The following is a 57267-nucleotide window of genomic DNA, read 5'->3' as shown; positions in this document are numbered from 1 at the left end:
CGGATTTCAGCGAGAAGACGCCGGCGACCGAACCTGCCAGATGGAAGTCCTGAGGCAGATTGCTGACGGTGAATTGACGGCTTGCGTCGTCATAACCAAGCTTCGCTCCCGCATTCAGCGGCAACTGGTAGCCAGGCGTATACCCGGTCGCGACAACCAGGTGATCGCAGGCAAGCGTCTTTTCGCCATGCTGTCGCGTGCTGAAAGTGACGGCGCGGATCCGGCGATTGCCACTCGTGCCGACAGCCGCGATCACGCTTGCGTCGCGGATGACCTGCACGCCTTTCTGGGCAAGCAACTGCGCCAGCGCTTCGCATGCCGCGCCACCTGTGGGCGTCAGCACGGCGGCAATCTTCACGCCGGCCTCGACGAGATCCAACGCCGTCAGATAGCCGTCGCGATTGCCGGCGAAAACGACGGCCTGCTTGCCAGGACGAACCGCATAATGACGCAGAAGACGCTGCGCCGCGGATGAAAGAATGACACCGGGCAAGTCGTTGTTGTGAAATACCAATGGCTGTTCGTGCGATCCGGAAGCAACGACAACCTGCTTGGCACGGACGCGGTAGAGCCGGTTTTCCCGAAGCACGGGAATGAAGTTGTCGGCGAACCAGCCGTTGCATGTCGCACCGGTCATGATCTGGATGTTCGGCAGATCCGCGGCCTGCTTGCGAAGCGCCTGCAGCACGGTGTTGGCTTCGTCCGTCTCGACATCGAAGCGCGCGTAGGTCAGCGCGCCACCCGTTTCGGGGTTGAGATCGACCACCAGCACCTGCGAACCGGCCTCGGCAGCCTTGACGGCGGCCGACAGACCGGCCGGGCCAGCGCCGACGACGAGCACGTCCACATGCATGTTTTCACGGATATAGTGGCCATGTCCGGCCTTGATATCGACCTTGCCGAGACCCGCGGATTTGCGGATGATCGGCTCCCAGAACTTCAGCCAGCTCTTCTGGCCTGGGCCGAAAAACGTGCGGTAATAAAAGCCGACCGGCATGAAGCGGCCAAACTTGTCGAGGATGGCGTTGCGATCGTTCTCTGCGGTGCCGCTGACATTCTGGGCTGTTACTGCAAGATCATCGGAAATGGCGCGCAGATCGGCGCGGACGTTCGGTTCGTCGGGCAACTGCACCAGCGTATTGGCGTCCTGGCCTGCCATGGTCAAAATGCCACGCGGACGGTGATATTTGAAAGAACGAGACAGGATCCAGCGATCGGCGCCCGCCATGGCGGATGCGATACTGTCGCCGGAAAAGCCTTCGACAGTACGGCCATCGAAGCTGAAACTGATCTTGCGGGTGCGATCGATGCGCGAACCCCAGGGGGATGGAAGCCGTTCGGTCATGTCAGGCGGGCTTTCGATTGGGAAGATAGGTAGCAATGATCTGGTCGGTGACCGTGTGGCGCTCTGCAATAAGGATCGTATTGGACGGCGTATGCCGCCACCATTCCTTGAGCACGCCCAGCGGGTTTTCCGCATAGAAAAGCGACTCGATCAGCTGATCGGGATTTTCCGCATCGGCGGCACGCACGGGGCCGAGATACTGAAATTCGGTGATGTTGCGAGGACCGTTCACCGGGCAGGTCAGGATTTTCATGAGAGCCTCGTCAATGGCTGGCAGCAGTCGCGCCCATCTCGTTGAGGAGGGCGAAATTTTCGAAACGGCGCATGTCGAAGGGTTTCAGAATGTCAGGCACGCGACCGGTGGCGATGGTTTCAGCCATGCGTTTTCCGGCAACCGGCGTCGCTTTGAACCCCCAGGTTCCCCAGCCGCAATCGAGCCAGTAGTTCGCAAGTGGAGACGCGCCCATGATCGGGCTGTAATCGGGCGTCATGTCGGTGATACCGGCCCATTGGCGCAGCAGCTTGACCTTGTGCAGGAATGGGAAGAGGTGCAGCGCGCCTTCTGCAAGATGCTCCTTCTGGTCGAGCGTCGAGCGGGTCGACGCAAGCTGGTACGGATCGGATCCGCCACCGATGACGATTTCGCCGCGCGAAGACTGGACCAGATAGGTGTGCAGGTTGGCGGAAGAGACCAGCGTGTGCAGGAAGGGCTTGAGAGGTTGTGTGACCATGGCCTGTAGCGGGAAGCAACGGATCGGCAGCTTGATGCCGGCCAATTCAGCAACCTGACCATTGAGGCCGCCAACAGCCTGCAGCACATGGCCGGCCGCGATCGTGCCTCGATTGGTCTTGATCTCGGTGACGCGGTCGCCGGCCTTGCCGAAGCCCAGAACCTCCGTGCGCTGATGGATCTCGACGCCGCGAGCCGCAGCATGCTTCGCATAACCCCAGGCAACCGCATCGTGACGGGCGGTGGCACCATCGGCATGCCAAAGGCCACCCAGGATTTCGTGCTGGCCGCCGATATCGAGATTGAGGTCAGGGCACAATTCGCGAACGGTCTGAACGTCGACCACCTCGATCTTCGTTCCCATATACTTGCCCATCTCGGCCCGCAGATGGAAGCTGCGCAGCGTCGCTTCGGAATGAGCAAGCGTCAGCTGGCCGCGCTGCGAGAACATGATGTTGAAACCAAGATCCTGAGACATGGTCTCGTAGAGCTCGACGCCTTCCTTGTAGAAGCGAACCGATTCCGGCGTCATGTAGTTTGAACGGATGGTCGTCGTGTTGCGCGCCGTATTGCCGCCCGCGAGATAACCCTTTTCGAGCACTGCGACATTTGTGATGCCATGGACATTCGAAAGGTAATAGGCCGCAGCCAATCCGTGTCCGCCGCCCCCAATGATGACCACGTCATAGGCGCGCTTCAGATCCGGCGTCTTCGGAATATCGCCGTACGGAACGTGCCGGGAGCGAAGAGCATATTTCAACAGGGAGAAAGGCATTGTTTTCCTGTGCCTTGATGTGGCTTTGATGAAAGACAGAATGCCTTCTGGCCAAAGAGAAACAAGAAATCGTTCTTTACCCAGTGACCCCGTTTTTGTAATGCATGGGAAACTCAAACGGGATCAGCGATGCGCAATCTTCCCCATCTGGACTACTTGCAGGCCTTTGAAGCTGCGGCGAGACATCTGAGCTTCACGCGGGCGGCCGAAGAGCTGAATTGCACACAAGCAGCAATCAGCCAGCGCGTTCGCGCGCTTGAGCGATTTTTTGCGCGCCCGCTCTTCCATAGGCGCAGCAATGGGCTGGAATTGACCGAAGTCGGTGCGGCCTATCTGCCGGGTGTCGCGGAAGCGCTCGACCGGGCTGAAATGGCGACACAGGGCCTTCTGGGCGCGCGAACCCATACAAGCATCACAGTGTCGGCTCCGTTGAGTTTTGTCGCCCTTTGGCTTGCCCGCAATCTGCACGGCTTTTCGTCCGCCCATCCCCAGCTTGAAGTACGCTTGAACAGCACGATCTGGACGGATCCGAACGTCGAACTGGCGGACCTGAGCATATTGGCACTGAGCGTTGCGAACCCGCCACCGGGATCGGTCCGTCTGGGCAGCGAGCGCCTCATGCTCTTGTCCGATCCTCAGACGGCATCACGCGCTGGCAAGAGACCGACGATAGAGTGGGCGCATTCCGCCCGCCTCATTCATGTCCAAGGTCGCATGCAACTGCTGGATCTCTGGGCACAGAAGGAAAAGCTTGATCTTGCACCTCAAGAAGCCCCGATCAAGGTCGACAATGCGGCGACTGCGCTGGAAATCTGCGCAAGCGGCGGCGGGATCACGGCGGCAATGTCGTCCTATACAACCGCCTATCTGGCATCCGGGCGGCTGGTTGCACCTTTTGGCGCAGGCGAGATCCTGCCTGTGGCGCTTCACATAGTCCCCAATCAGCAGCGGCGCCTGACGCGGGCAGCTGCGGCGTTTATCGAGTGGCTGTCAGGGCAGGTTCCATTCGCTGGAGAGATTTAGATCATCGCCGAGGACCGGTGAGCTGGCGAAAAGGATACGCTTGATCCGCTGTTTCGTCAGTTTGTGATGAAGAGTGGCGTATTCATCTGCCTTGTCCGCATCCTGTGCAACGATCGCATCGAAAATGAGATCGTGCTGACGCACGGTCTCATCGAGATGTTTGCGGATGTCATTTTCGTCGTCATTGGTATTTCCGGCAAAACAGGCGCGCGCAATTCGGATCGAGCCGATCAGCGTCTGTTCGTAGAAGGCGGCGAAATGCCTGTTGTCAGCGGCATTGGCAATTGCCATGTGGAAGGTGAAGTTCGTTTCCGAACGGCCAACACCCTCGCCAGACGCAACCTCCTTCTTGAACATGTCCATCTGCTCGGAGATTTTTCTCAAGTCTTCCTCGGTGCGGTTCTGCGCCGCCAACCGATGGATTACCCGGCTGGCGACGAGCAATGCATCATAGAGTTTCGGAAGATCGTCGAAGTCAAGCGGCGCCACTTTGGCCGAACGTCCCTCGCGCACGACAAGGCCGTCGGCGATGAGCTGGATGATGGCTTCGCGGACCGGCGTGCGCGATACGGAAAGAGATTCGGCCAGCGCCGCTTCGTCGAGACTGCGACCGGGACGAAGTTCCAACCGTAAGATGGCCTCGCGCAGTTCTCTTGCTACTTTCCACGCATCTCTTTCGCTCATATTTCCGCCTTCAAATAGACTGACAAAGCAATGCCTTATCGCAAAAGTGGTATTACAAAGAATTTTACAAGGCAAGCAACCGGCTGCATGACGCCACACCCGGCTGAGAAGGTGCAATTTCTGCGATAGATTGCTTAGCGTATAAGTACGCCGGACGCCATGAAGCCGCCATCTATGTTGAGGATGTGCCCATTGATATACGCAGCCTCCGGCGACGCCAGGAACTGGATGGCCGCAGCCACTTCCTCCGGCTTGGCATAACGCTTGGCGGGGATCTGGGCATCCCATATTGCCCGGTCCTTAGGACCGTGAACCTGGAGGATCATCGGCGTATCGACCGGTGTCGGCGCAACCGCATTGGCCGTGACGCCCTTGTCGCCGAGTTCTGCAGCCAGAAGGCGCGTCAGCATGTCGACCGCTCCCTTGCTGCAGGAATATGCACCGCGCCCGGTATTCGCGATCTGGCCGTTTACCGAACTGACGGTTATGATGCGCCCTGCACCTTTCGCCACCATCTGCCTTCCGGCAAATTGGCAGCAATTGAAAGTGCCGGTAAGGTTGACGGAAAGAATGCGCTCCCAGTCCTGCGGATCGAAATCGAGGATCAGTCCGGTCTTGACGATGGCGGCGCTGGTCACCAGAACATCCGTACCCCCGATCGCAGCGATGTCGTTGAAAGCGGCTTCGACAGCATCACGATCGGCGACATCGACAGCGACCCCGGTGACGTCGCCGGCTTCCGAAAGGCGTGCCATGGCCTTGCCCAGAACCTCCCGAGACCGGTCCATCACGATCACCTTTGCCCCGGAACGCGCAAAGACATGGGCTGTCGATTCACCGATACCGCCGGCGCCACCGGTTACCACCACTATCTTGCCACTGAAGTCATACATGCAATCACATCCCGATACAGAGAGTCCTTCCGTATACAAAATGGATACCGCAAGCTTGTCAAGCACCGCTTTGCACGCTATTTCCCGCGCTCACGCAGCCTAACGACCGGATTTCAGAAATGAGCACGCAGCTTTATCACCACAGCGCGCTGTTTTCGGAACAGGGTATCCGCAGGATTGGCGTCATCTTGGTCGACGGTTACGCTCTGATATCCCTGGCTGCGACGGTCGAACCGCTGCGCGCGGCCAACATCCTATCGAAGACCAAGCTTTACGACTTCACCTTCATCACCGCCGAAGGAGACCGCGCGCAGTCGTCCATCGGTATCGCATTCGATGCCATCGAGATGCGAAGCGCGCCGGTCGATTTCGACCTGGTTTTCCTGGTCGCAGGCGGCAATCCAATCCTCTACGAGAATGTGGAACTGGGACGGTATCTGAAGCGGCTGACACGGCAGAACGTGCCGCTGGGCGGCATTTCTGGTGCGCCCGCCATCCTTGCACGTTACGGATTGATGCGGCATCGCCGGTTCACCATCCACTGGGAGCACTTCGACTCGTTGAAGGAAATGTCGCAGGACTTCAACCTCGAAAAGTCACTCTATGTCATTGATCGCGATCGATACACATCCGCCGGCGGCACGGGCACGCTCGATCTTTTGATCAACATCATCTCGAAAAACCATGGCCGTGTCCTGGCCCAGCAGGTCAGCGACTGGTTCATGCATACCGAAACGCGGCTTTCCGAAGCGCCCCAGAAGGCTGGTCTCGAACAGAAATACAACATTCATCACCCGGCGGCTCTGGCGGCCGTCGAACTGATGCACAACAATCTGGCGGACCGCCTCACGCTTGAGGAAATCGCTGGCCGGGCGCATATCAGCGCCCGACAGCTAAACCGGGTATTCGTCGAAATGCTCGACATGAGCGTAATGGAATTCTATCGCCATATCAGCCTCGATCGCGCAGCCCAGTTGCTGAAGCAGACAGTCCTGCCCATTTCCGAAGTGGCGCTGGCGACGGGCTTTTCCAATGCCAGCCATTTCACCCGCATATTTCAGGCCCGTTTCGCGACGACACCGAAAGCCATGCGTGTCGCCGCCAGAGCCGTCGCCTTCGACAAGGAACGCCCTTGAGGCCGTTCCTTGCTCGCGGGAAACAGCGTCAGAGAACCTGACTGAGAAACGCCCTGGTGCGCGGGTCCTTGGGATTGGTGAAAATCTCGCCCGGATGCCCTTCCTCGACGATGAGGCCGCGGTCGGTGAAGTAGACCTTGTCGGCGACTTCCTTTGCAAATCCCATCTCGTGCGTGACAAGGATGCAGGTCATGCCGTCCGAGGCCAGTTCCTTGATCGTAACAAGAACTTCCTTGACCGTTTCGGGGTCAAGCGCGGCGGTCACTTCGTCGAACAGCATGATATCGGGGCGCATGGCAAGCGAACGGGCAATGGCCACGCGCTGCTGCTGGCCGCCTGACAGCTCTCCTGGATAACTGTTTTCCTTGCCTTCAAGGCGCACTTTCTTCAGGAGCGCGCGTGCGCGGGCTTCGACTTGCGCACGCGGTTCTTTCAACACCTTGACCGGCGCCATCATGATATTCTGCAAAGCAGTCTTGTGCGGGAAGAGGTTATACTGCTGAAAGACCATCCCAACCTTGCGACGGAGAGCCCGCTTGTCGAGTTTCGCATCATGGACTTCCTGCCCCTCGACGGTGATCGAACCCGACTGAATGTCGTTGAGGCCGTTGATGCAGCGGATCAGTGTAGACTTGCCTGAACCGGAAGGGCCGATGATACAAACGACCTCGCCCTTCATGATATCCATGCTGATGCCTTTCAGCACATCGATATCGCCATAGGATTTCACCACGTTTTTCATCGCCACGATGGGCTGACTGGGAGACCACATATCTTTACCTAGAGCTTGACGGCGAACTTGCGCTCAAGGCGCACCGTGAGTTTTGCAATCGGGTAGCAGTAGAGGAAGAACAGGATGAGGATGAAGCCGTAGAACGGCATCAGCAGTTCCGGTTTATTGCCTTCCGCTTCCATCGCCTGGCGGGTGAGCGTCACCATCTCTTCCGTGCCCAGTATCGAGCAGAGCGGCGTCGCCATCGTCAGGATCGCATACCAGTTCATCCATGGCGGAATCATCCGCTTGATACATTGGGGAATGATGATCTGCCAGAGCGTCTGCATGCGGCTGAAGCTGAGGCTTTCAGCTGCTTCCCATTGGGCGGACGGCACCGATTGTATCGCTCCGCGCACGATGATGGCGATATTTGCGGCAACCGGAAGCGAAAGGCCGATGACGGCCTTTATCCAGCCGGGCAATGGCACGCGCGTACCGAAAATGTTCAGTTCAAACGGAAACGCCAAAAGCACCACGAAGAGCAGCACGAGCCATGGCGCATTACGGAAGAATGCCGTTCCTGTATTGCCGAGAAACCGAAGCGGAAACCATTTCGAAATCAGGGTCATTCCAAGCAACACGCCCAGACCGGTGCCGAGCGCCATCGAGAGGACCGAGATCAGGACATTGAAGAGAAAGCCGTTCAGCAGAAGGAACGGCGCCCATCTGTACAGAACGGTGATGGCGCTATCGACGGTGACGCTCCCCTGAGCCAGGGCCTGCAGCGGCCACACCAGCATAAGCAGCATGACGTGCCACCAGCGGATGTTTGCGAGCCAGGTCGTGAACGACAGGCTGTCCATCTGCGGAGCAGGGCGAAGTGGCAGCAGGACAGCCATTTCACTGCCGCCGGTGCGCTGCTCCCGCGCGCGCTTGTAGATATCAGACGCCATAGCCGGGCACCCTCATTCTGCGTTCCATGAACCTGAGACCGAGCGACAGAAGTCCGACAAGCCCGACATAGACAACCAGCAATAAGAGCATGGTCGGGTTCTGCGCTGCCGGGTTGTCGTTCCACAGGGAGGCGGACTGGTAAAGCAATTCGGGCACCGCGATCGCGAAGGCTTGCGATGTCGTCTTGACCAGATTGATAAGGTTGCTGCTGAGCGCCGGCAGGCAGACCCTGAGCGCCAGCGGGAATTGTACTTCCGAAAAGATCAGCCACCGGCTCATACCGAGAGCATCCGCCGCCTCGATCGTCGATTTCGGAACAGCCTCGAGCCCGGATCGAAAAATCTCGACGTTGAAGGCCGCGCCGAAAAGCGAAAGTGAAATTGCTGCCCAGCCGACGTTCGAGATGAGCGGAACCTGCGTCCATCCGTCCGGACTGTAGCTCGGGGTAAACTGCCCCAGGGCGAAATAGAAGAACAGCAGTTGCACGAGAGGCGGCGTGTTGCGGAATATCTGCAGGTAACCGCTGACGAACAACCGTGCGACCTTGTAGCGGGAGGTCTGCAGCATGGAACCGGCAAAGCCGATCACAAGCGAGGCAACGACACAAATGACGCTGAGCTGGATGGTCACCCACAGACCGGAAAAAATCCGGTCCGCGGCGCTGCCATCGTACAACCAAATGAAGTCCCAGCGTGGTGCTCTCTGAGCAAGATCACGGAAGTAGTCTGACAGGACGTTCATCCGGCGCCCTTACTTGATCGGGTCGGCCATCTTGTCGCGCATGGCTTGCAGATAGCCAGTCGACTTGATCTCCCACTTCTTCTCAAGCTCCAACAGCTTGCCGCTGCGGTGCCAGTTGTACTGCATGCCCGAAATCATTGCTCCGAAGGCACAAGCTTCTTCGGACTTTGCAACAGCAAGCCCCCAGGGCGACTGATCTTCCGATTGCAACGGCATTTCGAAATCTCCCCAGGAACCGGAAGCCAGATCCGATGCGATGGAGGAATCGTCAAAAAGGAAAGCCACGCATTTGCGATCACGAAGCGCTTGCTTTGCTTCGGCGGCGTTGGTGAAGGCCGAAATCTTGGCGCCGTACTTGTCGGAGACCGACTGGTTGTAGAACGCACCCTGAATGCCGCAGACCGGCTTTCCGTTCAGGTCCTTCCAGTCCTTGAATGCAAGCGCCTTGGGCGAAAGGATGTTGGTACCGGACGCATAATAGTTGGGGCCCGGAATGCCGACGATGTTGCGGCGTTCCTTGGTGTCCGTCATCGTGGCGATCATGAGATCCGTTTGTCCCTGCTCCACGAACTGCATGCGGTTGGATGCAACCACCGGAACAAGACGAAGCTTTACGCCTAGCGTCGCAGCAACTTCCTTCGCAAGGTCGATTTCCAGGCCAACGATCTCGCCATTCGGGTCACGAAAGCCGAACGGCTTGTAGTCGGCCTTGACGCCGACCGCGATTTCACCGCGCTCTGTGATGCGCTTGAGAGTGGCATTCGTGCATTCGGCAGCAGTGACGGAAGTCGCGGCCGTCAGCAGTCCCATCGTCAAGGCAAGTAATCTTTTCATGTCCATTCCCCTTGTTTTAACTGACGTTGAATTTGACAAAAGGAAGAATTAAATCTTGTCTTGTTCGGACGTATTTTGCTCACTTCTGGCCACGAAAGCCGGACTGCACAGCAGTCAGGTCACGGATATGCAAATCGATATCCTTCACCCCGGACTTGCATGACAGGCATGGCACTTCCTCAAATAACGGCAGGCAAAAGATCGTCTGCAAAAATCAAAGTGCGATCAGATCATGCAGTTGTCGAGCCGGCTGCCGCCTTCGTCAAGATCGAAACGATGTCGCTTTCGTTCAGCAATCCCTGCTCGGCGACGACGTCCATGAACGGCCGTCCCTGTGCCAGCGAGGACTGCACCATGTTCGAAACCACAGCGTAACCGAGACTTGGAACGAGAGCCGTTGCCAAGGCACTCGAAGCCATGAGGTGATCGAGCGAGGAAGCCTCGTTGGCGACGAGACCGCTGATGCAACGCTTGGCAAACATATCGGCAGACCGTGCCAGAAGCGCTATGCTGTCCAACAATCGGTCACACACCAGAAGTTCATAGTGATTTATTTCTAGAAGCCCTTGCTGGCATGCCATTGCGATGGCGGCATCATTGCCGGTTATTGCAAAGGCGACCTGACAGACCGCCATCGGAATGACCGGATTGACCTTGCCGGGCATGATCGATGATCCCTGCTGCACCGCCGGCAACGTGATCTCCTGAATGCCGCCTGCCGGTCCGGAGGAAAGGATGATGAGGTCGTTGGCGATTTTCCAGGACGAATTTGCGGCATTGCGCAGCTCCGCCGAGAGACGCGCACAAGTGTCCATGTTCTGCATGCCGTCGAAAGGATTGACGATCGATGTGAACGGCTCTCCCGTCAATGCGCATATGTTCCGGACGACTGCTGCGCGATAACCGGGCAGGGATCCAAATCCGGTGCCGATCGCGGTGCCGCCGATAGGCAGGTGCAGAAATTGCTGCCTGAGAATTTCCAACTGTTCCCGATGCCGCCGCGTAACCGCAGCATATCCACCCAGAGCCTGTCCCAATGTCATCGGCTGTGCATCTTGCAGGCATGTCCGTCCGAGGCGGAGCAAGGCTGCATATTCCTGCTCCTTTGCGGAAAACGCGCGCGCAAGTTCCTCAAGACCAGCATCGGCATCCGCCATCGCCCGATATATCGCCAGCTTCATGGCGGTCGGAATGACATCGTTCGTGGACTGGCCGAGATTGACGTGGTCATTGGGGTGAATGAAAGCATATCCACCAAGAACCTCGCCTCGTTTCGAGGCGACGATGTTCGCGATCACCTCGTTGACGTTCATGTTCGTTGAAGTCCCTCCCGAGCCTTCAAGCATATCGACGACGAAGTGTTCGTTATAATGCCCCTGCATGATGTCCCGGCATGCATCGACAATCGCATCAGCCCTGTCTGGCGAGATGGCACCAAGTTCGAGATTTGCCTGCGCAGCGGCATGTTTGACGACCGCCAGCCCCCAGACGAAATACGGGCTCGATGCAATCGGACGGCCCGAAAGTGAAAAGTTATGCGTCGCGCGCAAAGTGTTCACGCCGTATAGCGCACCAGCCGGAAGCTCCGCACGTCCCAATCCGTCCACCTCGATCCGAATGCCTGTCATGTCTGTTCCTTCCCGGTGCCAGCTGCGACCAGCACGGCTTTTAAGATCCTTTCGGAAAAGTTGGTCACGATATTTTTCAAATTAGAGAATATTGCTCTTAGCATTAGGGGTGCTAATACTACTGGGGCATTGACGGCAATGGGAGCGAAGGCATGAGGCCGACGGGCGACATGTCTCTGAACATCAACCTTTGGGACCTGCACGTTTTCGAGACGCTCGCGGAGACCCGCAATCTGACGGCGTGTTCGAGACAGTTGGGGGTCACGCAGTCCGCAGTCTCGCAATCGATCGCACGGCTGGAGCGCCTGTTCGGTGTGATGCTGATGGATCGATCTCATCGGCCGCTTTTGATCACGCGGGCGGGCGAAATCCTCAGGCGGAACAGCATCGGCGTGCTGCAGGAGATCCGGCGGACTGTCGATGAAGTGCGGGCGACGGAGATCGAGGAACTTCCCATGTTGCGGCTTGGACTGATCGACACCTTCGCCACCACAGCCGGGCCTGTCGTCATGAAATCATTGAGCAGACGTGTCGAAAATCTACAGATGTGGTCGGGCATCACACCCATGCTTTCCACCGAGCTACTCAACCGCACCGTCGACATCATCGTCTCGAACGATCCGATGACTGCAAATCCGGAACTCGAACGCGAATGCCTGCTGCAGGAGCCGCTGGTCGCGGTGGTACCAAAATCCGAAGCCGATCGCTTCATGACGATGACACTGGCGGAAATGTGCGCCGCTCTGCCACTTGTCCGGTTCAGTGCCAGATCCAATCTCGGCCAGACCATCGAATATTTCCTAAGCCAACGCAGGCTTTCTCCTGCAAGGACCATGGAATTTGATGCAAGCGAGGCTGTATTACGCATGGTGTCCAACGGCTTGGGCTGGGCGATTGCCACGCCGATGTGCCTTCTGCATGCCCATTCATCGACAATGGACTTGGCGGCGCTGCCGCTTCCAACCCAGACGATTAGGCGGCGGATCTATCTCGTATATCGGCGTAACGAACTCACCCCGATCATGTCGGATGTAATCGATGTCTTTCGCCAGGTCATAGCAACCGTAATCATCCCGCGCATCGCAGACGTGACGCCTTGGGTCGATCTGGCCGCAGACCTGCCGGCCAGCTCTGTCGTGTGAGTTCATGCCGATGTCGGCGCAAGCCTTGCCTAGATGGACGTGCGACCGGCGGGATCTGCAGGCCATTACACAGCGTCCGCGCAAAACGCACCTTGCTATGCCGGGTCCCTCGTCTGACGCTGTGCAAGATCAAAGCTTCGCGCTTCCTCCGGATGCTCACACCGCGCCACATCGCGCATTCGTGGCAGGTTATCCGCAGGAGACGAGCTAGATCGCCAGCGAAGATGAAGTCTCGGCGCCAGCGCTAGGAATTCAGTCTTTGGAATATTGGTTGCGGGGAGCCTGATGGCAAGGAGACTTGTAAATTTGCCGAACCGTAAAGGGAAATGAACCGCCGACTTGGCTCGCCCCGCTGAGACCTCGAAGATGTAGTAACGCTGGCTCCGGGGATTGGCTCAGCCAGCCGTGATAGCAAGCTGTCTTTTCATCCGACGCTGTAACCACCGTCGACCGGCAGAGTGACACCAGTGACGAACGCGGCGGCTGGCGAGCACAGGAACAGGATTGGGCCGACGAGATCCTCGGTCGTTCCCCAACGCTTCAGTGCGGATCGCTCGGCGATCTTCGCTTCGCTATCCGGCTGCGACCACAGCGGCTTCGTCATCTCTGTGCGGTGATAGCCCGGCGCAACCGCGTTCACGCGTACGCCGTCGCGGCCGTATTTGTGCGCCATGGCGCGCGTCAGGCCGACGATGCCCGTCTTGCTGGCGGTGTAGGCGGGAACACTTTCGTCGGCCAGATAGCTCAGCATCGATGCGAAATTGACAATGCTGCCATTGCTCGTCCTGAGCAACGGAAAGGCGGCGCGCGACAGTCGCATGGCGCTGCTCAGATTGACGTCCATGACATCGAGAAAGACATCCTCGCCCCACTCGCTGTCGGGGCGCGCGATGCCCTGGCAATTGACCAGCACATCGAGCGACGGCAGATCGGCAAAAAATCGACCGACCGCGGCGCCGTCTCGAACATCCAGCCTTGAAAAGGCGATCGAACCGGACGAGCTCGATCGGGCGTCGTCAAGCCGGCGTTCGGAACTGCCGGTGGCGAGCACGTTGGCTCCCGCACCGGCGAAGCCTTGCGCAACGGCCAGACCGATGCCGCTTGTGCCGCCCGAAATTACCACCGTCTTGCCATCAAGGAAATTCGGCGCGAACGCCTCGTTGCTGTCCATCATTTCTACTCCATCGATCAGATCAACGCCGCCAGCGCCTCGATCACCATCGCTTCGGTGACCGGCATCGGCTCGTTGTGGATGATTTCGCCGGCGCGGCAGGCGCGCCGCGCCACAATTTCCAACTTCTCCTGGGAAGCCTCAGCGATCCCGATATCCGCCAGCCGCGTCGGCAGCCGAACCGACTGGCAATAATCGCGAACCCGCGCGAATTCGTCATGCCGGCCCTGGATCTTCAATCCGGCCAGCACGCCGATGGCAACCTTCTCGCCGTGCAGGTGGTGATGCACATCCTCGAGCTCGCAAAGGCCGTGATGGATCGCGTGCGCGGCCGCCACGCCGCCGGACTCGAAACCGATGCCCGACAGGAGGATGTTGGCTTCCACGACCCGCTCGATTGCCGGCCCCGCCGTCTTTGTATCGCATTCTGAGAGCGCCGCGGCACCGAACTCCAGGATCGTTTCCCGGCAGAAGCGGGCCACCTCGAAGGCAAGCGGAAGGCCGGGCATCCTCATGCAATTGAAGCCACCGCTTTGACGACAAGCGTCCGCCTCGTACCAGGTTGCCAGTGCGTCGCCGATTCCGGCCGCGAGGAAGCGCGCGGGCGCGCCGGCGATCAATGCCGTATCGACAAGAACCAGATTTGGGTTTGCAGGCAGGAAACTGTCATAAGCAACGGTGCCGTCGTCGTTGTAGACGACCGCGAGCGCGCTGCACGGTGCATCCGAAGCGGCGATGGTCGGCGCCACGATGACGGGCAATCCGAGATCGCGGGCAGCCGCCTTTGCCGTATCGAGCGCCTTGCCGCCGCCGACACCGATGATGACATCGGCTCCCACAGTCCTGGCCCGGGCGACGAGGCTGGCGATCTCACCTTCCGAGCACTCACCGCCGTGACGCACGATCTCGACATCGGCGTCACCATCGAACGCGTCCGACACGTACTTTTCGAGCATACCGAAAACGCCACGGTCGAGCAACGCCACTGCCCGTTTGCCATAAGCGTGCGCTTCCTGCCCCAGCAGCCCGATCGCCCCCGCCGCCTGGATATAACGGCCGGGGAAGCGTGCGCCGCGCGGCTTGATGTCGGCCGTCACCAGCATACGTAGCCTCCATCGGCGAGTACGATCGAGCCGGTCATCAGGCTGGACGCGTCGCTGGCGAGGAACAGGATGACGGAAGCGACCTCGTCGGTCCGGCCAAGCCGGTTCATCGGGGTGCCGCCTACCCAGTGCCGGTACATCTCGGCATCCTCGTAGACGTACTTGTTCATTTCCGTGTCGATATAGGTGGGCGCCACCGAATTGACGCGGACGCCGCGCGCGCCCCATTCGGCGGCGAGCGACTTCGTCAGATGGTGAACGGCGGCCTTGGAGGCATTGTAGTTCGCCTGCTCCTGCGGGCGATTGACGACGAAGCCGGACATCGACCCGACATTGACGATGGTGCCGGAGCCGCGTTCCAGCATAGACTTGCCGAACGCCCTGCAGCACCAGAAGACGCCGTTGAGGTTGACGTCGATCACCTTGTTCCAGACATCGTCGGCCATTGTCTCGGCCGGATGGTTGCTGATGGCGATGCCGGCATTGTTGACGAGGATGTCGACGCGGCCATGACGGGCGACGATCTCGTCATGGGCCGCCTGCACGGCTTTGACATCGGTGACGTCGAGCACGACGCTGTCGACGGAATACCCCTTGGCGGCAAGCGTTGCCGTAGCGTCTTTGAGAAGCGTATCGTTCATGTCCGTCAGCACGACTTTCGCTCCAGCTTCCGCCAGCGCCTCGACGGCGGCATAGCCGATGCCGCGCGCGGCGCCGGTGACGACGGCAATCTTGTCGGTGAGCTTGAACTTATCGAGATACATCAGTCGCATCCTTGAAGGGTCGTTTGTAGAGAAGAAGGAAAGAGCAAGCCGGCGAGCGTCGAAGCCAGATCGTTGGGATCGGCCGGGATCGTAGACGGCGGAAAGACGAGGTCGGTCCTATGCGGCTCCGGCCAGCCGATGACGGCCATTCCCGCGGCAAGACCGGCGACGGCGCCGGGGATGCTGTCCTCGACCACGATGCAGTTCTCTGGGCTGACGCCAAGCAGATGCGCAGCCCTGAGATAGGGTTCGGGATCGGGCTTGCCGCGGAGGACATCGTTTCGGCTGATGGTCACCAGGCCGGGCTGCTGCAGGCCAACGGCCCGAAGGTTGGCATCAACCAGCATGCGGTCCGAATTCGAAACGATGGAGAAGGGCGTCCGTGTTTCCGCAAGCAGCCTCAGAGCGGCATCGACGCCATGGCGGCGCTCCAGCTTGGCGGCATCGGCCAGATAGCAGCGATACTTTCCTTCGACATAGTCTGCGAAGGATGGCTTGAAACCGATCGTCTCCCGCAACAGTGCATGGCAATCGGCGTCGCTCATGCCGGTCATGCGATCGGCGAGCGCGTCCGGCACGCGATATCCCATCTGCAGCAGAGCTTGCTTCATGGCATCGAAATGCAGCCCCTCGCTATCAACGAGGGTGCCGTCCATGTCGAAAAGTACGGCTCTTTCTGTCATTGCGGCAGCCCGTCGAGATCATCGTAGAGGGCCTGGCTGTGCACGTAGAGTTTTTCGAAGAAGGCCTGCATCGGCCGATATGTTTCAGCCCATCGCGGATCGGGGGCGATCTCCTGCGCGTAGGAGACAAAGGCGCCCGCCGCATCCTCGACGCTTGAAAACTGCCCGGTGGCCGCAGCCGCCATGATCGCACAGCCGACGAGGCCGCATTCCGGCTCGGATGGAACAAGGATCGGAATGCCGTAGACGCTGGCCTTGATCTTCATCCAGAGTTCGGTCTTCGCCCCGCCACCCGACGCGATGACCCGCTCGAGCGGCGCACCGGATATGCGATCGAGAATATTGATGTGGCGCTTGGTGGCGAAGGCGACGCCTTCGAGAACGGCGCGGTGCATATGCGCAAGACCATGCGCAGCGCCGATCCCGAAAAATTGCGCGCGCGCATTGCGATGCCCGCCAAGCCGCTCGCCGGTCAGGTAGGGCATGAAGAACAGGCGGTCGGAGCCGGCGGGCGCCTCGGCTGCCTTTGCGACGATGTCCTCGTAGGAGGATTTCTTTTCGTCGAACGCCCGTCTTGCCCAGCGCATGGCGTCGCCGCCGGACTCCAGCAGCATGAAGGCGCCCCAGTTTCCTTCGACGGTCCCGACGTTGCAGATCGAGGGATCGAGAAGCGGCTTGGCGGCGATCGCGGTGATGATTGCCGACGTTCCCATGACCTCGGAACCCACACCAGGACGGCACACGCCGGACCCGAGCAAGGCCACCGGATAATCGGCGCCGCCGACCAGCACCGGCGTGCCGGGCCGCAACCCCGTCTCGATCGCTGCGCTCTCGCTGACGGTACCGAGTATCTCCGTCGGATTGCGAAGAGGCGGCAGCTTATCGGCATCGAGCCCAAGCAGCGCGATCATCTTGCGCGACCAGTCTCCGCTGCGGGGATCCATGAGAAAGCTTGCGCCGCCATCGTTGCGATCCATGGCGATCTCGTCGGTCAGGCGCAGATTGACATAGTCCTTCGGCATCAAAACGGCGGAGGCCTTGCGATAGGCTGCCGCGTCGTTGTCGCGCAGCCATTGCAGCTTGAAGCCCGGCCAGGCGGGCGTCGGCGGGTTGGCGCAATCGGCAAGATAATCGCTCGGCGCATGCGCGGCCTCGAAGGCCGTCACATAGTCGACGGTGCGCTTGTCGTTCCAGAGCGGCGCGGTTTCGCGCACCAATTCGCCACCTTCCCCAACGAGCACCGTGCCATGCATCTGACCGCAGGCTGCAATGGCAACCACGCGAGAGCGCGCATCGGCAACCTCTCCCAGAACATCGCGGACCGTGGCGACAACGCCCGCCCACCAATCCGCCGGGCGCTGCTCGGCCCAGCCGAATTGCGGAACGATCTGCTCGTGCTCGCGGCTGCAGACCGCAAGAATTTTGCCCTTGGTGTCGACGAGGGCGGCGCGAACGCTGCCGGTGCCGACGTCGATGGCAAGGAAGAGATCATTAGGCATGCTATTTACCCCTGCAGGAGGCGGACACTACTTGCGAAACCAGTTGGAGGCATATTGCAGGAGCATCGCACCGATGATGATGCAGCCCATGAAGACCTGCTGGTGATAGCCGGGCACGCGGGCAAGGTTCATCATATTGGCGATAATGCCAAGCACAAGCACGCCGATGAAGGTGTTCATGACGCCACCGCGGCCGCCCATCAGGCTGGCGCCGCCGATGACGACGGCAGCGATCGCATCGAGCTCCGAACCGACGCCGATATTGGCTGAGCCGATGCCGGTGCGGCTCGTCGAAACGATACCGGCCGCGGCCGCCAGAACGCCGGAGATCACATAGACCGCTGTCGTGTAATAAGCGACCGGAATACCGGACAGCCTGACGGCCTCGACATTCGAGCCGATCGCCTTCACCAGGCGCCCGAAGCGCGTGAAGGTCAGGACGATACCGGCGATAACGAAGACGATCGCCATCAACACGACGGGATAGGGAATGGTGGCGATCGAACCCGATCCGAAGGTGGTGATCCAGACCCCGGCTTCGTCCATCTGAATGGGCTGTCCGGCGGAGACGATCAGAGAGAGACCACGCGCAACGGTCATCATCGCAAGCGTCGTGACGAAGGGCGGCAGTTTGAGGAAGGCGACGAGGACGCCGGAGGCGAGGCCGCAGGCTGCGCCGGCGATCAGCGCGGTCGCGACCGCTCCGCCGGTGCCGTATTCCTGAATGACGATCGCCGACAAAACGCTGCCGAGCGCTGCCACCGAACCGACCGAGAGATCGATACCCCGGGTGAGGATGACGAAGAGCATGCCGATCGCCATGAGGCTGGTGCCAGCGCTTTGTCGGAGAACGTTGATGATGTTGCGCTGGGTCAGGAAGACGTCGGACATCGAGGTCGCCACGATCAGCAGGGCGATCAGGATCGCCAGCGTGCCGTAGCGGTGCAGGATGTTGGAAATGTTCAGCGAAGGCGAACGGTGAGCGGTTTCGGTGAGTTCGGTCACGGCTTTAACCCAATCAGTTGCTGGTCGCGATGGCTTCGGCCTGTGAGACGGTATTGACCATCGCCAGCTTCAGCAGTTTTTCTTCGGTGTAGTCTTGCGGGTCGAGCGACCCGGTCAGTTCACCCTCGCGCATGACGAGAATGCGGTCGCACAGCCCGAAAAGCTCGATATGTTCGGACGAGATGACGAGCACCGCCCTGCCCTCGGCTGCAAGCGACTTGATGAGCGAGTAGATCTCGGTCTTTGCGCCGACATCGACGCCGCGGGTCGGCTCGTCGAAGATCAGAAGGTCGCCATCGGCGTGGAACCACTTGGCAAGCACGACCTTCTGCTGATTGCCACCGGAAAGGCTCGATGCGGGATCGTTGAGGCTGCCGGCCTTGATGCGCAGGCGCGCCGCCAGTTTCTCGACGGTCGCGCCTTCGGCCGCCCGCCGCACGAAGCCAAACGCATTGACCAGCGGCCCGAGCTTCGACATCGTCGCGTTGACGCGGATCGGAAAATCGAGAACGAGCCCCTGCTCCTTACGGCTTTCCGGAACAAGCCCGATCCCTGCCTTGACGGCGGCGCGTGGGTTGTTCACGCGCACTTCCTTGCCATGCAGAAAGATCTTGCCCGAACGCGCCTTCTCGGCGCCGAAGATGAGGCGCACCAACTCGGTGCGACCGGCGCCAACCAAGCCTCCAAGCCCGACGATCTCGCCCGCCTTTACAGAGAGCGATGCGCCACGGATGCGCGCGCCATCGGAGAGGTCTTCGATCCGTAGCACTTCCTCGCCGATCGGCCGTTCGAGATCGTCGCCGAAAAGAGCCTTCAGCGATCGGCCGACCATCATGCGGATGACGTCATCGATCGCGACATCCTTTCGCTCGACCGTCTGGACCGACGCACCGTCCTTCATGACCGTGATCCGGTCGGCGATGCGAAACACCTCGTCGAGGCGGTGAGAGATATAGATGATGCCGACACCGCGCTCCCGCAGCGTCCGGATGATACCGAGCAGGCGTTCGGCGTCCTGCACGGAAAGAACCGCTGTCGGCTCGTCGAAGACCATCACGCTGGCATTCTTGGAGAGCGCCTTGGCGATTTCGACGACCTGCTGATGAGCAACGGACAGATCGGACACGGTCGCGGATGGCGAGATCGAAAAGCCGAGGCTGGAGATAAGCTCCGCGGCGCGCCGGTTGAGGTCGCGCCAAGAGATCACCGAGGGTATCTCGGCCAGAAAGATATTCTCCGCCACCGTGAGATCCGTCGCCAGCGCCATTTCCTGGTGAATGATGGCGATGCCCTTGTCGAGCGCGTCCATCGGCCCCTTGAACCGTTGCTCGGCGCCGCGAACCTTCACGCTTCCCGATTCCGGAACGTACTCCCCGCCTAGAACGCGCATCAGCGTCGACTTGCCGGCACCGTTCTCGCCGAGCAGAGCGTGAACCTCACCGCTGCGCAAGGTAAAATCGACACCTTGAAGGGCGCGTACGCCGCCGAAGGATTTCCGTATGCCGGTGAGCTCAACAACAGTTTCCATAGCGTCACATTCTGCCTGTCACACGACCGTGCCGCGTTCTGCGGCGACACCGGCGCGAGCCGGCTTCGGAGGTCATTGAATGGATGGCCGGCGGGGACGAAGCCGCGCCGGCCACAGGGAGGATCCGGTCTTAGAATACCGCGTCCTTCTTCAGGTACTTGTCGACGTTGTCCTTGGTGATCGCGGTCGGCGTCGTGTAGGTGATCTTGGAGATATCGCCGGGCAGCTTGCCATCGAGCGCATTCTTGGCCAGATCGACCGCCGTGGCAGCGACGAGCGCCGGATCATTGAGACCAGTTGCGCCGTACTTGCCATCCTTGATCGCCTGCAACGCTTCCTTCTGACCATCCGCGGCCGCCAGGAACAAGACGTCCCCCGACTTGTTTGCCTGCTCGAGTGCCTTCTGTGCGCCGAGGACCATGGAGTCGTTTTCGCCGAGCACGACGTTGACGTCAGGGTTCGCGGTCAGAAGATCTTCCATCGCCTTCAGGCCGCCTTCGTTGGTCCAGGCGCCCCATCCCTGGCCGACCACCGTGAAGTTGGCACGGCCTTCGTTGCGCAGCTGACCCTCGGTCAGACCTGCCAGAACACCCAGACGGCGCTCCTGGCCCACTTCATTGCCCTTGTCACCGGAGATCAACGCGATCTTGAGCTCCTTGCCCTTGGTCGCATCGGCGAGCCACTGGCCGACCAAAAGGCCGTTCTGCGAATTCGAAGACTGTACCAGGGTTACGAAATTGGCCTGTGCGTCGATCGTCGAGTCGATGACGAAGACCTTGACGCCCGCTGCGGTGGCCGCGTTGACGGCGGGCACAAGACCCTTGCTGTCGCGCGGATTGATGATCAGCGCGCCGATGCCCTGAGCGACCATGTCTTCGACGTCGGCGACCTGCTTGTTGAGATCGTTCTGGCCATCGACGGAGATGACTTCGCAGCCGAGCTCTTCGGCACGCTTCTTCGCCGAGACTTCCTGTGCGGCGAAATACGGCGCGTCTAGCGTCTTCATCGAGATGCCGATCTTGCAATCCGCGGCCTGCGCGTTCGCCATGGCAAGTACCGATGCGGCTGCGCAGAGCGCAAGCGTCATTACAGTCTTTTTCATTTTCGTTTCTCCTCCGGGTGAGCGCTTCAAGCGCAAGCCATCTCCTGGCTGAAATGTAGCGTAGTTACATGAATTTTTTCCGTCAACATATTTTTTGTTCAATTTCTACATTTTTGCAGCGCAATATGGCCTACAAATTTCGCTTGCGCGTGTTTCCATATCCATTTATGTAACTTTACTACCAAACGGAGGATGCATGATGATGCGGGAACCAGTCTCAAGCGTTGTCGACACGATCGGCGGCGGAATGAGCGGAAACACCGGGCGCTACGAGAAGCGCCTGAGCGATCTCAACGGGCTTTACGCCGACGAAGCCGCGTTCGACGCGGCGGTCGAAAAGCTCGGCGATGTCGTCGTCTACGACGTGGAAGACTTTCGTCCCGGCACACATAGCGGCGACCTCATCTACGGCGTCACGCGCATGAGCCCCGGCAAGATCGCCGACGAATTCTTTCTGACGCGCGGACATATCCACGCCAAGGCGGACCGGCCCGAGATCTATTACGGCCAGAAGGGTCTCGGACTAATGCAGCTCGAATCGCCGGCAGGCGAGACGCGCATCGTCGAGATCGAGCCGCAGACCATCTGCTACGTGCCCCCCTTCTGGATCCACCGCTCGGTCAACATCGGCAACGAGGATCTGGTGATGGTCTTCGCCTACCCCTCGGACAGCGGCCAGGATTACGGGATCATCGAATCCTCCCGGGGCATGCGCCACCGCGTCGTGAGCGACGGAGCCGAGGGCTGGAAGCTCATCGAGAACCCCGCCTATCAGCCGCGCGGCGAGGACACGGTTCGCGCGCTGATGAAGTCCTACACCTGATCGACAAGAGCTTGCGGAGAATGCCATGACACATCCTATCGACCTCATCGCCGGTCTCGGCGTTGTTCCCGTCATCGCCATCGAGCGCGCCTCGGATGCGGTGGCGCTCGCCGACGCGCTGCTCGAAGGCGGATTGCCGGTGGCCGAAATCACCTTCCGAACCGAGGCCGCAGCCGACGTTCTCGCAGCCATGCGCGACGCCCGCCCTGAATTGTGCATCGGCGCAGGCACCATCCTCGACCGGGCCAACCTGAAGACGGCAATCGCATCCGGTGCCCGTTTCGGCTTGGCGCCGGGGTTCGATCCCGACATCGTCGATGCCGCGAAAACCGAGAACCTGCCCTTCTGCCCGGGGATCATGACGCCATCGGACCTGACGCTTGCAGCCGCGCGCGGCGTGCGACTGGCGAAATTCTTCCCCGCTGGCGTAGCGGGCGGCCCGAAGGCGCTGGCGGGCATTTCCGCCCCCTTCGCCCATCTCGGCATCCGCTTCATCCCGACCGGCGGCGTCACCGAGGCAACGATCGGCGAGTGGCTGGCGCTTCGCCAGGTGATCGCCGTGGGCGGCACCTGGATCGCCAAGACCGAAGACATTCGCGAAGGTCGCTTCAAGGATATCGCGAAAAACGCCGCGGCCGCCGTCAAGGTCGCCAAGGAAGCTCTGGAGAAGCGCGCGTGAGCACTTATGAACCCGCAACCAGCCCGACGCTCTATTTCATCGGTGTGACAACAGGCAAAAGCTCGATCATGAAGGTCTTTCCCGCCTGGGCGGACTATCTCGGATTGAAGAGCGCCGTGATCAAGGGTATCGATTTCAAGCTGCATGACGATCCTGCCGCCTATCGCAGGGCTGTCGAATTCATTCGCGATGATCCGCTGTCCATGGGCGCCCTTGTCACCACCCACAAGATCGACCTCTTCCACGCCTGCAGGGACATGTTCGATGTCATCGATGCGCATGCGCTGCTGATGGACGAAACCAGCTGCATCTCAAAGCGGGACGGAAAGCTGATCTGCCACGCCAAGGATCCGATCTCGTCGGGCCTGTCGATCGACGGCTTCCTCGGCGAAACCTACTTCGCGGACAACGACGCCGACCTGTTCTCGATGGGCGCCGGGGGATCGACGATCGCGCTAACCTGGCATCTGATGCGAAAGAACCGCGGCAGGAACGTGCCGTCGCGTATCATCGTGACCAATCGCAGCCAGCATCGCCTGGACGAGATCAAGCGCATCCACGAGCAGGTCGAGTTCGACGTGCCGGTCGAGTATCTTCTGGCGGAACGCCCTGAAGACAACGACAAGGTACTGGCCACCTTGAAACCCGGCTCGCTCGTCATCAATGCCACCGGTCTCGGCAAGGACGCACCCGGCTCGCCCCTGACGGATGCCGCCGTCTTCCCCGAACGCGCCGTCGTCTGGGATCTCAATTATCGCGGCGACCTCGTCTTTCTCGACCAGGCCCGTCGTGAGCAACTGGACCGATCGCTGCGCATCGAGGACGGTTGGACCTATTTCATTCACGGCTGGACGCAGGTCATCGCCGAGGTCTTCGACGTCGCGATCCCGACATCGGGTCCTTCGTTCGACCGCATATCCGAGATCGCCATTCAGGCCGCGGGGAGATAAGCATGAACCAGCGTATTCTCGTCACACCGCGTTCGTTGACACAGGAACCGCATCCCGATGTCGAGCGGATGCGCGAGCAGGGCTTCGAGATCGTCTATTCCACGGCAGGCGCAATGCCGAACGAACAGGAACTGATCGATCTGGTGCCGGGCTGTGTCGGCTGGCTTGCCGGCGTCGAGCCGGTGACCCCGAAAATCATCGAAGCGGCCGCGGCCTTGAAGGTCATCAGCCGCAACGGCGTGGGCGTCGACAACCTTCCGATCGACATGCTCAGGGAGCGTGGCGTGAAGGTCATGATCGCCGAGGGCGCCAATTCCATGGGGGTCGCGGAGCTGACGATCGGCCTGATCTTCAGCGCCCTGCGTTCCATTCCGCATTCGGATGCCGGCATCAAGGCCGGTGGCTGGCCACGGTTGCGCGGTGCTGAAATCCATGGCCGCACTGTCGGCATCATCGGCTGCGGCGCGATCGGCCGGGAGGTCGCCCGCATGGTGATCGCGCTCGGCGCGCGCGTCGTCGCTTTCGATCCGGCGCGCCCCAATCTCGATCTTCCATCGAGCGCATTCTCGTATGCCGAGGTCGACGACATCGTTGGCGAGGCCGATATCCTCAGCCTGCATTGCCCCCTGCCCCGCGACGGCTCTACCTTCCTCGGTCGAGCCCGTATCTTCTCGGCGAAAAAAGGACAGGTCATCGTCAACACGGCGCGCGCGCGGCTGGTGGACGAGGACGCCCTGATCGAAGCGCTCGATCTCGGGCAGATCGGCTCCTATGCCACCGACGTCTTCGAGCAGGAGCCACCGGTCTCACTCGAGTTGGCCGCGCATGGCCGCGTGATCGCAACGAGCCACATCGGCGGGTTCACCGCCGAAAGCGTTGACCGCGCCACACGAATAGCGGCCGACAACCTGCTCTCCGTATTGTCAGCCTGAGGTCGAACCATGCGCGCCAGGCTGAAAGAGACGCCGATAGGAGAACCGCTGACCGAGCGATTGAAACGACCACCGACCGGTCAAGTAGAGGTATACTGGCTCGGTCAGGCCGGCTTTGTCATTGACATTGCCGGCATGCGGCTTGTCATCGATCCCTATCTTTCCGACAGCCTGGCCGCAAAGTACCAAAACACGGCGCGACCGCATGTCCGCATGATGCCGCCGCCCGTCCTCCCGGACGAGATCTTCCACGTCGATCTCGTGCTTTGCACGCATGCCCACACAGACCACATGGATCCCGGCACCTTGCCATTACTGCTCTCGGCCAATCCTGGCGCCAGATTGATCGCACCCCGCGCGGTTGCCGCCCAGGCCATGGAGCGCTCGGGCGCACAGGGCGATCGGCTCATTCTCGCCCGCGCCGGCGAACCCATCTCACCGCTGGCACATATCGAAATCATTCCGACGCGCGCAGCACATGAGACGCTGGAAACGGACACGGACGGCAACCACCGATTTCTCGGCTGTGCCATCCGGACCGAAGGGACCTGCATCTGGCACTCCGGCGACTGTATCCCCTTCGACGGGCTTGAGGACGAGGTGCGTCGGTTACAGCCGGATGTCGCTCTCCTGCCGGTCAATGGCAGGCGCGCGGAGCTTTCGCAAAACGGCGTGCCCGGGAACTTCTCGCTTCACGAAGCGATCACCGTGGCCCGGCATGTGGGCGCCGCCGACCTGATTGCGCATCACTACGGGCTGTTCGATTTCAATACCGAGCAGCCGGAGACAATCGACGCCGAGATCGCTGCGACTACCGGTCTCGGCCTGCACCGCGCCAGGACGAACATCTTATACACCTTGCAGAAGCCGTAACCGGCCTTTCGTTGCACGACGCGACCTTGCTCTTAAACCTCTAAGCTTCTAGCCTTCGCAGCTAAGAGTGCAGGAAAGGCGATCCGGATGGATAGCGACATCAGAAGCAGCAACGGCCGCAACATCATCGAAGTCATCAGGACGATGCGACCCGAATTGCGCAAGTCCGATCGCAAGGTCGCCGACGTCGTGCTCGACGATCCGCGCCGGATCATGAATGCGACCGTTGGCGAAACGGCGGCGCTGGCCGAGGTCAGCCAGCCGACGGTCCTTCGCTTTGCCACGGCGGTCGGCTGCAACGGTTTCCAGGATCTCAAGATCCGCCTCGCGCAAAGCCTCGCCTTCGGCACGCCGGCAACGCATTCGGTCTTGCTCGATACCGATGAGCCGGAGGTAATCGCCGAGAAAATCTTCGACTACACCATGACAAGTCTCGACTGGGCCCGCTCGAAGCTCGACAAGACTGCCCTTCACAAGGCCATCGACATTCTGGCCGCGGCTCGATCGATCGTATTCTTCGGCTTCGGAGCCTCCGGCATCGTCGCCCGTGATGCGCAACAGAAGTTCCCGCTTTTCGGCGTCCCATGTGGCGCCGAGCTCGATTCCCACCAGCAACTGATGGTCGCCTCGATGATGAAGGAAGGCGATGTCGCCTTCGTCATTTCGAACACCGGAACCACCCGATCGATCATCGAGATCGCCCGCATCGCGCGCGACAACGGCGCGATCGTCATCTGTCTGACGGGTTCGGAATCGCCGTTGACGCATTATTCAGACGTAGCATTGATCGTGGAAACGCTCGAAAACACCAACATGTATACGCCGACCATATCGCGCATCGCCGCGCTCGTGGTCATAGACATCCTTTCGACCAGCGTCGCCATGCGGCGGCCCGAAGGCGAGCGGACGCGCATCAACCAGATGAAGCGTCAGCTGAGCGACATGCGTAAGATGCAGCCGATTTGACCCAATCAGAACAGAACGCCGGGATTCATTCGCCAATCCGGATCGATCGCCGCCTTCAAAGCAGCAAGCAACTGCACCTGCGTCGGCTGCAATCCGGTGCGGAAGTCGTCCATCTTTTCACGCCCGATCCCATGCTCGGCGCTGATACTTCCCTGGTAGCGGAAAAGAACTTCGTTGATGATGGTCTTGGCACGCTTGATGATCGTGTCACGTTCGCCATCGGGCGTTCCTGCCGACGGCAGAACATTCAGGTGCACATTGCCGTCTCCGACATGCCCGTAGGATATTGCCAGGCACCCCGGTAGAGCGCTTGCAAGCTCGGCCTCCGCCTCGGCCACGAAGGATGCGAGGTTGGAGAGCGAGACCGACACATCGGTGCGCAGATGCCGGCCACGCTTGACCTGCCCCTCGACCATGCCCTCGCGAAAGCTCCACAGGGTCTTTGCCTGGCTCTCCGAGGCGGCGATGACACCATCGAGAATGAGACCCTTTTCCATTCCGAGCTCGAGGAACCGCTGCATGAGATCAGCCATGTCAGCCAGTCCGGAACCTCCGAGCTCCATAAGGACATAGGCTCGATATTGCCCGGAAAGCGGCATGACGAGATCCGGCATGGCCGCCTGCGCCAAAGGGAACGCCTCGGGCGGCATGAACTCGAACGCCGACATGAGATCGCAGCATTCCCGCCGCGCCAAGCGATAGAGCGCAACGGCGTCATCGAGAGAGGCCACTGCGAGCAGCGCGGTCTCGCGCTGCGTCGGCAGGGGCGTCAATTTCAGAGAAGCTGCGGTGATGATGCCGAGAGTGCCTTCCGAACCGATGAACAACTGCTTCAGGTCGACCCCGCGGTTGTCCTTGCGCAGCGTCGAAAGACCATTCCAGATCTCGCCATTCGGCAGCACGACCTCGAGGCCGAGCACCAGATCACGGGCCATGCCGTAACGCAGCACATTGATGCCGCCGGCATTGGTGCTGACATTGCCGCCAATCTGGCAACTTCCCTGCGCGCCCAATGCCAGCGGAAAGAACATGCCGTTTTGCGCGGCGCACTCCTTCGCAGCCGATAGGATGCAGCCCGCCTCGACCGTCATCGAGAAGTCGTCGGGAGCAATGGTGCGGATCCTGTTCAGCCGCTCCAGGCTTAAAACGACATGGTCGGATGGCGATTGCGGTAGCGCTCCGTGCACAAGCCCGGTGTTGCCACCTTGTGGCACGATGGCGAGGCCAAGATCGCGTGATGCTAAAACCGCGTTAGCCACGTCGGTTACCGATCGCGGGCGGATCACGGCAACGGCCGCACCGACGGTGTCGCGATGCCAGTCGCGCAGGTAACGATCCATGCCTTCACCATCGGCAAGAACGAGATCGTTGCCAAGCTTTGCGGCTAAGCGTTTGGATGACATGGACACTTGCAGCCCTCCTGCCTTCAGAAGGCTTGTTTACCAATCTTCCGTTGAGCGACCAATAGTATAGGTGATGTTCAACGCAGCTCTTCCCGACGAAGCCGCGATCGGAAGTCGCACGCTCACCATGAGGCAGCGTCCATTGAACGGCTGGTCGAGCCGACTTGGCGCGAGCGCGAACGCCTCTCAAGCAATGGTATCGAGATCGGCCAGCGTAATCGCGTATTCCAGTGGCTGGCCGGTTAAGTATCGCTCTATCTCATCGACCGCCATTTCACCCAATCTCGTCCGCTCGAGGCCGACGGCGCCTGCGATATGGGGTGTCAAGAACACGTTAGGCAAATCGTAGAAGGCGGATGCCGGTTCCGGTATCTCAGGGTCGGTGACATCGATAATCGCGTCGATCCGGCCGGTCGAAAGCGTGGCGAGAAGTGCAGCCTCGTCGATGATGGCACCGCGTGCCGTATTGATGAGCGTCGCACCGTCCTTCATCAGCGCCAGCCCTTGGGCGTCGATCATATGTTGTGTCGATGGCAGCGAGGGCGCGTGCAGCGAGACGATGTCGGCACTGCGCATCAGGGTATCAAGATCAGCCTTTTCGACGCCGATTGCCGCGCACTCGGATGCGCTCAATGTCGGATCAAAAAGGATAATTTTGAAATTGAAGGGCTTCAGCAGCTCGATCACGCGCCGGCCGATGCGCGACGCGCCGATGATGCCGACGGTGCGGCCGTAATTTCCGATCGTAAGGCGCTGCATGGGGTGGGTGCGATCGCGGTTGCGGTCCGCGACGTAAGTGTCGCGAAACCGGAAAACCTGCTTGCCGGCAAAGAGGATGGCGGCAAGCGTGAATTCGGCCACCGGGACCGCGTTCGCCTCGGCCGCATGGCTGACGGCGATGCCCGCGCGAAATATGTCTTCGTCGATCAGCCCCTTCACCGTTCCCGCCGCATGAGCGATCATCTTCAGCCCCCCGGCTGTCGAAAGCACATCGCGGCCAACATAGGGAGCGCCCCATCCGGTTATGAGGATTTCCATTTCGGACAATAGTCGCCTGGCGCGTTCGTCAGCGAAAGTCTGCAACGGCTCTCGGTCAAGCAATCGACCCAGACTTTCCAGCCGGTCGAGAAGGCGATCGGGGAGAACGTGCTCCGTCCGCCCCGGGTGCATGGCAAGCGCGATACCCGGTCGGCTCATGGCATCTGCCCTGGCGCTTCGATGGCGCTGACGGTTATGCCGTCCTTGGTAATCCTTGCCCCGAGCGCGGAGATATCAGGTGCCGCCGGAGGCGTAGTCCATGCGCCGGAAGCCGCAGCCGGGTCATCCAACGCGAGCACGGCCGTGATGAGGACCGTCTCGCCGGCCGGGATTTCGCCGCGCAATTGAGGGACAAGCGTCTTGGCGACGATCAGGTTGGTATTCGGCAGAGCTTTCTGCGCCAGCCCGGCTCGGCTCACCGTCGAACCCAGATCGACAATGCCGGAGAAATCGGCATCGCCAATGACGTGGGCACTGCCCGGCCCTGCCTCAAGTACGTCGAGATCGAAGTCTCGCTTGGCAATCGCAAAGCCACCTTCAGCCGTTTGCAGCGGCCGCGGCGAATTGATCCTGTGGACGCGGATGTGCCAGGGTGTCGCGGGAACCAGCCAGGTTTCGACGGAAACATCCTTGAATGGCGACCATCTTGAATAGAGCACGTCGCCGGCGAGCTTCGCCTCGGCGTTCGTCTCGCGCACGCGGTAGTGCAGTCCATCGTCGCTGAAGGCGAGCGCGGAATCGAAGGCACCACCGGCAAAGCTCCGTTCATCGGCTTCGACGCTGAAGCCATATCGCGCCGAGTAGGCAAATTTTGCATATTTCTCCGTGCCGAACCGCATCTGCAGATTTTCTTGTCCAGAAGACAGCGCCACGACATCGCCACCGGCGCGCATCAGTACCATGCCGGGATGGCGCTGCGGCGAGACGCTTTCGCTTGGTGCAGGCGCTTTCTCCTTCGCGGTCCAGAACGGGTGGTCATCCGCGATCGCCAGCGGCAGAAAGGCCTTGAACGCCCAATATGGCGATCCCGCCGAGTTGTAGCTTTCCGACATCAGCAGGTTTGGATAGCCGAAGCCGATCGACAGGATGCCATCGCGATTGGTCATCGGCTTGTCCTTCCACCAACGCAGATGCTGCAGGCAGAGATGCTTGATCTCGCCCCAGGGCAGTGCCTCCAGATCGGCAAAGGCGAGCGCCGACCAGAAGCCGGCGCAAGCGAAACGATAGGTGAGGCTGCGACCGAAGGGGATGGTTGCGCCGTCAGGTGCAAACCAGTTGCGAAAATCCTTGGCGAACAGAACGGCGCGCTCGCGGTAGCGTTTCGCGTAGTCGTCATCAACGAGCTTGGAATAGATCAGCCCATAGAAATGCATGGCGAAGGGAATGTAGTGGTCGACGCGGCGCACGTTCCCGTCGCGATACCAGCCGTCACCGATATAGAAGCCCTCGAGCTCATCGAGGTATTGCCTCGTCAGGCTGCGATCGAACTCGGCGCCGACGCGATCGAGGGCAATGTCGACGAAGATGCGGAAGAATTTCCAGTTGTTATCCGCATAATCGAATTGCCGCGCATGCTTGAGATAGGCGATCATATTTGCCCGTGCCCGCTTGCTCAGAGGCTCCCAGATCTTGTCGGGGACAAGCGCCAGCGCGAAACCTAGCGCCGCGAGCTCGACCATTCGCTGGTCGCGCCCGTTGACTGTGCCCCAATATTCCGGGTGTTCGGGATCCGTGCCGTTCGCCAGCCCCTCCGCAAAACGCCGCCAGTGGGGAAAGTCGCCCTTTCCCGCTCCAAGCGGCGCCAGCCCCCAAAGAGGGCGGGCAAACCCTTCCAGGTCCGCGGCCGCGCGATCAAAATGGGCGCCGGCACCATCCAGCCGAACGCGTGCATTGCCCTTTGAGAAATAGGGGAGCAACGGATCGAAGAGGTCGAGGAGCGCGCGGCTCATGTCCTCGCGCGTCTCCAGCGGATTGCCCGCTAACGGATTGGCGCTGGCCGTATCATAGGTCATCTCTATCGCTCATCGGTTTTTGGCATTGGTACGGTGCCGCCCACAACGGGGACGACCGCATGACATACGTGGCGGGCAGGCGCTGACCGATCATGGAACCTGTCGATCATCAGGCCGACGGCTTCGCGCCCGAGAGCGCCCCGATCAACACGCATGGTGGAAAGCGGCGGATTGGTCATCAAGGCGCAGGGCAGATCGTCGAAGCCGACGATCGCGAAGTCTTCCGGCACACGAAGGCCCGCCTCGGTGACGGCTTCCAGAACACCGACCGCTATGAAGTCGTTCATGCAGAAAGCGGCGGTAAAGCCCTCGTTCTCATCCAGGATGGCGCCCATCAATTCGTGGGCTTCCCGGCTGGCGCTGCCTTGGAAACTCATCGGAACCACCCGGCTGGTGGCTGCCTCAACGGATGCGATCGCCGCGTCGAAGCCCCTCACGCGTTCGCGGATGGTGTGGCGATGGGAACCGGTGAAATGCAGGATCTTCCGATGTCCAGCCGCAAGTAACCGTTCGCCGGCCTGGAGGGCGCCGAAGAAGTTGGCGGGAGAGACACCGTCGAGGTGAAGTTGCGGATCGGTGCCGTTGACGAGCACGACGGGGATTTTATCGGCCTCGATCCACTGTCGCAACGCGGTGTTGGGGTCGATGCCAACAAGAAACAAGCCTTCTGCGTTGGTGGCCTTCATTTGGTCGCGAATGACATCAGGCATCGCGCGATCCTCACGGACCAGCCTGACTTCGAAGGACATTCCCGCGTCCGCCGCACCCGCCCGCAAGCCTTCGACGATCGCTTCGTAAAAGACACTGAGCCCGCCGGTCGCACCGTCGCTGGCAATCAAGGCGAGGCCGCCCGGCATCGGCTCGGAAATCCCCTTCGTCTGGTAGCCGTGCTCGGCCGCGACCCGCAGTATATGCTGCCGAACACTTTCGCTGATGCCCGGCTCATTCGCCAGCACACGCGACACGGTCGATACGGAAACGCCTGCGGCTGCGGCAATGTCGGCCTGACGCGGCCGCTTTGACTTAATCTCGTTCATAAACGCAGAGTTATGCAAATTATGCAAATTTGCAACAAAAAGATATTTTATTGCAAATAGAAAGTTTTTGCGTAATCTTCCCGCAACATGCCCAAAAGGCGTTGGAGGACGCCGGGCAGACAACCGGAGGAATCAGCATGCAGATCAATCGACGTTCATTTCTGATGGGCTCCGCCGGCGTGGCGAGCGGCCTTGCACTCGGCGCCGGCGTTCCGGCCTTTGCGGCGGACACACAGCTGCGCGCCATGTGGTGGGGCTCGAACGATCGGGCAAAGCGCACGCTCGATGTCGCCAGGCTTTATCAGGGCAAGACGCCTGATGTGTCCATCATCGGCGAATCTCTTAGCGGGGACGGGTACTGGACCAAGCTCGCGACACAGATGGCCGGCCGCTCGATCGCGGATGTGTTTCAGCTCGAGCCAGGAACGATCTCCGACTACTCGAAGCGCGGCGCCTGCCTGCCGCTCGATGAATTCGTACCCTTGACGTTGAAGGTTGATGCCTTCGGCAAGGACATACTGAAACTGACGACCGTGGACGAAAAGCTCTACGGCGTAGGTCTTGGCCTCAATTCCTTCGCGCTCTTTTTCGATCAGACGGCATTCGAGACAGCAGGAATTCCGTTGCCCACGCCAGATCTCACCTGGGACGAGTACGCCAAGCTGGCGGTCGAACTCACAAAGGCGGTCGGCAAGAACAATTACGCGGGCGGCCCCTACGGCGCGCGCTACACCTATGTGTTCGACGCCTGGCTGCGCCAGCGCGGAAAGAGCCTCTACAAGGATGCGGCGCTTGGCTTCGACGTCGAGGACGCCAAGGAATGGTACAGCTTCTGGGAGGACCTGCGGAAGAAGGGCGGAACCGTCGCCGCCGACGTGCAGACGCTGGACCAGAACACGATCGACACCAATTGCCTCGCGCTCGGCAAGTCGGCGATGGGCATGGCCTATTCCAATCAGCTCGTAGGCTACCAGCTCCTCTCGAAGAACAAGCTGGCCATCACGATGCTGCCCCGCGAGAAGAAGGGCGGACCGTCCGGCCACTACTATCGCCCGGCTCTCATCTGGAGCGTCGGCGCGACCACGAAGAACGGCGAAGCCGCGGCGCAGTTCATCAGCTTCTTCGTCAATGACCCGGAGGCCGGCAAGATTCTCGGTGTCGAGCGCGGCGTGCCGCTTTCGCCGGCAGTCCGCGAGGCGATTTTGCCGAACCTGAACCCAACGGAGCAGGATACCGTGAAATACGTGAACCTGCTCAAGGATCAGGTGGGCGACTACCCGGCACCCGCACCTCTGGGATCGACCGAGTTCGACCAGCGCGTCCTGCGCCCGATCGCCGACGAGCTGGCGTTCGAGCGCACCACGCCTGCCGAAGCGGCGGCGCGGTTGGTCGAGGAAGGGAAGGCCACGATCCGTAGCTGAGGTCGTTACATGGTATTGAACCGCCGGCGCACCATGGCCCCGGCGGTTCAACGTATCAAGGATAAGGACAGATCATGCGCAAGGCGATCATCGTTTGGGGCGGCTGGAAGGGTCATGAGCCGGAGCAATGCGCTCGCATCGTAGCCAGCCTGCTCGGCGAAGACGGCTTTCAGACTGAGGTCACCAACGATCTCGGCATATTCGGTTCACCGAGGCTCGCTCATGCGGATCTTCTCGTGCCCGTAATCACGGGTGAAAGCCTCGAAAAGGCCCATGCCGACGCCCTCGTGGAAGCCGTACGCGGAGGGCTTGGGCTTGGTGGACATCATGGCTCACTCGCGACCTCATTCAAGGAAAGCGCGCCGTTCCGCTATGTCTCCGGCGTGACCTGGGTCGCCCATCCCGGCAACATCATCGATTTTCGCGTCGCGGTTACCTGCCGGGAAGACCCTGTGATGCAGGGAATTCCGGATTTCGACTATCGGTCCGAGCAGTATTACCTGCACTACGATCCCTCGATCGAAATCCTCGCGACCACCACCTTCACCGGCAAACATGACCCTGCGGCCAGCAACGTCACCATGCCGGTCGTCTTCAAACGCCGATTTGGCGCAGGCCGCGTCTTCTATTCCGCCCTAGGCCACGTCGCCGGCGAGTTCGATCATCCCCACATGCCGCTGATACTACGGCGAGGACTGAACTGGTGCGCACGCCGCCAGCTATGATTGCGCTAAGTTTCGCGGTAAATCGTCGGCTTGATTTTTCTGTCACCTCTTTCATCGCAATATCCTCCGCATTCAATTGATCCGAGTCCAATCAACGCCCTTGCACAGCAGCCCGGCTACGACGCACCCTTTCGTGGTCATCTTGTCTCCATTGATTGTCACGGTCAGCTTGTAGGTTAGATTGCGTTGCGGATCGAAGGCTGTTCCGGCGTAGCCTCCATCGGCGTCCGGATTGATGGTCATCACCAGCCTGTCGCCCGCCTTTTCCTTGGGCGTCCCCGGTTTGATCCAGGTGTTTGTGGCGCAGATGTCCGATCCACAGGGGGCGATCCTGACCTTGGCATTGCCATCGCCGCGCGCCCATTGGCCGTCGATATCGGCAGCATTGACCGTGGTGAAGGCGCAGAGGCCGAACGCGATGGCCGCTGGTGTCGTCTTCATCATGCTCGTTTCTCCTCTTGGCGGTGGGTTGCGCGTGCTCGATCGTGGCGAGCCCGACATAGCCTGGAAATCCCAGTGCCAACGACCGCACCATTCAATTTCAGGCTATCCGCCCCTCTGTTTGCCAGTTCCATCAATGCCTGCACCTCGGGGGCTCGATTCAGCCAATCCTTGCAAGGGTATATGGCAAGGACGCACGCCTCTGGCAGCGCCGCTGGCGGCTGTTTTTCCTGTCGACAGCAGGCCTGTTCGGGCATGATAACGGCAAGGTCTGGGGTGTCGGCCACTATCTGCTGGCGCCGACCAGATGATGTCCCAGAACCGCAATCAGCTCGACCCAACGACGCAGGCGACCATTACGATTGCGTGGGTCATCGTGCTGAACAAGCCCTTCTATCCTGTCTATGTCTGGTATCTGGTCGGCAATGGCGTGGTGGCGTCACTCGGCACATTGCTCTCGGCGCCGCTCTTCCTGGCGATCCCGTTTTTGGCCAGACGATCGCCATTGACAGCTCGGATCGCGCTGCCACTGATAGGCACGCTCGACACCTTGTTAGAAACGAAACTCTTCGGCTCGACATCAGGCACGGAATTGTACTTCGCCGCCTGTATCATGCTTGTCGCGCTGTCGTTCCAGGCACATGAAAAGTGGTGGCAACGTGGAATGGCCGTGCTTGTCTTTGCCGTCTTCGTGTTCTCGCGGAATTTTATCGGCGTGCCGCTTTATGTCTGGTCTGCGCCGGAGCTCGCCACCCTCTTCAACCTGAATGCCTTCGCCGTCGCCAGCTTGTTGGCGTTCATCACCCTTCGACATGCAGGGGTCCCAAGGACATGAAGCCAACTCGATCAGACGACAACCAGAACGAATGGGAGCGCAGTATGCAGAAGATCCATAGCTGGTGTTTTGCTGCGGCAGTCGCACTGATGTCATTATCGAGCCCAGTGCTGTCAGCGCAGGCCGAACCGCGGCCGGTTGCAGTCGGCATGGACCACTATCGTGGGACATGGCTTGAGATCGGCCGCCGGCCCATGTGGCTGACCGATGGCTGCGTTGCGGGCTATTCGACCTACAAGCCCGGAAGGACGCAAGGCGAGGTCCAGGTGGAAGACGGTTGCCACGTCCGCACTCCCGGCGGGCGGCTGAAGACCGTCAAGGGTGATGGACGGATCCTCGATCTCGGGCACGGCAATGCCAAGATGCGCGTCAGATATCCCTTCTTCATCACATTCAACTATTGGGTCCTTTACAAATCCCCCGATAAGGCATGGTTCATAAGTGCCGATCCCAAGATGCGAAACCTTTGGATCTACGCGCGCGCCGTGCCTTCAAAGGCAAAACTGAAGGTGATGATAAGCAAGGCGAGCCAACTCGGCTATGATGTCAGAAAGCTTGAGTTTCCCGCGCAGGCCGGGCACTGAGTGGCCAATGGCCGCTTCAGCGAGCCACGTTGCGATGCTGCTCGAATGTAGTGATCGACTGATTGATCGCTCGGCGGGCGTACACCGAAACAAGGGTTTCGGAACCGACTTCAAGGGACACGCATTCGAGGTGTGCGGCCCAAGACCGGGCGGCACCCTTTCAAGCTGTCATCCGACAAAGCTCAATCCGTGAAAACTTCCGTCATCGCCTTTAAAATAAGAACCGCGGACGCTGCTCCTGGGTCGACGTGGCCGAGTGACCTCTCGCCCAATCTGGCGGCGCGGCCGCGCACCGCGACCATCGACCGCGTGGCCATCGCCCCTCCCTCGCCTGCTGTTACGACATCGCGCCACAGTTCAGCAGGCCCGCTCGCACGCTCTAGTGCAGCACCGCCCGCTTCTGCCGCCGGGATCCAGGTGTCGAGCATGGTCTTGTCGCCACGTTGGCCCTTGCCTCGCTCTTGAATTCCGAGTGCTATCGCCTGCAACACCGCAACCTGGCCAGCGGCATCCAGAGACTGGCGCAACTCCAACGCCTTTGCAGCGTGCAGAAAGGCTGTGGCGTACAAGGGGCCAGTCGAGGCCCCAACTGCATTGAGGAATACAGAGGCGGCGATTGTCATCACGGCCGATGGCGGCATGTCGTCAAGATCGGATCGCGCCAGTTCACTGGAAACGGCGCCAAAGCCGAGCAGCATGGTAATGCCGTGGTCGGCGTCGCCAATCGCACCGTCAAGCTCGGTCAGGTAATCCTTCTCCGTGGCAATCAGGCTGGATATCCGGTTGAACATCCGGTTCAGTTTGCGCGCATCGTTCTCTGCCATCGTTTCCCCTCCCATCGTCAGAACGCTCCCGGCGGTGAGTCGGGCGCATTCTGCTTCTTACGTTATCTTCAAGACTGCGGTGTCACATGGATGATGCAGCAGTCCCGTCAGTTCCTCATCAAGCTCCATGATGGAGATCGACGCCCCGACCATGTCGAGCGACGTACAATAATGACCGATCCAGTTTGCCTCGATGGCAATGCCCTTGGCGCTCAAGCGCTGCTCTACGCGACGGAACAAGACATAGAGCTCCATCATCGGCGTTGCCCCGAACGAATTGACAAGGACGGCGACACGGCTGCCTTCGACCGCTTTCATCTCGGCGAAAATCCGATCCATCACCTTGTCGACGATCTCGTCAGCGCTGATCATCTTCTCGCGAATGACGCCCGGCTCACCATGGATACCCATGCCGAACTCGATATCCTTCGCTCCGATCTCAAAGTTGGGACGCTGGGTCTGCGGCATCGAACACGCCTCGAGCGCCACACCAACCGTAAAAGTCCGCATGTTCGCCTTGCGGGTCACGGCCTCGCAAAGATCGAGCGACAGACCGCGATCACAGGCCGCACCGGCGATCTTGAACGTGAAGAAATTGCCTGCCACGCCGCGACGACCATCGCGGTCTTCGATCGGCGAAGAGGTGATGTCGTCGGTGGTCAGAACCGTTCGGATTGGAATACCCGCCGTCTCGGCCATCTCCGCAGCCATCTCGAAGTTCATCACGTCGCCGGCGTAGTTGCCGTAAACGAAAAGAACGCCCTCGCCACCCGATGCCGCCTTGGCGCAATGGAGGATGGGGATCGGAGGAGGCGACGAGAAGATGTTTCCGACCGCAACGGCATCGGCAAGCCCCTTGCCGACATAGCCCAGAAAGCCCGGCTCGTGCCCGGATCCACCGCCGATGACCAGACCGACCTTTCCTGATCTTGGCCCGTTCCGCGCGATCAGGGCACGATTGGATTTGTCGATCGGCGACAGATATTTGCGATGCGCACGCACGACGCCATCCAGCATCTCCTCGACGATCTTGTCCGGATCGTTCAGAAACTTCTTCACGCGCATTCGCGTCGCGGATGGCAACGGCGCTTGACTTTCGGGCCGCAGACGCTGCGATGACCGCTGATCGATATCGGTCACGCCATCGGCGTTGAGAATGCCACGGCCGGTCGCGGCATCAGTAATCAGTACGTTGACATAGCCTCCGCGCAAAGCCGCGAGGATAGCCGGCACCTTGTCGAAGCCGCCTGCGGCAGCGATACGCAAGTCGATGTTCTTGAGCATATCAAGAGAGATGCCGATCGTTCGATCGTCGAGCGGCCCTGCCACCGCGCGTCCGTGCACATCGATGAAACGACCGGCCACCACGCCGACGGCGCCCTTGGCAAGATAATCCTGCAGCGGAACGGACTCGAAAAAGCCGCTGGTGTGAATGGTGGAATTGGGACGCAGCGACGAAATGCCGAAGAGCGCCTTGTTGGCTCCGGCAAGTGCCGCGAACTGGCCTTCGATCAGGGGCTCGTGCAGAAAAGCATCGCGCACGGCGGGAGCGGAGACAATCGCGGGCGCGGAAATATTGATCAGCTTGCCGTTTACGGCGTTGGCGAGCGCCGCCGCACAGAGCTCGGGAGTATACGCGAAGCTCGCGCGCGTGCCGCCGGTCGCCTGCACGACCGTCACGTCCTGCAATCCTGGAACCTCCGCATGCTCGCTAATCGCGAGTACCGTACGCCCCCACGACACGGCGATCGTATCGCCCGACTTGAACAGCCGGTGCAACGCCTGACCGCCTGCGGCGCCGATCCTGTCTATCAACGGCCGGGCGGTATCCTCGCTCGGAACAACAAGACAGTCAGCAAGGCCAAAATGCCTTTTGAGCGCTTGTGCAACGGTGAGCGATGCAAGCCTGGCCGGCTCGATCGCGATATTAACGATGCCGCGATCCCGCGCGTCAGCGAGATAGCTGTTGACGGTTGCGCGCGATATGCCCATGACGTCGGCGATTTCGCCCTGCGTCAGTCCGTCCTCGTAATAGAGCCAGCACGCCCAGACATAGGGGTCGTCGCCATAGCGCAGCGGCATCGCATCGGGTGCCTGTGCGAGATCGCTCTTTCCTGCGCCGGCTTTTCTCGCCTGCTGTGTCTTAACCGTTGCCACTCTGGAATAAACTCCCGCTTACAATTGCCGGGAAGATGCCGCCAATGCGGGCCGTTTGCAACCGCGCGGCACGCGACCCGCCGCCAAAGGACGGGCCGCGCTGTCTTGGGAGACAGACTGCAAGATCAAGCGTTTTCCAGGCGAGAAGAGACGCCCACGGAAATCTCCTTCAGAATGAGAGCGCAGGAGGTGGCGCCGGCGTCGAGAATGCCGAGCGACCGCTCGCCGAGACGGCTGGCGCGGCCAATTTTCGCGACGAGGTCGATCGTCGAATCGCGTCCCTTCTCAGCGGCCTCGGCCAGGGCCGCGAGCGCATCCGCGAATGACTTTCCAGACGCCGTCGCCTCATCGAAGGCATTCACAGCCGGGACGAAGGCGTCGATCAGCGTCTTGTCGCCGACTTTGGCAGACCCGATCGACTGGATACCATCAAGACCTGCGTGGAGCATCTGACTGAAGAGCCTCGCACCGACGTCTTCCTTGCCTTCGAGCGTCTCACCGAATTCCGTGAACATGACCCCATAAAGTGGCCCCATCGAGCCGCCGATCTCCGTCATCAGCAGCGTGCCGAGCGTTTCAAAGGCACCACTGAGCGAGGCATCCTGCCCCTTCAGACGTTCCGCCGCCATGCCAAAGCCCTTGGCCATGTTGACGCCGTGGTCGCCATCGCCGATCTTGCCGTCGATCTCGCTGAGATAGGCGCGATTTTCGATGATGCGTTCCGCCAGCGAAAGGACGATCGCACCCGCCGAGGCGTTCTTGAAAGTTTGCATGTCAGCGTTCCTCAGAGCAACATTGTGCAGGACGTTTCGAGGTCGAGAAGCGGCTTGGTCTCGGCATCGAGCGCAAAAACCGTCAACGTCGCGCCGACCATTTCAAGCGACGTGAAATAGTTGCCGACATATGTTTTGTAGACGACGAGCCCGCGGCCGGTGATCTCGCTCTCGATGGTATCGTTCAGGATATAAAGTTCGTTGAGCGGTGTGGCGCCCAAGCCCGAAACAAGGACCGCAACCTCCGTGCCAGCGGGAAGATTGTGATCATCAAGAACGATCCTGCACATATCCTTGGCGACTTCAGCGGCCGGCTTCAGTGGCTCGACACGCACGCCGGGTTCGCCGTGGTGGCCGATGCCGACTTCCATCGTGCCCGGCTCGATCTGGAAATTCGGATGGCCGACGGCCGGCAACGTGCACGGGCCGAGGCCAACGCCGATTGAGCGGCAGTTGTCGATCGCCTTCTGCGCAGCCGCGCGAACCTCTTCGAGACTGCCGCCTTGCGTCGCCTTGGCGCTGCCGATCTTCCACATGAAGATCTCGCCAGCAACACCGCGGCGCTTTTCGCGCTCCGACGGCGACGCCGAGCAGACGTCGTCATTGGCAACGACGGTCGCGACCTCGATACCGTCCTTGGCGGCGAGCTTCGTCGCCATCTTCACGTTCATGTTGTCGCCGGCATAATTGCCGTAGAGGCAGACGACACCAGCTCCGCCATTGGCCTCGCGGATGGCATCGTGAAAGCTCTTGGCGGTCGGGGAGGAAAACAATTCGCCGATGGCAACGGCATCAAGCATGTTCTTGCCGGTGTAGCCCATGAAGCCCGGCTCGTGGCCGGAGCCGCCGCCAGTAATGACGCCGACCTTGCCGCTCACCGGTGCATTCTTGGCGACAACCACGCGCGGATTTTCGGCAAGCCGCACGATATCGGAATGGGCCTTGATGAAGCCCTTGACTGTATCCTCGACGACGAGATCGGGATTGTTGACGAACCGTTGCATGAAGTCTCCTTGAAATGTCCTGGCGCGTCGGCTCAGAGAATTGTGTAGCCGCCATCGATCAGAAGATCGGCGCCATTGATCATGTTCGCGCCGTCCGAAACCAGGAAGACGGCGGCGGCAGCGATCTCTTCGGGATAGGCGAAGCGGCCGGTGGGAATGCGCTTCTTGGCGGCCTCTCCCTTTTCGCCAGCCCAGGCCTTCTTGCCGAGCTCGGTCAGGACCACGGTCGGCGAAATGGTATTGACTGTGATGCCGTATTTGCCCCATTCGGCGGCGAAGGTCTTCGACATGCCGATGACGCCGAACTTCGAGGCGCAGTAGGCGACGTGCTCCTCGATCGCGACGGTGCCCGCCTGCGACGCGAGGTTGATGATTTTACCGCCGTTTCCTGCAGCGATCATGGCGCGGCCGACAGCCTGGGTGACGAGAAAGCTGCCCTTGAGATTGATGTTGATCGTCTTGTCCCAGTAGTCGAGCGACAGATCTTCGGCTGGCGCCAGGAAGACGACGCCGGCGCTATTGACGGCAATGTCGATGCGTCCGAACGCGGCGACGACATCCGATATGGCGCGATTGACCGAGTCCGGCTGGGAGACGTCACAGACGAAGGATTTCGCACCACCACCGAGCGCGGCCGCCTTGGCAGCGGCGATATCGGCATTGATATCGAGCACGGCCACCGTGGCGCCTTTGGCGGTCAGCGCGTCGGAAATCGCCGAGCCGATCCCGGACGCGGCGCCAGTCACGACGGCGATCTTGCCCGTCAGGGGGAAATTGAGGTCAATCTGGGGAGCAGCTTCTGTCATCTCTTCAAGCCCTTGCGATGTGGATGCCAGGGCGGCGTGACACCGCCCTGGCTTTGCGTTCGTTACTTGCGGGATTCGAGCAATTTGTCGGCATTGTCCTTTGTGACCGGGGTCCAAGGAACCAGATAGTCCTTGGATGCGCCGTCTTCCCACTTCATTTCCGGATACTGGGTCCAGATCGCCGACTGCGGCTTGGCGTCCTTGGTCGCCGCCTTGATGGCGACATCGAGCGCGCCCTGCGCTTGCGCGTTGGCATCCTGCAGAATCGATGCCATCTCGCCACGCTTGACGGCGTTGATTGCGTCTGTGACGCCATCGACCCCGGCAATCGCGAAGTCCTCGACCTTGAGCTTCGCAGCCTTGATCGCCTCAATCGCGCCGAGCGCCATTTCATCGTTCTGGCCGATAACGCCGTTGATCTGGCCTGGGTAGGACGTAAGCCAATTTTCCATCAACGTCTGGGCTTCGGCACGCGACCAGTTGGCCGTCTGCTTTGCCAAGACCTTGACATCAGGGCACGCCTTTAGTGCCTTCTCGTTGCCTTCCAGGCGTTGAATCTGGCCGGACTGGCCGATCGGACCTTCGAGGATGACGAGGTTGCCCTTGCAACCCATCTTGTCGAGAACTGCCTTGGCTTCCAGCTCGCCGGCTTCGACGTCATTGGAGCCGACATAGGAGGTCAAGAGATCAGAATTCACGCGAGCATTGGAGCCGACAACCGGGATGCCGGCATCAGCGGCGGCCTGCACGGCGGCGGCACCGGCTTCGACGTCCATCGGCACGAAGATGATAGCGTCGAACTTCTGGGTGATCATGGTGTTGAACTGCTCCTGCTGGACCAGCGCATCATAACGACCGTCAAACACCGTTAGCTCCACCTGACCGCTCTTGACGGCAGGGTGCTGCTTCAGCGCGGCCGACCAGATCTGCATGAACTCGGCATTCAAACCATAGGTCGTGGCGCCGATCTTCAGCTTCTTTTCCTGCGCCATGGCCGGCGCAGCAAGGATCGCCGCACTGGCGATAAGTGCGAGCATCAACTTCTTCATCTGTTTCTCCTCCATAGAGATGTCCGGTCGCCGTTATGACGCGCGGTTTGCCAACGGATCGCGGATGCGATCCGAATTATCAGGTCAGAGACCTTGATTTCGCTTCTGGTCCAGCATGACGGCGCCGACGATGAGCGCGCCCTTGAGCACCTGCTGGTAGTAGGATTGGATACCCATCAGATCGAGACCGTTGTTCATGACGCCAATGATGAGCGCGCCGATTAGCGTTCCAGTCACGCGACCGACACCACCCGAGAGGCTGGTGCCGCCGATGACGACCGCTGCGATGGCATCAAGCTCGTAGGCAATGCCGGCCTGCGGCAGTGCCGATCCCGTGCGGGCCGAGAGCATCATGCCGGCGAGACCTGCAAGCGAGCCTGAGATGCCATAAACGGCGAAGCGGATGCGGGTAACGTTGATGCCCGAGGTGATCGCCGCATGCGGGTTGCCGCCGACGGCATAGATGTAGCGGCCGAAACGGGTGCGCGTCAGGACCCACCAGGAGACGATGAAGACGACGGCAAGGATCACCACCGGCATGGGAACGCCGAGGATGTTTCCGGTTCCGATCCAGCGGAACTCCGGGATCAGCGCCGGAACAGGCTTGCCACCACCGTAGATCAGAGTCATGCCGCGTGCCGCCGACAGCATGCCGAGCGTGGCAACGAAGGCGGGCACGGCGAAGCGGGAAACAATGAAGCCGACGATGGCGCCACACGCCAAACCGACGCCGATACCGACCAGCAAAGCAACGACCGCCGGATACGGCGCGCCAGCGATGCCTGCCGTCGCCGACGTCGTGACGAAGCTGGCGCTGACGATGCCCGCGAGCGCCACGACCGACCCAACCGACAGATCGATGCCGCGCGTCAGGATAACAAAAGTCATGCCGATCGCGAGAACACCGTTGATCGACGTCTGCAGAAGCACGTTCGAGATATTGCCGGCCGTGAGGAAGTACTCGTTGGACAGCGACAGGATCACAGACAGAAGCAGGAAGGCGAGAAAGATGCCGTATTCCTGAATGAGCAGCCTGCGGCGATCCGAGTTGAACCAGCCCGTCGTTGGTTTGTTATCTGTAAGGGACACTGTTTCTGACCTCTTCCCATGCCGATCCGTATTGAGAAATTCGCGATGCGCCGATTACGTCGACAGATGCACCAGCGCCTGCGCGTCGGTCTCCGACCGCGGGTAGACGCCCGCCGAGCGACCATTGCGCATGACAAGAATGCGGTCGGACATGCCGAGCACCTCGTCTATCTCCGATGAAATCATCACCACCGTGCCTCCCGTGGCCGCGAATTCGCAGATGATGCGATAGATCTCGCGCTTGGCGCCGACATCGACGCCGCGCGTCGGCTCGTCCAGAAGCAGCACCTTCGGGTTGCGCAGGAACCACTTGCCGAGAACGACCTTCTGCTGATTGCCGCCTGATAGCCCCGAGACCGCCATGGTGTCGCGCGCGGTCTTGATACCAAACCGTTCGATCATCTTTTGGCTGGCAGCCTGCTCCTGGCCGCGACGCATGACGAAGCCGGGGCTGAATTCCGGCAGGCTGGCGAGCGCGATGTTGCCCCTGACGCTGTCGACGAGATTGAGGCCCGTCAGCTTGCGATCCTCGGTGACAAAGGCAAGCCCGTGCGCCATCGCGTCGACCGGCTTGCTGACGGTGATTGCCTTGCCATCAAGCTTGATCTCGCCCTTGTCCTTCCGGTCGAGACCGAACAGGCAATTGAATATCTCCGAGCGGCCGGACCCCATAAGCCCGTAAATGCCGAAAATCTCGCCTTTCCTGACGGAGAAGGATACATCCTCAACCTTGCCGCTTGCGCTCAACCCCGTGACCTCAAGCCCGGTGACGTCGGTCGGTGTGTTGGTCTTGACATATTCCTCGCCGAGTTCACGGCCGACGATCATGCGGATCAATTCGGGGCGATCGATGTTTGCAAGGTCGCCCGCACCGATATACAAACCATCACGGAACACGGTGTAGGCATCAGCGATCTGGAAAATCTCGGACAGACGGTGGGAGACGTAAACGACACCCTTTCCGGCAGCTTTCAATCGCTCGATGGTCTTGAAAAGCTGCTGCGCTTCTTTCTCGCCGATCGCCGATGTCGGCTCGTCCATGAAGATCACTTCGGCATCATGGCTCAGCGCCTTGGCGATCTCGACCAGCTGGATCTGCGCAACCGACAGATTCATCATGAACTGCGTTGGGCGGATATTGAACTCGAGCTGTTCCAGTAGCCGCTGAGCATTCTGGTTCATTGTCTTGAAATCGACGCCACCAAAACGACCCGAGGGTTCCCGCCCGAGATAGATGTTTTCCGCGACCGTCATGTGCGGCACGGGGCTGAGCTCCTGCTCGATAATGGCGATGCCCGATGCCAGGGCCGCCGCGGGACCGGAAAACTCAACGTCCACACCTCGTCGCCGAATAGACCCGGCATCGCGCTTGTGAATACCCATCAGGATCTTGAGGAAGGTGGATTTTCCGGCGCCATTGCCACCGCATAGCGCATGCACGGACCCAGCCTTAAGCTGAAACCGGCCATCGCGCAGAGCCGCAACACCATTGAAGGACTTTTTCAGCCCTTCGACATCAAGAAGATATTCCACCTTAACTCCTCCCAACACCGTCCACCGGTCAGATGGAACGATGGATCATCGCGCCCTCTCCATTGGAGCGATTTTTACAAGTGTCAGCGACATTTCGACAAATGTCAATCGCGCAATCGCTCGTTTCTTGAAGTGGAGTTTTGTTGTCGAACAGTCCGGCTGCGAAGACGCCGAGAGCAACGTGCTCGACAGGGCGCGCGCGAGCCCGGAATAGCCAGCGCTGCGATGTGAGAGCAAAGCGCTGATTGCCACCAAGACACCGCGAACGCGGCGCCTCGGCTAATTGCCTCGAATGAAATTGATGCCCGCAAGCGTGCCCTTCGCACGCTATGGACCGACGTCCTCTGGCGACGGCTATCGTCGCGCTTCTGCTGCGCCGACCGGTACGGCCTTGTGAGCCAGGCCCGCAAGAGGACCGGGTGAACAAGGCCGTGGGCACGGCGCTGTCGACGGCCGTCGGTCCCAACGACCTGTGGTGCGCCGATTTCAAGGGCGAGTTCAAGCTCGGCGACGGCCGATATTATGTCCCGATGGCCTCGTGATTGTTCTGACAACTCGAATCACCATTTGACAACTAACATGTCAGTCGCCTAACACTAGGAAATCAGTGGAGGAGACACTTATGGAACGCTTCGGTTTATCCGTCGCATTGACGACCCCTTTTGATGAAAACGGCGACATTCTGCTCGACATGATGATCGCACAGGTGAAACGCAGCCTTGCCGCCGGCTGCAACAGCTGCACTCTGTTCGGCACGACAGGCGAAGGATCATCGATCGGTATGGAAGAACGCGAACGTGTCCTGTCCGCCATCCTCGATGCCGGCGTGTCACCCCAGCAGATCGTCGTCGGCGTACTGGCAGACTCGGCCGAAGACGCAGCTGCACAGGCCGGCCACGCACTTGATCGCGGCGCGCGCAACATCCTTCTCGCCCCGCCGTCCTATTTCAAAAACGTCAGTGACGACGGCCTGTTTCGCTGGTTCTCGCGCGTCTTCTCGCTGCTTGGAAACAGGGCCCGCGACATCCTCGTCTACAACATCCCCTCGGTCACCATGGTGACGCTCAGCGTCCCCCTCGTCTCTCGCCTGCGCGAAGCGTTTCCGGGTATCGTCACCGGCGTCAAGGATTCATCCGGCGACTGGGATCACACGCAGGTGCTGTTGAAGGATCATTCGGATCTGATCATCCTGATCGGCGACGAACGGCATCTGGCGCAGGGTGTGCGCATGGGTGGTCAGGGCGCCATTTCCGGCGTCGCCAACTTTGCCCCGAAGGAAGTCGGCGCCATGGCCAATGACGGTCGCGACGACGCACGTATCGTGGAATTTGTGATCGAGCTTCTGAAACATCCGGTCACGCCCGCCGTCAAGGCGATGCTGGCGCGCGAACTTGGCGACCAGAAGTGGCTTGCGGTGCGTGCGCCGCTGCTTTCTATATCGACGGACGTACAAAATCAGCTCGGTATCGTTTTCGACGGACTTTTCCGCAGCAAGGCGGCCTGAGAGAACAGAAGGAGGACCGGAACAACGATGGCCATGCAGCATGACGACCAGCAGGTGGAAGAACCCACGCTTCGGGAAAAAGCTTATGAAAGCTTTACCCGGCACCTGCTGGCGCGTGATGTCCGGCCCGGCCAGTTCGTGTCGCAGCGTCGCCTTGTGGAACTGACCGGACTTCCACTCGGCGCCATCCGTGAACTGATCCCAAGGTTGGAGGCCGAGGGACTGATCAAGACGGTGCCGCAGCGCGGATTGCAGATCGCCCATATCGATCTGCACCTGATCCGGGAAGCATTTCAGCTGCGCCTGTTTCTGGAAAAGGAAGCCGTTGCCCTGTTCGTGCATTCGGCATCCGACGATCTGATCGGCAGGATGATCGCCAAACACCGCGAGCTTGCCGCAGCCGTCGCCGCCGGCTACGAGACGCCGGAACTGGAGGCGGAAGCTCAGGCAGTCGACTGGGGCATGCATGACGCTTTTATCGATGCCCTTGGCAACCGCATCATCTCGAATGTCTACCGCGTCAATTCGATCAAGATGCGGTTGATCAACCAGGAGCGTTTTCGCATCAACGGCCGCGTCGCCTCGGTCATGGGCGAACATATGACCGTGCTGGAAGCCATTGAGCGTCGCTCGGCTGAAGATGCGGTTGCAGCACTCGTCAAGCATATCGGAAATGCGAGGGACCGCGCCCTCAAGATTTAGCAAAGCAGAATTTCAACGTTCATGAGCCGGGATGAGGAGATCCCGGTAAACCTTTGGAGGAGGACATCATGACATCATCATTCTGGACCCCGACCCGCCGCAGTTTTCTGGCAGGCTCCGCCGCACTCGGCGCCGCAGGCCTTGTCGGCGCCCGCCCGGCATCGGCAGCAGTCGACTGGAAAAAGTTTGCCGGCACCACGCTGGAAGTAAACCTCGTCAAAAGCCCGCGCAGCGAAATTCTTCTGAAATACATGAAGGATTTCGAGGCGCTGACCGGCATCAAGGTCAATGCCGAAGCCACGCCTGAACAGCAGCAGCGCCAGAAGACGACGATCGAACTGTCGTCCGGCCGCCCCAGCTTCGACGTCGTGCACCTCAGTTACCACGTGCAGAAACGCCAGTATGAAAAGGGCAAGTGGCTCGCCGATCTTTCCGGGTTCTTCAAGGATCCGAGCCTCACCGATCCATCCATGGTAGAAGGCGATTTCGCCGAGGCCGGCCTGAAATTCGCCAAGAATGCCGACGGCACCCTGCGCTCCCTGCCCTTCTCCGTCGATTACTGGATCGTCTACTGGAACAAGGAACTGTTCGACGCCAAGGGCCTCAAATACCCGCAGAGTTTCGAGGAAATGGTCTCTACGGCCGAAGCTCTCACCGACAAATCCACCAACACGTTCGGTTTCGTCGCGCGTGGGCTAAAAAATGCCAATACGCCGGTCTGGACCTCGCTGATGCTGGGGTATGGCGCCACCCCGATCACCGACGGCAAGGTGACCAGCGATAGCAAGGAAGCCGTCGAAGCCGCAAAAATGTATCAGACGCTGATGACCAAGGCCGCCCCGGTCGGCGTCTCCGGTTTCAACTGGGCGGAGGCGCAATCCGCCTTCCTGCAGGGCAAGGTCGGCATGTGGTTCGATGGTGTCGGTTTTGCCCCACCGATCGAAAATCCGGAAAAATCCCGCGTTGTCGGCAAGACCGGTTACAGCGTCATCCCGAAGGGCCCGGCCTCACAGGCCGCCGGCACGTTCGGCGATGGTTTGGGCGTCACCGCAGCCAGCACCAAGAAGGAAGCCGCCTACCTGTTCTGCCAATGGGCGATCTCCCATGAGATGGGGGCGCATCTGCTGCAGGCCGGCGCCGGCGTGCCGTATCGCCAGTCGATCCTCGAAGATGCCAAGGTGCGCGAAGGCGTCACCATGCCGCGCGAATGGGTGGATGCGGTTGTTGCCTCCGGCAAGGTCTCGCAGCTGGCGCTGCCGGTCATCATCCCGGTCACCGAGTTCCGCGACATCTATGGCGTGGCGCTCACCAACATGATCGGCGGCGCGGACCCGGCTGCCGAGCTCAAGAAAGCGGGCGAGCAGTTCGCACCGGTTCTGGCACGCAGCGAGGGATAATGGCTTCCGTGACCGTCGATACGACCGCGGCAGACGCCGTGACAGCAAAAGGGGGCAAGCCGCAAAGGCTTTCCCCCAATTACTGGCCCTTCGTCGTCCCGGCCCTCGTGGTCATCGGGGCAGTCATCGTTTTCCCCTGGGTGTTCACCCTCTGGATGAGCGTCAACTCCTGGACATTGGGACAGGAGCAGACATTCATCGGGCTGGACAACTATATCCGGCTCGCCGGCGACATGCGATTCTGGGAAAGCATGTGGCACACGGCGCTCTACACCGTGCTTTCGGTGGTGGCGCCGCTGTTTCTCGGAACACTCGCCGCTCTCGTCTTCGACGGCCAGTTTCCGCTCCGCGGTTTTTTGCGCGGCGTGTTCGTCATGCCGATGATGGCGACCCCGGTCGCCATCGCTTTGGTCTGGACCATGATGTTCCACCCGCAACTCGGCGTGCTCAACTATCTTCTGTCGCTGGTCGGCATCGGTGCGCAGGAATGGATCTATAATCAGTCGACGGTCATCCCGTCGCTGGTTCTGGTCGAAACCTGGCAATGGACACCGCTGATCATGCTGATCGTGCTCGGTGGTCTCGCAGCCGTCCCGCGCGAGCCTTATGAAAGTGCGGAAATCGACGGCGCCAATGCCTGGCAGAAGTTTCGGTACCTAACGCTGCCGATGATCGCGCCCTTTCTGATGATCGCCGTCATCATCCGCTCCATCGATGCCGTCAAAAGCTTCGATATCATCTACGCGATGACGCAGGGCGGCCCCGGCACGGCGTCGGAAACCATCAATATCTACCTCTACAACACCGCCTTTGCCTATTACGACATCGGTTACGGATCGGCCATGGCCGTCGTTTTCTTCGTCGTTATCGTGGCGCTGTCCTTCGTGCTGATGATGGTTCGCGCCCGCACCAACTGGGCCAACATGGAGGGTCGCTGATGACCCATCGTATGCTCAACCGGATCGGCCTGTTCTTCGCAGCCTTCATCATGATCTCGCCGGTCATCCTGTTCTTCATCTGGATGATCTCGTTGTCCCTGAAATTCGAGATCGACAACGGCGCCTATCCGCCGATCCTCATCCCCGAACGCGTGGCATGGTCGAATTACGCAAAGGTCTTTGAGGAGAACAATTTTCTTCTCTATTTCTGGAATTCGGTCCTCGTCACCGGTGCGGCCACCCTGCTTGCCCTCGTGATCGGCGTGCCCGCCGGTTACGGCATCGCACGGCTGAAGGCGGAACGTGCCACCATGGTCATCATGATCGCCCGCATGACGCCCGGTCTTTCCTTCCTGATCCCGCTGTTCCTGCTGTTCCAATGGATGAACCTGCTCGGCACGCTTCTGCCGCAGATCATCATCCATCTCGTCGTCACCGTGCCGATCGTCGTGTGGATCATGATCGGTTATTTCGAGACGACGCCGAAGGAACTGGAAGAAGCCGCCAGCATCGACGGCGCCACCTCGTGGCAAGTGTTTCGCCTCGTGGCGCTGCCGATCGCCAAACCCGGCATCGTCGTCGCCTTCATTCTGGCGGTGATCTTCTCGTGGAACAATTTTGTCTTCGGCATCGTGCTTGCCAGCCGCGAGACCCGTACGCTGCCCGTCGCCGTCTACAACATGCTGTCCTTCGAGCAGGTCAGCTGGGGGCCGCTGGCGGCCGCAGCCCTGATCGTCACCCTGCCGGTTCTGGTGCTGACCATGTTCGCCCAGAAACAGATCGTCGCGGGCCTGACCGCCGGCGCGGTCAAGGGCGGCTGAAACTTATTTGGAAATCGGGAGGATTTTCACCCATGGCTACAGTCAACATCCAGAATATCGCCAAGCGCTTTGGCGCCGTCGAAGTCATTCGTGATCTCAGCGTCGATATTGCAGACGGCGAATTCGTCGTCCTCGTCGGCCCGTCCGGCTGCGGAAAATCCACGCTGCTGCGCATGGTGGCCGGACTGGAGGAAGTGTCCGGCGGCGCCATCCGCATCGGCCCGCGCGAGGTCTCGCATCTGCCGGCGCGTGACCGCGACATCGCCATGGTTTTTCAGAACTACGCGCTCTATCCGCACATGACCGTGGCCGACAACATGGCCTTCGCGCTGAAGCTGAAAAAGGCGGACGCCACCGAGACACGGCGCAAGGTGGAAAGCGCTGCCGCCATCTTGGGCCTCGAAAAACTGCTCGACCGCTACCCGCGCCAACTTTCCGGTGGCCAGCGCCAGCGTGTCGCCATGGGCCGGGCGCTGGTGCGTGATCCGCAGGTGTTTCTGTTCGACGAACCGCTCTCCAACCTCGACGCCAAATTGCGCGTGCAGATGCGCGCCGAGATCAAGGCGCTGCACCAGCGCATCGGCACGACGATCATATACGTCACCCACGACCAGATCGAAGCCATGACCATGGCCGACAAGATCGTCGTCCTGCACGATGGTCATATCGAACAGGTTGGTGCGCCGCTCGACCTCTACGATCGTCCCGCCAACCTGTTCGTCGCCGGTTTCATCGGCTCGCCGGCGATGAACTTTATCGATGGACAGATCGAGGAAGGTGTTTTTCGAAGCGACAAGGGCCTCGTCCTGCCACTGCCGGCGGGCGCGGACACGACAAAACTCGGCGGCCGAAAACTGGTCTACGGCATTCGACCGGAACATATTCGCGCCGAGGCCGGCGGCATTTCAGGCCGCGTCGAGATCGTTGAAGGTACCGGCTCGGAAATCTTCGCCCGCATCATCAGCGGCGGCGAAGAGATTTCCTGCCTGTTCCGCGAACGCCTCGACATCCGCTTCGGTGACGATATCGGCATAGCGGTTGATGCGACCCGGGCGCATCTTTTCGACAAGGCGAACGGAAAACGTCTGTAAAATGTTCACACCGGGCTCCATTTCACCAACCGAGGCGGTGCAAAAAGCTTTGCCTCCCCCATTGCCTAAATTTGAAATCGTGGCCACCGAACGGCGCCGAACTGAATAGCCCCGAGTTTCGTAGACACCTTCGGGTTAGATTTTCTGCTGCTTCTCGAACTCGACGGGCGACAGCGTCCCGTTCCTGGCGTGTTTGCGTTTCGGGTTGTAGAATATTTCTATGTAGTCGAACACGTCCTGGCGAGCATCATCGCGTGAACGGTAGACCCCGCGACGTATCCGCTCTCGCTTCAGAAGATTGAAGATGCTCTCGGCCACCGCATTGTCATGGTAGTTGCCGCGTCGGCTCATCGAATGAACCAGATTGTGGTGCTTCAGGAACAAGGCCCAGTCCATGCTGGTGAACTGTGAGCCCTGATCCGAGTGGATCAGCACCTTGTCATTCGGCTTGCGTCGCCAAACAACCATGAGCAGGGCCTGCAACACGACGTCCGTGGTTTGGCGGCTCTGCAGTGCCCAACCGATCACGCGACGCGCGTAGAGGTCGATGACGACGGCGAGATAGGCGAAGCCCTCGCAGGTTCGGATGTAGGTGATGTCCGTCACCCAGGTCGTGTCTGGAGCTGTCACGTCGGATTGCCGGTCGGGCGTATTATCGACGACGACAGACGGTCTGCCACCATCGATGCCGGGGCGGCGCTTATAACCGATCTGTGCCTTGATCCCAGCAAGACGGGTCAGACGCGCAATCCGGTTCGGGCAGCACATCTCGCCCTGGTCGAGAAGGCCGTCGTGCAGCTTGCGATAACCGTAGACCTTGCCGCTCTCTTCCCGCGCCTTCAGGAGCAGATCGGTCTGTCGCTTGTCCTGGTTGGCTCGCCTGCTCAGCGGGTTCTTCAACCAAGCGTAAAATCCGCAGGGATGAACGCGCGGAAGGCGGCACATCGTCCGCACCGAAAACTGCAAGCGATGCAGGGCAATGAACGCGTACTTCACTTTGCATCTCTGGCGAAATACGCGGCCGCGTTCCGCCTGGCAATCGATTCACTGGATCGATTGCTTATCCGGCTTCAATTTAGGATGTCTCGCTCCTCGGTGACGCGAGCCAGTTCCTTCTTCAGCCGCCTGATCTCCTCGGCCTCGTCGTTGCCCTTGGCGTTCGACGCGGTAAATTCTTCTTCCATCCTTACACACAAAATCGCAGCCGTCGCGGACCATTGTGCGTTGTCGCTGTGTCTGCATGGGGATTTGGTTGCGAGTGCGGAATTTGAACCCCGCGGCCTTTCGCGAACGCCAACAGCCGGCGTTATGCGGGCTTTGTTTGTCTTGTCTTATGTGGTTTCAGTCTTTGGAAGATTGGTTGCGGGGGCAGGATTTGAACCTGCGGCCTTCAGGTTATGAGCCTGACGAGCTACCGGGCTGCTCCACCCCGCGTTACCAGGTTTTTGCCGAAAGGCAAAATACCGCCCAGGTAAGCCGCTTTGCGGCTTAGCCGGTGTTGCGCAAAGCCTACGGCTTTGGCGCGGCGGCGTAACCGCGAAGCGGTTATGCCTTCTACCGGAGCAAAACCCTGTTGGGTTTTGTTCCTGTGAGAGACGCACCATTATAGATCAGGTGCGTCGAAGTTTCATTCTGTATATGGGCCTTAAAGCAGAAAGGACCGCTTTGGGCGGCCCTTTTGTTTCGGCCTTGGCCGTCATGTGATGAGAAGATTTGTTGTTGCGTTTGGCAGACCTGGCAGCGACCGACTCTCCCGCGTCTTAAGACGAAGTACCATAGGCGCAGGGGCGTTTCACGGCCGTGTTCGGAATGGGAACGGGTGCAGCCGCCCCGCCATAACCACCAGGTCAGCGAAGCGCAACAATTGAGAAGCTGGTGAGGCCTGTCAGGCCTCGTTTTGTCTTGAACACGTCTCAGGCGACAACCGGCCGAACACTGCGTGTTCGCCGGGCCCGTATCGCAAAGGCTTCGCCTTCGCTCTGTCAGGCCAAGCGCTTCGCGCTTGCCTTGAGATGAGCATTATCAATGAGAACAATTAAGCCGATCGAGCTATTAGTAACGGTAAGCTTCACACATTGCTGCGCTTCCACACCCGTCCTATCAACGTGGTCGTCTTCCACGGCTCTGATAGGGAATACTCGTTTTCAGGTTGGTTTCCCGCTTAGATGCCTTCAGCGGTTATCCATTCCATATGTAGCTACCCTGCTATGCCGTTGGCACGACAACAGGTCCACCAGAGATATGTCCATCCCGGTCCTCTCGTACTAGGGACAGATCCTGTCAATATTCCTACACCCACGGCAGATAGGGACCGAACTGTCTCACGACGTTCTGAACCCAGCTCACGTACCGCTTTAATTGGCGAACAGCCAAACCCTTGGGACCTGCTCCAGCCCCAGGATGCGATGAGCCGACATCGAGGTGCCAAACAACCCCGTCGATATGGACTCTTGGGGGTCATCAGCCTGTTATCCCCGGCGTACCTTTTATCCGTTGAGCGATGGCCCTTCCACGCGGGACCACCGGATCACTATGACCGACTTTCGTCTCTGCTCGACTTGTCAGTCTCGCAGTCAGGCGGGCTTATGCCATTGCACTCGACGACCGATTTCCGACCGGTCTGAGCCCACCATCGCGCGCCTCCGTTACTCTTTCGGAGGCGACCGCCCCAGTCAAACTACCCACCATACACTGTCCCGGATCCGGATGACGGACCGCGGTTAGACATCCATGACGATAAGGGTGGTATTTCAAGGATGGCTCCACGGAAACTGGCGTCCCCGCTTCAAAGCCTACCACCTATCCTACACATGCCGACACGAATGCCAGTGTAAAGCTATAGTAAAGGTGCACGGGGTCTTTCCGTCTGACCGCAGGAACCCCGCATCTTCACGGGGAATTCAATTTCACTGAGTCTATGTTGGAGACAGCGGGGAAGTCGTTACGCCATTCGTGCAGGTCGGAACTTACCCGACAAGGAATTTCGCTACCTTAGGACCGTTATAGTTACGGCCGCCGTTTACTGGGGCTTCAGTTCAAAGCTTGCACCTCTCCCTTTAACCTTCCAGCACCGGGCAGGCGTCAGACCCTATACGTCGTCTTGCGACTTCGCAGAGCCCTGTGTTTTTGATAAACAGTCGCTACCCCCTGGTCTGTGCCACCCCATCACACTTGCGTACAATGGGGTCACGCTTCTTCCGAAGTTACGCGTGCAATTTGCCGAGTTCCTTCAACATAGTTCTCTCAAGCGCCTTGGTATACTCTACCTGACCACCTGTGTCGGTTTCGGGTACGGTCTATAATGATGGAGCTATTTCCTGGAACCGCTTCCCTGCACCCACAATCCAATAAGTGAATACAAGTTACGCAATCCGTCACTACCACCAGGCCCACGAATATTAACGTGGTTCCCATCGACTACGCGTTTCCGCCTCGCCTTAGGGGCCGGCTAACCCTGCTCAGATTAACTTTAAGCAGGAACCCTTGGTCTTTCGGCGAGAGGGTCTCTCACCCTCTTTATCGTTACTCATGTCAACATTCGCACTTCCGATACCTCCAGGATGTCTCACGACTGTCCCTTCACAGGCTTACGGAACGCTCCGCTACCACGTGCATTACTGCACATCCTCAGCTTCGGTGCATGGCTTCAGCCCCGTTACATTTTCGGCGCAAAGACCCTTATTTAGACCAGTGAGCTGTTACGCTTTCTTTAAATGATGGCTGCTTCTAAGCCAACATCCTGGTTGTTTTGGGATCCTCACATCCTTTCCCACTTAGCCATGACTTGGGGACCTTAGCTGGAGGTTAGGGTTGTTGCCCTTTTCACGACGGACGTTAGCACCCGCCGTGTGTCTGCCTGATAGTACTCCCGGGTATTCGGAGTTTGGTTAGGATCAGTAAGACGGTGAGTCCCCATAGCCCATCCAGTGCTCTACCCCCCGGGGTATTCGTCAGACGCTCTACCTAAATAGATTTCGCGGAGAACCAGCTATTTCCGAGTTTGATTGGCCTTTCACCCCTAACCACAAGTCATCCCAATCTATTGCAACAGATGCGGGTTCGGTCCTCCAGTTGGTGTTACCCAACCTTCAACCTGCTCATGGCTAGATCACTCGGTTTCGGGTCTAATGCAACAAACTAAATCGCCCTATTCAGACTCGCTTTCGCTTCGCCTACACCTACCGGCTTAAGCTTGCTTGTTACACTAAGTCGTTGACCCATTATACAAAAGGTACGCCGTCACCCTCTCGGGCTCCGACTGTTTGTAGGCATCCGGTTTCAGGTTCTATTTCACTCCCCTTGTCGGGGTGCTTTTCACCTTTCCCTCACGGTACTTGTTCGCTATCGGTCATGCACGAGTACTTAGGCTTGGATAGTGGTCTACCCACGTTCAGACAGGGTTTCACGTGCCCCGCCCTACTCTAGGACAATGAGTGTTCTACGCCTACGGGGCTATCACCCGCTACGGCCGACCTTTCCAAGTCGTTCGGCTTTATTCCTCATTGCCACTGGCCTGGTCCGCGTTCGCTCGCCACTACTTGCGGAGTCTCGGTTGATGTCCTTTCCTTCGGGTACTTAGATGTTTCAGTTCCCCGAGTTCGCTTCTTACACCCTATGTATTCAGGTGTAGATACCTTTTAACAATACCTAGAAACCTGTTTCCGTTGCACCGCCTCACCCGGACAAACCGGGTGTCTTTTTGTCCTCACGGCCCAAAGGGCCTGCGGACGGCGCGCCAAACGATTGGCGACGGCCTCTGGCCTGTATGGGAAGTCCCACACAATCCAACAGCCATCCAAACGCTTGGTTTCAACAGAACAGATTTTCTAGGTATCTAAGGTGGGTTTCCCCATTCGGATATCCATGGATCAAAGCTTATTCGCAGCTCCCCACGGCTTTTCGCAGCGTATCACGTCCTTCATCGCCTGTGCATGCCAAGGCATCCACCAAATGCCCTTACGACACTTAATCGTTCTCATTGCCAATGCTCATCAGTTAGCTCAGCATTCCCAGAGGAATGCGAAAGCAACGCGGTTACCTTTTACAACCGCGTCATCTCATGATGCCATCGACGTGTTCGATCGGATCACTTTATTGGAACTACGCCGAGCAGTTCGCTTGTGTCCGATCTTTAAGACCAGCTTCTCGAGATTAAATCCGGTACCGCGCGGTCAGGCAACGGTAATCCGATCGTCCGTCAGACAGTGTCGAAGACACCGAACAACGACGATCCAGAGCGACAAGCTTCCTACCTACCTCCAGTCCCTCTTTCGCTTCCGGCCGGCTAGGCCATTCACGACGTCATTGGAACTGGGCTCGGACATCTCGGACAATCCGTAAGGATTGTGCCAAAATACCTGGAAGCCTCCAGATCAATCCTCTCTTCACGATATATGCAGAACAGG

The 57267-nt window shown here is 59.8% G+C and carries 50 protein-coding genes, 1 tRNA gene, 2 rRNA genes and 3 pseudogenes (1 of these 56 only partly in view); 21 read left to right on the top strand and 35 right to left on the bottom strand.

Going from position 1 to position 57267, the window contains the following annotated elements; all coding sequences use genetic code 11:
- The 3 genes in view from P3R82_RS01120 to P3R82_RS01110 are tightly spaced (at most 10 nt apart) and all read right to left on the bottom strand, a layout consistent with a single transcriptional unit that may run on beyond the window.
- Window positions 1–1345, bottom strand: partial view of a 2Fe-2S iron-sulfur cluster-binding protein gene (locus P3R82_RS01120; protein ID WP_283192666.1) — the 5' end (the start) only. It extends 1550 nt beyond the left edge of the window; only the first 1345 of its 2895 coding nucleotides appear in the window; the start codon lies at window positions 1343–1345; the stop codon falls past the left edge of the window.
- A gap of 1 nt (window position 1346) precedes the next feature.
- Window positions 1347–1598 carry a sarcosine oxidase subunit delta gene (locus P3R82_RS01115; RefSeq protein ID WP_183901652.1) on the bottom strand — a complete coding sequence of 84 codons (252 nt, stop codon included), beginning with the start codon at window positions 1596–1598 and terminating at the stop codon, window positions 1347–1349.
- Between the two features lie 10 nt (window positions 1599–1608).
- Window positions 1609–2850 carry an FAD-dependent oxidoreductase gene (locus tag P3R82_RS01110; protein ID WP_283192665.1) on the bottom strand — a complete coding sequence of 414 codons (1242 nt, stop codon included), beginning with the start codon at window positions 2848–2850 and terminating at the stop codon, window positions 1609–1611.
- A gap of 129 nt (window positions 2851–2979) precedes the next feature.
- On the opposite strand from P3R82_RS01110, the gene P3R82_RS01105 reads away from it, so the two are divergent.
- The gene (locus P3R82_RS01105; protein WP_283192664.1) at window positions 2980–3873 is read left to right on the top strand and encodes a LysR family transcriptional regulator; all 894 of its coding nucleotides are present in this window, start codon (window positions 2980–2982) and stop codon (window positions 3871–3873) included.
- Here P3R82_RS01105 and P3R82_RS01100 read toward each other — a convergent pair.
- Together P3R82_RS01100 and P3R82_RS01095 are read right to left on the bottom strand one after the other, a co-directional pair.
- Window positions 3841–4674 (bottom strand): GntR family transcriptional regulator, encoded by an 834-nt coding sequence (locus tag P3R82_RS01100; RefSeq protein ID WP_283192663.1) that lies wholly within the window; start codon window positions 4672–4674, stop codon window positions 3841–3843. The two genes, P3R82_RS01105 and P3R82_RS01100, sit on opposite strands and share 33 nt — an antisense overlap.
- A 17-nt stretch (window positions 4675–4691) precedes the next feature.
- On the bottom strand, window positions 4692–5516 hold the full coding sequence (locus P3R82_RS01095; RefSeq protein WP_283192662.1) for an SDR family NAD(P)-dependent oxidoreductase: 825 nt from the start codon (window positions 5514–5516) through the stop codon (window positions 4692–4694).
- A 53-nt stretch (window positions 5517–5569) separates the two neighbouring features.
- Between P3R82_RS01095 and P3R82_RS01090 the strand changes: the two genes are divergently transcribed.
- Window positions 5570–6586 (top strand): GlxA family transcriptional regulator, encoded by a 1017-nt coding sequence (locus P3R82_RS01090; protein WP_283192661.1) that lies wholly within the window; start codon window positions 5570–5572, stop codon window positions 6584–6586.
- 28 nt (window positions 6587–6614) lie between these two features.
- Here the strand turns inward: P3R82_RS01090 and P3R82_RS01085 are convergent, their stop codons facing one another.
- The 5 genes from P3R82_RS01085 to P3R82_RS01065 form a co-directional block, all read right to left on the bottom strand.
- The gene (locus tag P3R82_RS01085; protein ID WP_283192660.1) at window positions 6615–7358 is read right to left on the bottom strand and encodes an amino acid ABC transporter ATP-binding protein; all 744 of its coding nucleotides are present in this window, start codon (window positions 7356–7358) and stop codon (window positions 6615–6617) included.
- An 8-nt stretch (window positions 7359–7366) separates the two neighbouring features.
- On the bottom strand, window positions 7367–8254 hold the full coding sequence (locus P3R82_RS01080) for an ABC transporter permease subunit (RefSeq protein ID WP_283192659.1): 888 nt from the start codon (window positions 8252–8254) through the stop codon (window positions 7367–7369).
- Entirely contained in the window at window positions 8244–8930 is a 687-nt protein-coding gene (locus tag P3R82_RS01075; RefSeq protein ID WP_283192658.1) for an amino acid ABC transporter permease, read from the bottom strand. Before P3R82_RS01075 ends, P3R82_RS01080 begins: the two co-directional genes overlap by 11 nt.
- A gap of 75 nt (window positions 8931–9005) precedes the next feature.
- Window positions 9006–9830, bottom strand: coding sequence for a transporter substrate-binding domain-containing protein (locus tag P3R82_RS01070; protein ID WP_283192657.1), 825 nt, complete (start codon window positions 9828–9830; stop codon window positions 9006–9008).
- Between the two features lie 230 nt (window positions 9831–10060).
- Entirely contained in the window at window positions 10061–11458 is a 1398-nt protein-coding gene (locus P3R82_RS01065; protein ID WP_283192656.1) for an aspartate ammonia-lyase, read from the bottom strand.
- Window positions 11459–11628: 170 nt separating this feature from the next.
- Between P3R82_RS01065 and P3R82_RS01060 the strand changes: the two genes are divergently transcribed.
- Entirely contained in the window at window positions 11629–12600 is a 972-nt protein-coding gene (locus P3R82_RS01060) for a LysR family transcriptional regulator (RefSeq protein WP_283192655.1), read from the top strand.
- Between the two features lie 424 nt (window positions 12601–13024).
- On the opposite strand, the gene P3R82_RS01055 is transcribed toward P3R82_RS01060, so the two are convergent.
- The 8 genes from P3R82_RS01055 to P3R82_RS01020 form a co-directional block, all read right to left on the bottom strand.
- Window positions 13025–13774 (bottom strand): SDR family oxidoreductase, encoded by a 750-nt coding sequence (locus tag P3R82_RS01055; protein ID WP_283192654.1) that lies wholly within the window; start codon window positions 13772–13774, stop codon window positions 13025–13027.
- A gap of 14 nt (window positions 13775–13788) precedes the next feature.
- A complete protein-coding gene (locus P3R82_RS01050) occupies window positions 13789–14874 on the bottom strand; it encodes a glycerol dehydrogenase (protein WP_283192653.1) in 1086 nt (361 codons plus the stop codon).
- A complete protein-coding gene (locus P3R82_RS01045; RefSeq protein WP_183901641.1) occupies window positions 14865–15638 on the bottom strand; it encodes an SDR family oxidoreductase in 774 nt (257 codons plus the stop codon). Before P3R82_RS01045 ends, P3R82_RS01050 begins: the two co-directional genes overlap by 10 nt.
- Window positions 15638–16321, bottom strand: a complete 684-nt coding sequence (locus tag P3R82_RS01040; protein ID WP_283192652.1) for an HAD family phosphatase — start codon at window positions 16319–16321, stop codon at window positions 15638–15640. The genes P3R82_RS01045 and P3R82_RS01040 overlap by 1 nt, the downstream gene beginning before the upstream one ends.
- On the bottom strand, window positions 16318–17820 hold the full coding sequence (locus P3R82_RS01035) for an FGGY family carbohydrate kinase (protein WP_283192651.1): 1503 nt from the start codon (window positions 17818–17820) through the stop codon (window positions 16318–16320). The genes P3R82_RS01040 and P3R82_RS01035 overlap by 4 nt, the downstream gene beginning before the upstream one ends.
- Before the next feature lie 27 nt (window positions 17821–17847).
- On the bottom strand, window positions 17848–18825 hold the full coding sequence (locus P3R82_RS01030) for an ABC transporter permease (RefSeq protein ID WP_283192650.1): 978 nt from the start codon (window positions 18823–18825) through the stop codon (window positions 17848–17850).
- Between the two features lie 13 nt (window positions 18826–18838).
- Window positions 18839–20353, bottom strand: a complete 1515-nt coding sequence (locus P3R82_RS01025) for a sugar ABC transporter ATP-binding protein (protein WP_283192649.1) — start codon at window positions 20351–20353, stop codon at window positions 18839–18841.
- Between the two features lie 130 nt (window positions 20354–20483).
- Complete coding sequence (locus P3R82_RS01020; RefSeq protein ID WP_283192648.1) at window positions 20484–21455, bottom strand: substrate-binding domain-containing protein; 972 nt, start codon at window positions 21453–21455, stop codon at window positions 20484–20486.
- A gap of 196 nt (window positions 21456–21651) precedes the next feature.
- Here P3R82_RS01020 and P3R82_RS01015 point away from each other — a divergent pair, with 196 nt between their 5' ends.
- The 6 genes from P3R82_RS01015 (at window position 21652) to P3R82_RS00990 (ending at window position 26678) form a co-directional block, all read left to right on the top strand.
- The gene (locus P3R82_RS01015) at window positions 21652–22278 is read left to right on the top strand and encodes a glucose-6-phosphate isomerase (RefSeq protein WP_283192647.1); all 627 of its coding nucleotides are present in this window, start codon (window positions 21652–21654) and stop codon (window positions 22276–22278) included.
- 25 nt (window positions 22279–22303) lie between these two features.
- A complete protein-coding gene (gene eda / locus P3R82_RS01010; protein WP_283192646.1) occupies window positions 22304–22957 on the top strand; it encodes a bifunctional 4-hydroxy-2-oxoglutarate aldolase/2-dehydro-3-deoxy-phosphogluconate aldolase in 654 nt (217 codons plus the stop codon).
- Window positions 22954–23907: a shikimate dehydrogenase gene (locus tag P3R82_RS01005; RefSeq protein WP_283192645.1), complete on the top strand. Its 954-nt coding sequence runs from the start codon at window positions 22954–22956 to the stop codon at window positions 23905–23907. Before eda ends, P3R82_RS01005 begins: the two co-directional genes overlap by 4 nt.
- 2 nt (window positions 23908–23909) lie before the next feature.
- The gene (locus P3R82_RS01000; protein ID WP_283192644.1) at window positions 23910–24839 is read left to right on the top strand and encodes a phosphoglycerate dehydrogenase; all 930 of its coding nucleotides are present in this window, start codon (window positions 23910–23912) and stop codon (window positions 24837–24839) included.
- A gap of 9 nt (window positions 24840–24848) precedes the next feature.
- Window positions 24849–25712, top strand: coding sequence for an MBL fold metallo-hydrolase (locus P3R82_RS00995; RefSeq protein ID WP_283192643.1), 864 nt, complete (start codon window positions 24849–24851; stop codon window positions 25710–25712).
- 87 nt (window positions 25713–25799) lie between these two features.
- The gene (locus tag P3R82_RS00990; RefSeq protein ID WP_183901631.1) at window positions 25800–26678 is read left to right on the top strand and encodes a MurR/RpiR family transcriptional regulator; all 879 of its coding nucleotides are present in this window, start codon (window positions 25800–25802) and stop codon (window positions 26676–26678) included.
- A gap of 5 nt (window positions 26679–26683) precedes the next feature.
- Here P3R82_RS00990 and P3R82_RS00985 read toward each other — a convergent pair whose 3' ends face one another.
- The 4 genes from P3R82_RS00985 to P3R82_RS00970 form a co-directional block, all read right to left on the bottom strand.
- Window positions 26684–28081, bottom strand: coding sequence for an FAD-binding oxidoreductase (locus P3R82_RS00985; protein WP_283192642.1), 1398 nt, complete (start codon window positions 28079–28081; stop codon window positions 26684–26686).
- A gap of 186 nt (window positions 28082–28267) precedes the next feature.
- Complete coding sequence (locus P3R82_RS00980; protein WP_283192641.1) at window positions 28268–29278, bottom strand: hydroxyacid dehydrogenase; 1011 nt, start codon at window positions 29276–29278, stop codon at window positions 28268–28270.
- Window positions 29275–31131 (bottom strand): DUF2264 domain-containing protein, encoded by a 1857-nt coding sequence (locus P3R82_RS00975; RefSeq protein ID WP_283192640.1) that lies wholly within the window; start codon window positions 31129–31131, stop codon window positions 29275–29277. Before P3R82_RS00975 ends, P3R82_RS00980 begins: the two co-directional genes overlap by 4 nt.
- Before the next feature lie 2 nt (window positions 31132–31133).
- The gene (locus P3R82_RS00970; protein WP_283193471.1) at window positions 31134–32168 is read right to left on the bottom strand and encodes a LacI family DNA-binding transcriptional regulator; all 1035 of its coding nucleotides are present in this window, start codon (window positions 32166–32168) and stop codon (window positions 31134–31136) included.
- Between the two features lie 137 nt (window positions 32169–32305).
- Here P3R82_RS00970 and P3R82_RS00965 point away from each other — a divergent pair, with 137 nt between their 5' ends.
- Together P3R82_RS00965 and P3R82_RS00960 are read left to right on the top strand one after the other, a co-directional pair.
- On the top strand, window positions 32306–33589 hold the full coding sequence (locus P3R82_RS00965) for an ABC transporter substrate-binding protein (protein WP_283192639.1): 1284 nt from the start codon (window positions 32306–32308) through the stop codon (window positions 33587–33589).
- Window positions 33590–33663: 74 nt separating this feature from the next.
- Window positions 33664–34314: a ThuA domain-containing protein gene (locus P3R82_RS00960; RefSeq protein WP_283192638.1), complete on the top strand. Its 651-nt coding sequence runs from the start codon at window positions 33664–33666 to the stop codon at window positions 34312–34314.
- 72 nt (window positions 34315–34386) lie between these two features.
- Here the strand turns inward: P3R82_RS00960 and P3R82_RS00955 are convergent, their stop codons facing one another.
- Window positions 34387–34758 (bottom strand): DUF2147 domain-containing protein, encoded by a 372-nt coding sequence (locus P3R82_RS00955; protein ID WP_283192637.1) that lies wholly within the window; start codon window positions 34756–34758, stop codon window positions 34387–34389.
- Window positions 34759–34913: 155 nt separating this feature from the next.
- Between P3R82_RS00955 and P3R82_RS00950 the strand changes: the two are divergent.
- The 3 genes and pseudogenes from P3R82_RS00950 to P3R82_RS00940 all read left to right on the top strand — a co-directional run.
- Window positions 34914–35066, top strand: a pseudogene (locus P3R82_RS00950) (SAM-dependent methyltransferase); the annotation flags it as partial.
- Window positions 35066–35590 (top strand): hypothetical protein, encoded by a 525-nt coding sequence (locus P3R82_RS00945; protein WP_283192636.1) that lies wholly within the window; start codon window positions 35066–35068, stop codon window positions 35588–35590. The pseudogene P3R82_RS00950 and the gene P3R82_RS00945, both read left to right, overlap by 1 nt.
- A gap of 89 nt (window positions 35591–35679) precedes the next feature.
- Window positions 35680–36174, top strand: coding sequence for a lipocalin family protein (locus P3R82_RS00940; RefSeq protein ID WP_283193470.1), 495 nt, complete (start codon window positions 35680–35682; stop codon window positions 36172–36174).
- Between the two features lie 182 nt (window positions 36175–36356).
- Here the strand turns inward: P3R82_RS00940 and dhaL (P3R82_RS00935) are convergent, their stop codons facing one another.
- The 8 genes from dhaL (P3R82_RS00935) to P3R82_RS00900 all read right to left on the bottom strand — a co-directional run bounded on the left by dhaL (P3R82_RS00935) (window position 36357) and on the right by P3R82_RS00900 (window position 45409).
- Window positions 36357–36998, bottom strand: a complete 642-nt coding sequence (gene dhaL, locus P3R82_RS00935; protein WP_183901621.1) for a dihydroxyacetone kinase subunit DhaL — start codon at window positions 36996–36998, stop codon at window positions 36357–36359.
- A 57-nt stretch (window positions 36999–37055) separates the two neighbouring features.
- A complete protein-coding gene (locus P3R82_RS00930) occupies window positions 37056–39080 on the bottom strand; it encodes a bifunctional sugar-binding transcriptional regulator/dihydroxyacetone kinase subunit DhaK (protein ID WP_283193469.1) in 2025 nt (674 codons plus the stop codon).
- 200 nt (window positions 39081–39280) lie between these two features.
- Window positions 39281–39928: a dihydroxyacetone kinase subunit DhaL gene (dhaL, locus tag P3R82_RS00925; protein WP_283192635.1), complete on the bottom strand. Its 648-nt coding sequence runs from the start codon at window positions 39926–39928 to the stop codon at window positions 39281–39283.
- 11 nt (window positions 39929–39939) lie between these two features.
- Window positions 39940–40932, bottom strand: a complete 993-nt coding sequence (locus tag P3R82_RS00920) for a dihydroxyacetone kinase subunit DhaK (RefSeq protein ID WP_283192634.1) — start codon at window positions 40930–40932, stop codon at window positions 39940–39942.
- Window positions 40933–40964: 32 nt separating this feature from the next.
- A complete protein-coding gene (locus P3R82_RS00915) occupies window positions 40965–41738 on the bottom strand; it encodes an SDR family oxidoreductase (protein ID WP_283192633.1) in 774 nt (257 codons plus the stop codon).
- 62 nt (window positions 41739–41800) lie between these two features.
- Window positions 41801–42787 carry a substrate-binding domain-containing protein gene (locus P3R82_RS00910; protein ID WP_183901616.1) on the bottom strand — a complete coding sequence of 329 codons (987 nt, stop codon included), beginning with the start codon at window positions 42785–42787 and terminating at the stop codon, window positions 41801–41803.
- A gap of 84 nt (window positions 42788–42871) precedes the next feature.
- A complete protein-coding gene (locus P3R82_RS00905) occupies window positions 42872–43876 on the bottom strand; it encodes an ABC transporter permease (protein WP_283192632.1) in 1005 nt (334 codons plus the stop codon).
- 54 nt (window positions 43877–43930) lie between these two features.
- Window positions 43931–45409: a sugar ABC transporter ATP-binding protein gene (locus P3R82_RS00900; RefSeq protein WP_283192631.1), complete on the bottom strand. Its 1479-nt coding sequence runs from the start codon at window positions 45407–45409 to the stop codon at window positions 43931–43933.
- 378 nt (window positions 45410–45787) lie between these two features.
- Between P3R82_RS00900 and P3R82_RS00895 the strand changes: the two are divergent.
- The 7 genes and pseudogenes from P3R82_RS00895 to ugpC form a co-directional block, all read left to right on the top strand.
- Window positions 45788–45930 (top strand): annotated as a pseudogene (locus P3R82_RS00895) (IS481 family transposase); the annotation flags it as partial.
- Between the two features lie 101 nt (window positions 45931–46031).
- Window positions 46032–46913 (top strand): dihydrodipicolinate synthase family protein, encoded by an 882-nt coding sequence (locus tag P3R82_RS00890; RefSeq protein ID WP_283192630.1) that lies wholly within the window; start codon window positions 46032–46034, stop codon window positions 46911–46913.
- Between the two features lie 27 nt (window positions 46914–46940).
- On the top strand, window positions 46941–47615 hold the full coding sequence (locus P3R82_RS00885) for a GntR family transcriptional regulator (protein ID WP_283192629.1): 675 nt from the start codon (window positions 46941–46943) through the stop codon (window positions 47613–47615).
- A 68-nt stretch (window positions 47616–47683) separates the two neighbouring features.
- Window positions 47684–49012, top strand: coding sequence for a sugar ABC transporter substrate-binding protein (locus tag P3R82_RS00880; protein WP_283192628.1), 1329 nt, complete (start codon window positions 47684–47686; stop codon window positions 49010–49012).
- Complete coding sequence (locus P3R82_RS00875) at window positions 49012–49950, top strand: sugar ABC transporter permease (protein WP_283192627.1); 939 nt, start codon at window positions 49012–49014, stop codon at window positions 49948–49950. Before P3R82_RS00880 ends, P3R82_RS00875 begins: the two co-directional genes overlap by 1 nt.
- Window positions 49950–50771 (top strand): carbohydrate ABC transporter permease, encoded by an 822-nt coding sequence (locus P3R82_RS00870; protein ID WP_283192626.1) that lies wholly within the window; start codon window positions 49950–49952, stop codon window positions 50769–50771. Before P3R82_RS00875 ends, P3R82_RS00870 begins: the two co-directional genes overlap by 1 nt.
- Before the next feature lie 32 nt (window positions 50772–50803).
- A complete protein-coding gene (gene ugpC, locus P3R82_RS00865; RefSeq protein WP_283192625.1) occupies window positions 50804–51862 on the top strand; it encodes a sn-glycerol-3-phosphate ABC transporter ATP-binding protein UgpC in 1059 nt (352 codons plus the stop codon).
- Window positions 51863–51997: 135 nt separating this feature from the next.
- Here the strand turns inward: ugpC and P3R82_RS00860 are convergent.
- The 4 genes and pseudogenes from P3R82_RS00860 to P3R82_RS00845 form a co-directional block, all read right to left on the bottom strand.
- Window positions 51998–52995, bottom strand: a pseudogene (locus tag P3R82_RS00860) (IS3 family transposase); the annotation flags it as partial.
- A 224-nt stretch (window positions 52996–53219) separates the two neighbouring features.
- A tRNA-Met gene (locus tag P3R82_RS00855) sits at window positions 53220–53296 on the bottom strand.
- A gap of 298 nt (window positions 53297–53594) precedes the next feature.
- Window positions 53595–53709 (bottom strand): 5S ribosomal RNA (rrf, locus tag P3R82_RS00850).
- 184 nt (window positions 53710–53893) lie between these two features.
- Window positions 53894–56833: ribosomal RNA gene (locus tag P3R82_RS00845) — 23S ribosomal RNA — on the bottom strand.
- Between the last annotated feature and the right edge of the window lie 434 nt (window positions 56834–57267).

The sequence above is a fragment of the Rhizobium sp. AN80A genome, from assembly GCF_030053015.1.
Lineage (GTDB): Bacteria > Pseudomonadota > Alphaproteobacteria > Rhizobiales > Rhizobiaceae > Rhizobium > Rhizobium metallidurans.
The sequence above is the reverse complement of the archived record's forward strand: the minus strand, read 5'-3'. Positions and strand labels throughout refer to the sequence as shown.

Excerpts from the sequence above, each read along its gene's own strand:
- P3R82_RS01070 (WP_283192657.1), bottom strand. The coding sequence starts at position 9,830 with ATGAAAAGATTACTTGCCTTGACGATGGGACTGCTGACGGCCGCGACT.
- P3R82_RS00870 (WP_283192626.1), top strand. The coding sequence starts at position 49,950 with ATGACCCATCGTATGCTCAACCGGATCGGCCTGTTCTTCGCAGCCTTC.
- dhaL (WP_283192635.1), bottom strand. The coding sequence starts at position 39,928 with ATGCAAACTTTCAAGAACGCCTCGGCGGGTGCGATCGTCCTTTCGCTG.
- P3R82_RS01000 (WP_283192644.1), top strand. The coding sequence starts at position 23,910 with ATGAACCAGCGTATTCTCGTCACACCGCGTTCGTTGACACAGGAACCG.
- P3R82_RS00920 (WP_283192634.1), bottom strand. The coding sequence starts at position 40,932 with ATGCAACGGTTCGTCAACAATCCCGATCTCGTCGTCGAGGATACAGTC.
- dhaL (WP_183901621.1), bottom strand. The coding sequence starts at position 36,998 with ATGGCAGAGAACGATGCGCGCAAACTGAACCGGATGTTCAACCGGATA.
- ugpC (WP_283192625.1), top strand. The coding sequence starts at position 50,804 with ATGGCTACAGTCAACATCCAGAATATCGCCAAGCGCTTTGGCGCCGTC.
- P3R82_RS00910 (WP_183901616.1), bottom strand. The coding sequence starts at position 42,787 with ATGAAGAAGTTGATGCTCGCACTTATCGCCAGTGCGGCGATCCTTGCT.
- P3R82_RS00960 (WP_283192638.1), top strand. The coding sequence starts at position 33,664 with ATGCGCAAGGCGATCATCGTTTGGGGCGGCTGGAAGGGTCATGAGCCG.
- P3R82_RS00995 (WP_283192643.1), top strand. The coding sequence starts at position 24,849 with ATGCGCGCCAGGCTGAAAGAGACGCCGATAGGAGAACCGCTGACCGAG.
- P3R82_RS01040 (WP_283192652.1), bottom strand. The coding sequence starts at position 16,321 with ATGACAGAAAGAGCCGTACTTTTCGACATGGACGGCACCCTCGTTGAT.
- P3R82_RS00885 (WP_283192629.1), top strand. The coding sequence starts at position 46,941 with ATGGCCATGCAGCATGACGACCAGCAGGTGGAAGAACCCACGCTTCGG.
- P3R82_RS01115 (WP_183901652.1), bottom strand. The coding sequence starts at position 1,598 with ATGAAAATCCTGACCTGCCCGGTGAACGGTCCTCGCAACATCACCGAA.
- P3R82_RS01035 (WP_283192651.1), bottom strand. The coding sequence starts at position 17,820 with ATGCCTAATGATCTCTTCCTTGCCATCGACGTCGGCACCGGCAGCGTT.
- P3R82_RS00985 (WP_283192642.1), bottom strand. The coding sequence starts at position 28,081 with ATGTCATCCAAACGCTTAGCCGCAAAGCTTGGCAACGATCTCGTTCTT.
- P3R82_RS01090 (WP_283192661.1), top strand. The coding sequence starts at position 5,570 with ATGAGCACGCAGCTTTATCACCACAGCGCGCTGTTTTCGGAACAGGGT.
- P3R82_RS00965 (WP_283192639.1), top strand. The coding sequence starts at position 32,306 with ATGCAGATCAATCGACGTTCATTTCTGATGGGCTCCGCCGGCGTGGCG.
- P3R82_RS01080 (WP_283192659.1), bottom strand. The coding sequence starts at position 8,254 with ATGGCGTCTGATATCTACAAGCGCGCGCGGGAGCAGCGCACCGGCGGC.
- P3R82_RS01065 (WP_283192656.1), bottom strand. The coding sequence starts at position 11,458 with ATGACAGGCATTCGGATCGAGGTGGACGGATTGGGACGTGCGGAGCTT.
- P3R82_RS00890 (WP_283192630.1), top strand. The coding sequence starts at position 46,032 with ATGGAACGCTTCGGTTTATCCGTCGCATTGACGACCCCTTTTGATGAA.
- P3R82_RS00915 (WP_283192633.1), bottom strand. The coding sequence starts at position 41,738 with ATGACAGAAGCTGCTCCCCAGATTGACCTCAATTTCCCCCTGACGGGC.
- P3R82_RS01060 (WP_283192655.1), top strand. The coding sequence starts at position 11,629 with ATGTCTCTGAACATCAACCTTTGGGACCTGCACGTTTTCGAGACGCTC.
- P3R82_RS00930 (WP_283193469.1), bottom strand. The coding sequence starts at position 39,080 with ATGCCGCTGCGCTATGGCGACGACCCCTATGTCTGGGCGTGCTGGCTC.
- P3R82_RS00970 (WP_283193471.1), bottom strand. The coding sequence starts at position 32,168 with ATGAACGAGATTAAGTCAAAGCGGCCGCGTCAGGCCGACATTGCCGCA.
- P3R82_RS01055 (WP_283192654.1), bottom strand. The coding sequence starts at position 13,774 with ATGATGGACAGCAACGAGGCGTTCGCGCCGAATTTCCTTGATGGCAAG.
- P3R82_RS01050 (WP_283192653.1), bottom strand. The coding sequence starts at position 14,874 with ATGCTGGTGACGGCCGACATCAAGCCGCGCGGCGCACGCTTCCCCGGC.
- P3R82_RS01110 (WP_283192665.1), bottom strand. The coding sequence starts at position 2,850 with ATGCCTTTCTCCCTGTTGAAATATGCTCTTCGCTCCCGGCACGTTCCG.
- P3R82_RS00940 (WP_283193470.1), top strand. The coding sequence starts at position 35,680 with ATGTCATTATCGAGCCCAGTGCTGTCAGCGCAGGCCGAACCGCGGCCG.
- P3R82_RS00880 (WP_283192628.1), top strand. The coding sequence starts at position 47,684 with ATGACATCATCATTCTGGACCCCGACCCGCCGCAGTTTTCTGGCAGGC.
- P3R82_RS01085 (WP_283192660.1), bottom strand. The coding sequence starts at position 7,358 with ATGTGGTCTCCCAGTCAGCCCATCGTGGCGATGAAAAACGTGGTGAAA.
- P3R82_RS01105 (WP_283192664.1), top strand. The coding sequence starts at position 2,980 with ATGCGCAATCTTCCCCATCTGGACTACTTGCAGGCCTTTGAAGCTGCG.
- P3R82_RS00945 (WP_283192636.1), top strand. The coding sequence starts at position 35,066 with ATGTCCCAGAACCGCAATCAGCTCGACCCAACGACGCAGGCGACCATT.
- P3R82_RS01020 (WP_283192648.1), bottom strand. The coding sequence starts at position 21,455 with ATGAAAAAGACTGTAATGACGCTTGCGCTCTGCGCAGCCGCATCGGTA.
- P3R82_RS01045 (WP_183901641.1), bottom strand. The coding sequence starts at position 15,638 with ATGTATCTCGATAAGTTCAAGCTCACCGACAAGATTGCCGTCGTCACC.
- P3R82_RS01015 (WP_283192647.1), top strand. The coding sequence starts at position 21,652 with ATGATGATGCGGGAACCAGTCTCAAGCGTTGTCGACACGATCGGCGGC.
- P3R82_RS00875 (WP_283192627.1), top strand. The coding sequence starts at position 49,012 with ATGGCTTCCGTGACCGTCGATACGACCGCGGCAGACGCCGTGACAGCA.
- eda (WP_283192646.1), top strand. The coding sequence starts at position 22,304 with ATGACACATCCTATCGACCTCATCGCCGGTCTCGGCGTTGTTCCCGTC.
- P3R82_RS00955 (WP_283192637.1), bottom strand. The coding sequence starts at position 34,758 with ATGATGAAGACGACACCAGCGGCCATCGCGTTCGGCCTCTGCGCCTTC.
- P3R82_RS00975 (WP_283192640.1), bottom strand. The coding sequence starts at position 31,131 with ATGACCTATGATACGGCCAGCGCCAATCCGTTAGCGGGCAATCCGCTG.
- P3R82_RS01025 (WP_283192649.1), bottom strand. The coding sequence starts at position 20,353 with ATGGAAACTGTTGTTGAGCTCACCGGCATACGGAAATCCTTCGGCGGC.
- P3R82_RS00980 (WP_283192641.1), bottom strand. The coding sequence starts at position 29,278 with ATGAGCCGACCGGGTATCGCGCTTGCCATGCACCCGGGGCGGACGGAG.
- P3R82_RS00990 (WP_183901631.1), top strand. The coding sequence starts at position 25,800 with ATGGATAGCGACATCAGAAGCAGCAACGGCCGCAACATCATCGAAGTC.